General features: G+C 58.0%; 49 protein-coding genes (2 of these 49 only partly in view). 19 read left to right on the top strand and 30 right to left on the bottom strand.

Going from position 1 to position 57,671, the window contains the following annotated elements:
- From BLT00_RS06385 to BLT00_RS06340, 10 genes are all read right to left on the bottom strand, one after another.
- Window positions 1-3,341, bottom strand: the 5' portion of a protein-coding gene (locus BLT00_RS06385) for a hypothetical protein (protein WP_092143536.1). Its footprint begins 568 nt before the window's first position; the window shows 3,341 of its 3,909 coding nt (coding positions 1-3,341); its start codon is at window positions 3,339-3,341; the stop codon falls past the left edge of the window.
- Window positions 3,342-3,377: 36 nt separating this feature from the next.
- Window positions 3,378-4,319 carry an exonuclease/endonuclease/phosphatase family protein gene (locus BLT00_RS06380; protein ID WP_092143533.1) on the bottom strand — a complete coding sequence of 314 codons (942 nt, stop codon included), beginning with the start codon at window positions 4,317-4,319 and terminating at the stop codon, window positions 3,378-3,380.
- Between the two features lie 71 nt (window positions 4,320-4,390).
- Complete coding sequence (locus BLT00_RS06375) at window positions 4,391-5,506, bottom strand: hypothetical protein (RefSeq protein ID WP_092143530.1); 1,116 nt, start codon at window positions 5,504-5,506, stop codon at window positions 4,391-4,393.
- Between the two features lie 20 nt (window positions 5,507-5,526).
- The gene (locus BLT00_RS06370) at window positions 5,527-6,237 is read right to left on the bottom strand and encodes a hypothetical protein (RefSeq protein ID WP_092143527.1); all 711 of its coding nucleotides are present in this window, start codon (window positions 6,235-6,237) and stop codon (window positions 5,527-5,529) included.
- Between the two features lie 9 nt (window positions 6,238-6,246).
- Entirely contained in the window at window positions 6,247-7,881 is a 1,635-nt protein-coding gene (locus BLT00_RS06365; RefSeq protein ID WP_092143524.1) for a hypothetical protein, read from the bottom strand.
- A gap of 22 nt (window positions 7,882-7,903) precedes the next feature.
- Window positions 7,904-8,968 (bottom strand): polyprenyl synthetase family protein, encoded by a 1,065-nt coding sequence (locus tag BLT00_RS06360; RefSeq protein WP_106215856.1) that lies wholly within the window; start codon window positions 8,966-8,968, stop codon window positions 7,904-7,906.
- Window positions 8,968-10,290 (bottom strand): hypothetical protein, encoded by a 1,323-nt coding sequence (locus tag BLT00_RS06355; RefSeq protein WP_092143521.1) that lies wholly within the window; start codon window positions 10,288-10,290, stop codon window positions 8,968-8,970. Before BLT00_RS06355 ends, BLT00_RS06360 begins: the two co-directional genes overlap by 1 nt.
- Before the next feature lie 22 nt (window positions 10,291-10,312).
- Window positions 10,313-10,708: a hypothetical protein gene (locus tag BLT00_RS06350; protein WP_092143518.1), complete on the bottom strand. Its 396-nt coding sequence runs from the start codon at window positions 10,706-10,708 to the stop codon at window positions 10,313-10,315.
- A gap of 29 nt (window positions 10,709-10,737) precedes the next feature.
- Window positions 10,738-11,679 carry a hypothetical protein gene (locus BLT00_RS06345; RefSeq protein WP_092143515.1) on the bottom strand — a complete coding sequence of 314 codons (942 nt, stop codon included), beginning with the start codon at window positions 11,677-11,679 and terminating at the stop codon, window positions 10,738-10,740.
- Between the two features lie 314 nt (window positions 11,680-11,993).
- Complete coding sequence (locus BLT00_RS06340) at window positions 11,994-12,551, bottom strand: helix-turn-helix domain-containing protein (protein WP_086936583.1); 558 nt, start codon at window positions 12,549-12,551, stop codon at window positions 11,994-11,996.
- A 365-nt stretch (window positions 12,552-12,916) separates the two neighbouring features.
- Between BLT00_RS06340 and BLT00_RS06335 the strand changes: the two genes are divergently transcribed.
- Genes BLT00_RS06335 through BLT00_RS06300 form a run of 8 tightly spaced genes read left to right on the top strand, consistent with a single transcriptional unit; the run spans window position 12,917 to window position 21,597 of the window.
- Window positions 12,917-13,561, top strand: a complete 645-nt coding sequence (locus BLT00_RS06335) for an iron-containing redox enzyme family protein (RefSeq protein WP_238992595.1) — start codon at window positions 12,917-12,919, stop codon at window positions 13,559-13,561.
- A gap of 27 nt (window positions 13,562-13,588) precedes the next feature.
- Window positions 13,589-14,710, top strand: a complete 1,122-nt coding sequence (locus BLT00_RS06330) for a pyridoxal phosphate-dependent aminotransferase (protein ID WP_092143509.1) — start codon at window positions 13,589-13,591, stop codon at window positions 14,708-14,710.
- A gap of 13 nt (window positions 14,711-14,723) precedes the next feature.
- A complete protein-coding gene (locus tag BLT00_RS06325; RefSeq protein WP_175456211.1) occupies window positions 14,724-15,881 on the top strand; it encodes an NAD(P)/FAD-dependent oxidoreductase in 1,158 nt (385 codons plus the stop codon).
- Window positions 15,872-16,729 (top strand): TauD/TfdA dioxygenase family protein, encoded by an 858-nt coding sequence (locus tag BLT00_RS06320; RefSeq protein WP_092143503.1) that lies wholly within the window; start codon window positions 15,872-15,874, stop codon window positions 16,727-16,729. Before BLT00_RS06325 ends, BLT00_RS06320 begins: the two co-directional genes overlap by 10 nt.
- Window positions 16,730-16,738: 9 nt before the next feature.
- Complete coding sequence (locus BLT00_RS06315) at window positions 16,739-18,022, top strand: ATP-grasp domain-containing protein (RefSeq protein WP_092143500.1); 1,284 nt, start codon at window positions 16,739-16,741, stop codon at window positions 18,020-18,022.
- 46 nt (window positions 18,023-18,068) lie between these two features.
- A complete protein-coding gene (locus BLT00_RS06310) occupies window positions 18,069-19,016 on the top strand; it encodes an EamA family transporter (protein ID WP_092143497.1) in 948 nt (315 codons plus the stop codon).
- A 23-nt stretch (window positions 19,017-19,039) separates the two neighbouring features.
- Window positions 19,040-20,281 carry an acetylornithine deacetylase gene (argE, locus tag BLT00_RS06305; RefSeq protein WP_092143494.1) on the top strand — a complete coding sequence of 414 codons (1,242 nt, stop codon included), beginning with the start codon at window positions 19,040-19,042 and terminating at the stop codon, window positions 20,279-20,281.
- Window positions 20,278-21,597: an MFS transporter gene (locus tag BLT00_RS06300; RefSeq protein ID WP_092143491.1), complete on the top strand. Its 1,320-nt coding sequence runs from the start codon at window positions 20,278-20,280 to the stop codon at window positions 21,595-21,597. Before argE ends, BLT00_RS06300 begins: the two co-directional genes overlap by 4 nt.
- Window positions 21,598-21,617: 20 nt before the next feature.
- On the opposite strand, the gene BLT00_RS06295 is transcribed toward BLT00_RS06300, so the two are convergent.
- A complete protein-coding gene (locus BLT00_RS06295; protein ID WP_092143488.1) occupies window positions 21,618-22,826 on the bottom strand; it encodes an MFS transporter in 1,209 nt (402 codons plus the stop codon).
- A gap of 152 nt (window positions 22,827-22,978) precedes the next feature.
- On the opposite strand from BLT00_RS06295, the gene BLT00_RS06290 reads away from it, so the two are divergent.
- Window positions 22,979-23,860 (top strand): LysR family transcriptional regulator, encoded by an 882-nt coding sequence (locus BLT00_RS06290; RefSeq protein WP_092143485.1) that lies wholly within the window; start codon window positions 22,979-22,981, stop codon window positions 23,858-23,860.
- A gap of 57 nt (window positions 23,861-23,917) precedes the next feature.
- On the opposite strand, the gene BLT00_RS06285 is transcribed toward BLT00_RS06290, so the two are convergent.
- The 5 genes from BLT00_RS06285 to BLT00_RS06265 all read right to left on the bottom strand — a co-directional run bounded on the left by BLT00_RS06285 (window position 23,918) and on the right by BLT00_RS06265 (window position 28,618).
- Window positions 23,918-24,697: an SDR family NAD(P)-dependent oxidoreductase gene (locus BLT00_RS06285; protein WP_092143482.1), complete on the bottom strand. Its 780-nt coding sequence runs from the start codon at window positions 24,695-24,697 to the stop codon at window positions 23,918-23,920.
- 130 nt (window positions 24,698-24,827) lie between these two features.
- Window positions 24,828-26,108, bottom strand: coding sequence for a TRAP transporter large permease (locus BLT00_RS06280; RefSeq protein WP_092143479.1), 1,281 nt, complete (start codon window positions 26,106-26,108; stop codon window positions 24,828-24,830).
- Complete coding sequence (locus tag BLT00_RS06275) at window positions 26,109-26,726, bottom strand: TRAP transporter small permease subunit (protein WP_092143476.1); 618 nt, start codon at window positions 26,724-26,726, stop codon at window positions 26,109-26,111.
- Window positions 26,727-26,817: 91 nt separating this feature from the next.
- On the bottom strand, window positions 26,818-27,873 hold the full coding sequence (locus BLT00_RS06270) for a TRAP transporter substrate-binding protein (protein ID WP_092143473.1): 1,056 nt from the start codon (window positions 27,871-27,873) through the stop codon (window positions 26,818-26,820).
- Between the two features lie 73 nt (window positions 27,874-27,946).
- Window positions 27,947-28,618: an RraA family protein gene (locus BLT00_RS06265; protein WP_092143470.1), complete on the bottom strand. Its 672-nt coding sequence runs from the start codon at window positions 28,616-28,618 to the stop codon at window positions 27,947-27,949.
- Between the two features lie 112 nt (window positions 28,619-28,730).
- On the opposite strand from BLT00_RS06265, the gene BLT00_RS06260 reads away from it, so the two are divergent.
- Window positions 28,731-29,630 (top strand): LysR family transcriptional regulator, encoded by a 900-nt coding sequence (locus tag BLT00_RS06260; protein WP_092143467.1) that lies wholly within the window; start codon window positions 28,731-28,733, stop codon window positions 29,628-29,630.
- 82 nt (window positions 29,631-29,712) lie between these two features.
- Here the strand turns inward: BLT00_RS06260 and BLT00_RS06255 are convergent, their stop codons facing one another.
- The 5 genes from BLT00_RS06255 to BLT00_RS06235 all read right to left on the bottom strand — a co-directional run bounded on the left by BLT00_RS06255 (window position 29,713) and on the right by BLT00_RS06235 (window position 34,258).
- The gene (locus BLT00_RS06255; RefSeq protein ID WP_092143464.1) at window positions 29,713-30,528 is read right to left on the bottom strand and encodes an HpcH/HpaI aldolase family protein; all 816 of its coding nucleotides are present in this window, start codon (window positions 30,526-30,528) and stop codon (window positions 29,713-29,715) included.
- A gap of 38 nt (window positions 30,529-30,566) precedes the next feature.
- Complete coding sequence (locus BLT00_RS06250) at window positions 30,567-31,370, bottom strand: carbon-nitrogen hydrolase family protein (protein ID WP_092143461.1); 804 nt, start codon at window positions 31,368-31,370, stop codon at window positions 30,567-30,569.
- Window positions 31,371-31,442: 72 nt separating this feature from the next.
- Window positions 31,443-32,441 carry a TRAP transporter substrate-binding protein gene (locus tag BLT00_RS06245; protein ID WP_092143458.1) on the bottom strand — a complete coding sequence of 333 codons (999 nt, stop codon included), beginning with the start codon at window positions 32,439-32,441 and terminating at the stop codon, window positions 31,443-31,445.
- A 27-nt stretch (window positions 32,442-32,468) separates the two neighbouring features.
- On the bottom strand, window positions 32,469-33,752 hold the full coding sequence (locus BLT00_RS06240) for a TRAP transporter large permease subunit (protein ID WP_092143455.1): 1,284 nt from the start codon (window positions 33,750-33,752) through the stop codon (window positions 32,469-32,471).
- Window positions 33,752-34,258: a TRAP transporter small permease gene (locus BLT00_RS06235; RefSeq protein ID WP_092143452.1), complete on the bottom strand. Its 507-nt coding sequence runs from the start codon at window positions 34,256-34,258 to the stop codon at window positions 33,752-33,754. Before BLT00_RS06235 ends, BLT00_RS06240 begins: the two co-directional genes overlap by 1 nt.
- Before the next feature lie 372 nt (window positions 34,259-34,630).
- Here BLT00_RS06235 and kdgD point away from each other — a divergent pair, with 372 nt between their 5' ends.
- A complete protein-coding gene (gene kdgD / locus BLT00_RS06230) occupies window positions 34,631-35,542 on the top strand; it encodes a 5-dehydro-4-deoxyglucarate dehydratase (protein ID WP_092143449.1) in 912 nt (303 codons plus the stop codon).
- 122 nt (window positions 35,543-35,664) lie between these two features.
- Here the strand turns inward: kdgD and BLT00_RS06225 are convergent, their stop codons facing one another.
- The 7 genes from BLT00_RS06225 to BLT00_RS06195 are packed head-to-tail and all read right to left on the bottom strand — an operon-like array spanning window position 35,665 to window position 43,621.
- The gene (locus BLT00_RS06225) at window positions 35,665-36,909 is read right to left on the bottom strand and encodes a TIGR02270 family protein (protein WP_092143446.1); all 1,245 of its coding nucleotides are present in this window, start codon (window positions 36,907-36,909) and stop codon (window positions 35,665-35,667) included.
- 15 nt (window positions 36,910-36,924) lie between these two features.
- On the bottom strand, window positions 36,925-37,791 hold the full coding sequence (locus BLT00_RS06220) for a hypothetical protein (protein ID WP_175456210.1): 867 nt from the start codon (window positions 37,789-37,791) through the stop codon (window positions 36,925-36,927).
- A complete protein-coding gene (locus BLT00_RS32330; protein WP_092143443.1) occupies window positions 37,791-38,708 on the bottom strand; it encodes a DUF4150 domain-containing protein in 918 nt (305 codons plus the stop codon). Before BLT00_RS32330 ends, BLT00_RS06220 begins: the two co-directional genes overlap by 1 nt.
- Complete coding sequence (locus BLT00_RS06210; protein WP_256571885.1) at window positions 38,705-39,769, bottom strand: 3-oxoacyl-ACP synthase; 1,065 nt, start codon at window positions 39,767-39,769, stop codon at window positions 38,705-38,707. Before BLT00_RS06210 ends, BLT00_RS32330 begins: the two co-directional genes overlap by 4 nt.
- On the bottom strand, window positions 39,766-40,908 hold the full coding sequence (locus BLT00_RS06205) for a DUF2169 family type VI secretion system accessory protein (RefSeq protein ID WP_092143442.1): 1,143 nt from the start codon (window positions 40,906-40,908) through the stop codon (window positions 39,766-39,768). Before BLT00_RS06205 ends, BLT00_RS06210 begins: the two co-directional genes overlap by 4 nt.
- 12 nt (window positions 40,909-40,920) lie before the next feature.
- Window positions 40,921-41,379: a DUF6484 domain-containing protein gene (locus tag BLT00_RS06200; protein WP_092143439.1), complete on the bottom strand. Its 459-nt coding sequence runs from the start codon at window positions 41,377-41,379 to the stop codon at window positions 40,921-40,923.
- A gap of 16 nt (window positions 41,380-41,395) precedes the next feature.
- Window positions 41,396-43,621: a type VI secretion system Vgr family protein gene (locus BLT00_RS06195; RefSeq protein WP_092143436.1), complete on the bottom strand. Its 2,226-nt coding sequence runs from the start codon at window positions 43,619-43,621 to the stop codon at window positions 41,396-41,398.
- 548 nt (window positions 43,622-44,169) lie between these two features.
- On the opposite strand from BLT00_RS06195, the gene BLT00_RS06190 reads away from it, so the two are divergent.
- From BLT00_RS06190 to BLT00_RS06165, 6 genes are all read left to right on the top strand, one after another.
- Complete coding sequence (locus BLT00_RS06190; RefSeq protein ID WP_092143433.1) at window positions 44,170-44,874, top strand: heavy metal response regulator transcription factor; 705 nt, start codon at window positions 44,170-44,172, stop codon at window positions 44,872-44,874.
- Window positions 44,874-46,247 carry a heavy metal sensor histidine kinase gene (locus tag BLT00_RS06185; protein WP_092143430.1) on the top strand — a complete coding sequence of 458 codons (1,374 nt, stop codon included), beginning with the start codon at window positions 44,874-44,876 and terminating at the stop codon, window positions 46,245-46,247. Before BLT00_RS06190 ends, BLT00_RS06185 begins: the two co-directional genes overlap by 1 nt.
- Window positions 46,248-46,377: 130 nt before the next feature.
- Window positions 46,378-46,638, top strand: a complete 261-nt coding sequence (locus BLT00_RS06180; protein WP_092143427.1) for a DUF2790 domain-containing protein — start codon at window positions 46,378-46,380, stop codon at window positions 46,636-46,638.
- Window positions 46,639-46,743: 105 nt separating this feature from the next.
- Window positions 46,744-47,736, top strand: coding sequence for an oxidoreductase (locus BLT00_RS06175; RefSeq protein WP_256572758.1), 993 nt, complete (start codon window positions 46,744-46,746; stop codon window positions 47,734-47,736).
- 67 nt (window positions 47,737-47,803) lie between these two features.
- The gene (locus BLT00_RS06170) at window positions 47,804-49,126 is read left to right on the top strand and encodes an NTP/NDP exchange transporter (RefSeq protein WP_092143421.1); all 1,323 of its coding nucleotides are present in this window, start codon (window positions 47,804-47,806) and stop codon (window positions 49,124-49,126) included.
- Between the two features lie 71 nt (window positions 49,127-49,197).
- Window positions 49,198-49,698 carry a lipocalin-like domain-containing protein gene (locus tag BLT00_RS06165; RefSeq protein WP_092143418.1) on the top strand — a complete coding sequence of 167 codons (501 nt, stop codon included), beginning with the start codon at window positions 49,198-49,200 and terminating at the stop codon, window positions 49,696-49,698.
- 172 nt (window positions 49,699-49,870) lie between these two features.
- Here BLT00_RS06165 and BLT00_RS06160 read toward each other — a convergent pair whose 3' ends face one another.
- Both BLT00_RS06160 and BLT00_RS06155 read right to left on the bottom strand, forming a co-directional pair.
- Window positions 49,871-50,278, bottom strand: coding sequence for an ACT domain-containing protein (locus BLT00_RS06160; protein ID WP_092143415.1), 408 nt, complete (start codon window positions 50,276-50,278; stop codon window positions 49,871-49,873).
- A 253-nt stretch (window positions 50,279-50,531) separates the two neighbouring features.
- Window positions 50,532-51,263 (bottom strand): hypothetical protein, encoded by a 732-nt coding sequence (locus BLT00_RS06155; RefSeq protein WP_092143412.1) that lies wholly within the window; start codon window positions 51,261-51,263, stop codon window positions 50,532-50,534.
- A 406-nt stretch (window positions 51,264-51,669) separates the two neighbouring features.
- Between BLT00_RS06155 and BLT00_RS06150 the strand changes: the two genes are divergently transcribed.
- Both BLT00_RS06150 and BLT00_RS32000 read left to right on the top strand, forming a co-directional pair.
- Window positions 51,670-55,566, top strand: coding sequence for a hypothetical protein (locus BLT00_RS06150; protein ID WP_092143409.1), 3,897 nt, complete (start codon window positions 51,670-51,672; stop codon window positions 55,564-55,566).
- A gap of 352 nt (window positions 55,567-55,918) precedes the next feature.
- Window positions 55,919-57,671, top strand: the 5' portion of a protein-coding gene (locus BLT00_RS32000) for a hypothetical protein (RefSeq protein ID WP_218190042.1). 59 nt of this gene lie beyond the right edge of the window; the window shows 1,753 of its 1,812 coding nt (coding positions 1-1,753); it begins with the start codon at window positions 55,919-55,921; the stop codon falls past the right edge of the window.

Raw genomic sequence — 57,671 nt, 5'->3', positions numbered from 1 at the left:
TCGGCCTGTAGGTTGAAGGTCGAACCACCGAGGGTGGTGTCCTTGAGTTCAAAGTGACAATGGTCAGCTCGAATATCGATATCGATTTGCGGGCCGATACCCAGTAGATAAGCTTCACCGGAGATCATGAATGCGGGCGTTCGATAGGACGGTTGCGGGTTAGTGGCGTCCGAGAAGGTGCACAGCAGCACACTAGGGCCGCTCGAGCCCTGGGCACCCGTGAGCTTGAACAGCTTGTCATTGCCGATGACGATTGGCGCCATTTCGACATTGAAGGCGATGCCTTTTTGCGGCATGACCTCGACCTTGATCTGTTCTCGGATCCACAGAAACTGGATATCGGCAAAAATGTGGAAGCCCTGTGGGAACGTCAATGTGGCGATGCTGACTGGCTGAGGCACGACGTACAGTTGGGCTTCCAGGGACACCGAGATCTGCCCCCCGTTACGCTGCATTTCGTAGTGGTACATCGTGGAAAGATCGAGCAGGTACCAAATCTGGTCCGGTGTGTTCACAATCAACTGGATCTGGCCACTATCGGCGGGCAGGTCAACGCCACCGGCGGCGAACATCTCACGAATTTTAGCCAGGTCGTAATGGTTCAGGGCATCGTGGTAGGTCTGCCAGTCGCTGTCGAAGCTGTGCAATCGACCCACCGCTATCTGGGTGAGTACATCGCGCAGGAAACCGGGCAAGTCCGAGGCAGTAGCACCGGTCAACTCGTCAAAGACCTTGGCCAGGCTGAGGTCGCTGACAGCGCCGGCAACCATTGACTGGCTAGGTTGCACGGTGTCGATGAACACCGCCAAGGCGCTATCGATGTCGGCTATATCCAGTTCGGCGGCAAATCCGATCGAAGGTTCGCCTTCGAAGGAAATGCCAAGCTCGAACGCCAAGCTCTTGAGCTTGAATACCGAGAAGTCGAGGGTGCCGTTATCGTTTTCAACCACCATGTCGCCCGATACGAATGCGCCGTTTTCCACGACTGCCAAGCTGACATCGAAGCGCACCGGTTGCGACTCGAGGGTGGCGCGAGCGGTGGCGGTCAGATAGAACTCAACCTGTTCGGCCTGTATCTGAACGCCCAAGGCCCCGCTGAGCGTTACCGAACGATTGATCACCGTGCTGATATTTGCGAAAAGCCGTGCCTGGGTGCCGGCATCGGTGCCAATGAATATCCCCGCATTCAGGTTAGTGTCTGGCGAAATGGACAGCATCCTGGCCAGGTTTTGCAGGATCCTGTTTTGCTTCAATTGGGTCTGCGCGTAAAAGTAGAAGCCTTCCTGCAGTCCACCTGACCAGGCCGGAATAGTGATCTGTTTTGACTTGATCTGCGGATTTTGAAATAGGTCCAAAGCCGGAAAGGTGAAATCCGACTTCTTCAGCGTGGAAACGATCACCACCTGCTCGCCGGCAATGGGAAAGATATCCAGGAACGCCTGGATGGAAGCAAGTCCTGGCAGCGCCGACAGCTTGCACAGGGACAAGTCCAGGCCCAGAGCAAAGCCCCAGGTGCCTTGTTGGTCCAGGAGTTCGAAGGCCAGCGAGCCGGCGTTGGCAACCTGGGTTCCGAACGAAAGCTTGAATTGATCCTGGTTCTTGGTGATCAATAACGTCGAGTCGGTAAACGTCAAGTCGCCAAGCCCACTGGGCAGTACATCCTTGGCGTTGCATAACCAGCCGATCAGCCCGTTCAACGTGACTTGGGGCAGGGCACCCCGCAACGCTAGCCCCTGAGTGGGATCGTAAGACATGGCCAGCGTCAGGTTGTCGTCGAAGACCAGCCCGCCGGCAAACTGAGCCGAGGTCTTAGCGTTCGCCCCGAGCCCTTTTGACAAGCCGAATTGAATGTCCTCGATGGCCAGGTTGTGCGGGCCCAGTGGAATGACCCACCCTGGGGAGTCGGCCATTTCGGTGTAAAAGTTGTAGCCGGCCTGGGTATCGATGTTGACCGACAGCATGTCGATCGTCAGATCGGCCGGTGGCTGGATCGAAGGCAGGTATCGCGTGACCAGCGCCTGCAGCGGTAGCGTAACCGCGTCCTCCAGTTCGCCGGCAATGAAGAAATCAGGATAGCCGGCGCTAACGTTTACTTGGGCGGCATTACCGATCAGGAACAACGCATTTATCGAAGCACCCGGTGCAGGCTTGATAAAAGGCAGGGTGACATGGAACTCAACGGATATGGATTCGAGCAGAAACTCATCGCCCAGCAGTTTCCATTGAGCGTCCGGGATACCAACGGTCAGGTAGACATAGTCGACGCTAAGGCCGGTGCCCGACCCCGTCAGCGCGATCGCCGCGTCCAGCAACTGCAGCTTGCCGGCATCATGCAGGGCGTCTTGCAGTGGCCCCGGCAGGTAGTCGATTAGCGTCGAGGTGCCTGCCAGGTCCAGCAGGTCCGCCAGATTGCTCAGGGTGAAACCGCTGAATTCTCCGGTGATCACCAGCTTGCGAGTGCCCTTGGGAATCTTCGATGACAGCTCAACGGTCAGGCCGGCACTGGGTATCGTCAGCGCACCACTGATCGCCATGAATGGCTCATAGCTGGGGTTGGCCATCCACCATTTCGCACTCAAAGGACTGTAGACCGAGAAGATCGTCTGGGTAAGCGCAAGCTTTTCGGAAATGGAAACGTCGAGTCCCAGGTCCACGAACAGACTGATGCCCGGCGGCGAGTTTTGCTCTTTCCATGGGAAATTGTTAACGATCTCGCGCAACGGCGACACCTGCACGGACGGTTCGACGATGTTTCCGCCGATCGCGAAACGGTCGTTGACGTCCAGCAGATGTTCCAGCGCCAGCAGTACGCCTCTAAGCTCAACGATGCCGGCGAAACCGAGCCCTGCGTCCAGCGACACTGGCGTCTTGGTGGAGCCCAAGTCGATATCAACGACGGTGGCATCGGTCAGTGCATAGAACCATGCCGAGGTCAGCGTGAGATCGTCCAGCGCCGACGTCTGGGGAGCGGTGACACTGGAACTGAAGTCGAAGCTGACGGGCAGATCCGGGAAACTGTCGGAAAATTTCCAGTTTCGTCCTGTGCCAATCAAAGTGAACATCAACTGGACAGTGACGTCGCCGCTTTGCGGGTCGAGCACAAACGTGGCTGTTACGGGAGCGTTAGCCACTTGGCGAAAAAGCGAGGCGGTGCCGACGCGCTGCACTGTATTGCCGGCGTCGTCGGGACCGATGCTCGCATTGGAAATGGTCAACGGTTGATGGTCGAAAATGCGCCCGTAAAAGTCGGCGAATTTTGCGGTGGTCACCGTACTGGCAACGATGGTTGTCGTCCCGTCCAGCCCAATCTTGAGGTTCTCGCGAAGCGTTTGGATATCCATGGCCATTTCTTCATCAGAGAGCGAAGTTCGCTGGGGTTATTCTTCGAGAGTCATGACGATAGGCATGTGGTCGCTGATGATCTTGGCATTCTTCATTGCCAGTTGCAGCTGCATGCGGGTGACGATCATGAAGGTGAAGCTGTCCATGATTTCCTGGAGGACGACGTTGGGAACGCAGACCTTGAGTTCCCAATTGGAGGTGATGCCACGGATGAATATGTTGTCGTAGGCGCTTGCCAAAAAGGCGTCGTCAACATCGCCTTTCTGGATCATTTTCTGGCGATTGGCGATGTCATTGACGAACGATTTCAACGAGGTAAGGGTAGTTTTTTCGCCGTCGAATATACCGGAGAACTTCAGGCTGGTCAGAGGCGCATAGGTAGCGGCATTGGCTGTGTTGTAGTTGAAGTCGCCAGAGATCAAAAAGGCCGTGTTGCCCGTGTTGATCTCGATCTCTTCGCTGAGATTTGCCAGCAACTGGATGGTCGCATCTTTCTTGTGATACTTGGGTTGGGGGGCATGCCAGAGCAGGCAGTTGAGTTCCTTGGGCTTGCCTGCGGTTCTGGCCTGCATGTTCCAGAACAATGGATTACGGTCAGCGAAAATCACCTTGGTGCTGGTGGCGACGGCCATGTTGCTGACGCTGACGTTTGCATCGTCCCAAAGCAACGCGTACTTGTCGGCGCGCCGGGCGAACGTATGGGCGACTTCAATATTTCGCTGCGACACCTCGTATTTCCACTTGCTGCCTGAGCCTACAAGCTTCTTGCGATCATTGATGGCCTGGACCAGCACTTGCACCGCTTGCTCACCCGTGCCGAGCGTCACTTCCATGACGCCGATGACGTTGGCCTGCATCTCGTCGATCAGCACGGCGATCCAGGCCGCGACGTTGACGTTGCGAAAGACGTCCTTGGCGCATTTCTTCGAGGACAGGCTTTCAATATTCCATGACATGTAATCGGCAATTTCCGGCATGGACGTTCACTCCATGTGAAGGCGATTTCGGTATCCCGGCGGTGTCAATGCTGGTTCCGCCGGGATATCGTTCAGCTGGCGGTGACGCTGGCGGTACCTGTCAGCAGGACCTGATTGCCCACGCCTGTGATGTTCAGGTTCTCAGGCGTCACCTGCAGAGTGAAACCTTCGAAATTGCCGCTCAGATCCGGAATTTGCAGCAGGGTCTGGGCCAACTGGCCTTGGATCGTTTCCTGGATCTGACCTCCTACCACATCGTTGAGGATCGCCAGGGTAATGGAGGAGATCACACCACCGCCCAACGTTGCCATCCACGCCCAGAAATTGGAGGGCGTGATGTTGACCGATGGGCGAGAAACACTGCCGCCGTTTATACGGATGTTACGTTGCGCATCCACCATCACCTGCAGCGTCGCGGTGACTGGGCTGATTGATATATCCCAGTCTGCCGGGCCCAAGCTGTAGCTACCGCTCAAGTTGAGCGTCAGCGTCAGGTTACCGTTGTTGACCGAAGCGCTGTAACTGTTGAGATGCACGACGGCACCGCTGGCCGAATAGGTCTTCTGTACTGTGCTCCACCACAGATTGGCGACGACCTGTTGGATCAGCGGCTCGGTGAGTACCAGGTTGAAGCCGCCATTGGATGGCGGTTGCTTTTGGCTGATCGCCACCGGCGAGAACAATCCGCCGGCCGCATAGGCGTTGCCGCCATCGATCAACAGGGCGTATCCGGCAAAGGTGATACCGTTGACGGGCCCCAGCGGTATGGCGATGGCGGATATCAGGCTGTTCACCCGGCTGGCGATATCACTCTTCAAGGCGTCCAGGATTTCGTTCACAAACGGATCATCGGTGACAAAGTTGATATCGGTCACTGATAGACGCACCACACCGTTGCCATCTACTGTGGCCCGTGCACTGGCATTGGCACCGACTGTGCTGCTGGTGGGGTCCCCGCCGGCCACGGTCACGGACAGCTCCACCGGCATGCTGACCATGAAAGTTTGACCGCTACCGCTGGCGGCCAAACTGAATGTCGGTGGTGCAGATACGCTCCAGGTCAAACTCGCGTTCGCGTCGGGGATGTTTGCGGTGTCGCTCAGCTTGGGCGCGATGGTGGGAAAAATGGATTCACTGGCGTTGTTCAATAACGATTGCGAAAGGCCCGCGATGAAATCGGTGGACATGGTCGAAACTCCTTTTTCAATCAGATAGTGGCCAAGGCCTTGCGGGCTTCCGTGGTGGCGACCTGCGACAGGCTGGCGAGCAGATTGGGGTTGGAGAGCTGGCCGTTGAGCGCGGCGATGAGCTTCGTCTGGTTGGCGTCCTCATTGAGCAGTTGGTTGATGGTGGCTTTAAAGACGGTCGCCAGATCGATATCGATCGTTATGTTGCCATTGCCGACGACCGGATTGACCGACAACGCGCTGAAGTTGACGACTGCGGTATCGAGCTGTCCATCCACCGCCTCGGTAGCACTGAAGACCCCGGTCAGGTCATCGACGTGGTTGATGGTCAGGCTGAAAGTACCCGGTGGCATGTCGACGTGGTTCAGGTTGACGTGCAATTCGCCATTGGCCTGGATCTGGTTGGGTACGGCGGGGGGGCGTTGGTACCCATCCTGTGTATTGGGCTGTTTGCCATGGAAGGTCACGGTGCTGCCGTCGACGACGATCTCGGGGTCGGTTCCATTGTCGAGCTTCACCTGGCTGTTGCTCAGTCCGAGGATATGCAGTTTCTTGATAACGATGTCGATCGGAATCTTTTCGATCGTGAATGAGCCCAGGTCCACTTCGGCGATGGTCAGTGGGTCCAGGGCGCTACCGTCTGGGTTGTAGAGAATCGAGGACAGGTAGAAGTCGGAGGTGGGCGTCAATAGCATGTTTTCCAGCAATTGGACGAGTTGACTGTCGGACATGATGTTCTCCTAACTGTTGAGTTGGTTGAGGATGGCTTTACGCGCGATCTGGCTGAACTCTTCCGATAGCTGCGGCGCCTGGGCGCTGAGCGCATTGTTCAGCGCTTTGGCGATCTGTGACTGGACTTCGGGTTTCTGGAACAAGCGGCCGATGATCTGCTCCAGTGAGACATCGTGAGGCGTCAGCGTCACCGACACATCTATCTGGGCACTGTCCAGGCTTGCGCTGATATCGCTGATCGTGAGCGTCAAGGCATTCACATCGGCGCCTGATGGGGTGATCGTCAGCGAGCTTTGCAGGTTGACCACAGTCGCGGTCAGGGTGCCCTGCAGTAGGACTGGCTTGAGGCCCTGCTGGGTCAGCGAGAACCCGGCGTTCACGGTGAGCGGCGGTGCCGGTGGAACGGGCAGGCTGACCGTCGGGCCCGGGCGGTCGAGCTGCCGTACCGGCCCCTCTGCCAGAGCGCCGAAATTGAGCGTGGCGGCAATCCGCGGAGTGCTGAGCTTAACCGCCGACAGCGGTGCCTGAGCGTTGGAACCGCCCGAAAGCGTCAGTTTGGTCAACTGGATGTTGGTGTACTTCAGCCCCCCATACGTCTGATCGGGTATGTCGATCTGAGGATTGGAATAAGGCTCCAGCACCGGATCCGACGAGCACGCGAGTTGCCACGGGAGATACCAGTTACTGTTCGCTTCGTTCAGCGCCACGCGTGTGCGATCGAACAGGAACAGGTCCACGGGCGAGGCCGCGTCCTGGCCACTGTCGTCATTGGGCAGGCCTTGGGCAGGGAGGGGGCCGAACACACTGGACATGAGGTTCTCGGCCTGTGTGCCGAGCATGTCGTTGACGCTTTGCAGGTTGGAGGGCAAATTCAACATGCTGCTTAACGCGCCGACCATGGCTGCCTGGCCTTGGGAAGCGCTGAGCGCCTGCCTGATCAACTCAATCAGCTCATCTTTGCCCGTCAGGTCGCCATCCAGCGTGAGTTGCGTGAAGTTCAGCGTGATGGAACCGCCCTTGACGTTGGTGATTTTCAGGTCGCTCACCCCGATGGCCAGGGAACGGGTTGCGGCGCTGCCTTCGATGGTCACGCTGACCTGCGCGTTCAACATGCATTCACTGAACGCGACAGTGAACGCACCGGTGCCGATGATGTCAGTGGTCGAGGTGTCGGGAGCGTCCCCGATCAGGAGCGACTGGTCGATGCGATAGTTGCCAGACATCGTCAGCGGCGGCAAATGTGTCTGCCCCGAGGGGCCGTTATAGTAATTGAACAGCAATGGCAGGGTGATGGAGTAGCCTTGGCCCGTGAGTGTGGAGGACGACGGATTAACGAAGATGTTTTGCAAACCGTCCACCAGGACTGCAGACAGACTCAGGTACGGATACGGTTTTTGGGGATCGGGCACGGCGTCTTCGTCGTTCATCAGTGACCATACGTTGGCGAACCGCTGGGCGATATAGTTGCCATTGTCGCCGGTCAGATAGCCCAGATCCTGCTCGTCGGCATGCACCGGCAGCACCGGATTTCCATCCCCCCCTTGCATCTCCGCCAGTTGCTTGGGCAGCCATAGCTTTGCATTGTCCGGGTCGTTGAGGCACGGTTGCAGCGTGTCGAGAAAAAAACTCATCAAGGTGCTCATGGGTGCTCCGTCAGGTGCAGGGTCAGCCGTTCAATGGGCGGTCAACGACGTGTAGTGCCAGTTCCTCCAGTGCGTCGCGATAGCGGCCTGGAGGAAATGGCTCGAGATAGAACAGCGCCTGCAAGGCTTCGCGCCGGGCAGCCGCGTAGGCCTTGTCGATACAGCCACAATCACGCAAGTCGTCCAATGCATCGCCCAAACGATGCCCCGTCAATGGCGTGCCTTCGCGCAGCGATTGGCTGATTGCATGTGTCGGGCCGAGCGTCTCCATCGCATAGATCAGCGGCAGCGACAGTCGACCCAGTAACAGGTCGATACCTGACTGCTTGCCCGCCGAACTTTCGTACTCCACCACATCGAGCACGTCGTCCATGATCTGGAACGCACGACCCAAGGCGCGCCCGAAGAAGCCACCGCGGCGGGCATCACGGCTACGCCCACCGGCCAGATCGATACCCCCCTGGCAGGCCAACCGAAACAAGACTGCGGTCTTGCGGTCGATGGTCTGGTAATAGCGCGCCAGGCGTGCATCGTGATCCTCGGGCAAGGTCCGGTCCAATTCGTCCAACTCGCCTCGGCAGATATCGAACGCGGTATCCAACACCAACCGCACCAAGGTCATGTCGCGCTCGGTATCCACGGCGGTGGCGAACCCGCGAAGCGCCTGTACGAATTGCAGATCGCCGATCAGCAGCGCGGTCTTGCTGCCGCGAGCCGCCGACACCGATGGCAGTCCGCGTCGCAGCTGAGCCTCATCGACGATGTCGTCGTGGATCAAGGTGGCCACATGCAGCATCTCCAGCGATGCCGCGCCTTTGTAGACCTTGTCGGGCAGAGGCCCATTCTGCGCGATGAGCCGCGCCGACAGGAGCATGACCAAGGGGCGTATCTTTTTACCGCCGGCAAACATCTGCCGTTCCACGTCGGTGAGGTAGGGCGCCTGCGGTTCCAACGCCAGCTCCACTTCCTGCCGGAAACGCACGAGGTCTTCGGCCAGCAGTTCTTCACTGATGCGCGCGTACACTGATGCCGACGATGCTGTCGGCTGTTGCGCGATGACTACAGCAATGGAGTCGCTTGCCGACATCATGCCTCCTGGCTGGCGAGCATTCGCAGTACGCGAGTCAGTTGGCTGGCAATGCGGTCTTCGAGGATGCCTCGGATGAAGTTGGCGCTGCCCAGGCGCGAGCGACCGACCTCACCGGCCTGGCCCTGCCACTGCGCGCTGTCAAGGTCTAGAGCCGGCACGCTCAAATTGCTGCGTTGCAGTTTGAGCGTCAGCGCGCCATCGGGCTGCTCGCTGAGGGCGAAGACGAAGCGGCTTTGCGCGAGCGAACTGGAGAAGGGTCCGCTATGCAGGGGCAAGCGGCGCTTGGGGTCGTGCAGACGCAATGATTCGGCATAGATGGACTGCACACGCGCCTGAGTCTCGGCGTCCATGATGAAACCGTGCTGGGCGCATAGATCCAGGTCGGTATCGTCATGGCTATTTTCGAGGATCCGTGACAACGCGCTTTCCAGGCCCTGGGTCTGCAACAGGAAGTTTGCCTGATTCGCAGGCGAGGCTTTATCGACAGCGCTATAGACAGCCTGGGCGGTCATAGGCACCACATTCTGCTGGGTGTTTTGGGTGGCGTTGGCAACTTGCGTCTGAAAAGTCAGCGCGGCCGTCGCGGCCTCGGGGTAGGGGTGATAACAGGCGCCGTAGAGATTGAGTTGTTGCGCTAACGCGTTCTCATTGTAGGACTGCGACGTCGTACCAAAGGACTTGTCCGTGATCGCTGGATTGACCGGCATGCCCGGTGTATCCAACGCCTGGGACGTATAGTCGGACATCTGCTCGGTGGCGCCATCGCCTATCCAGAGCTTGCGCAAACGTGCATTGGTAGTGAAGACAGCGTTGTAGGCGTCGTTGTGTTGGTTGAACATATCCAGCAGGGAGCGGCCGTTTGCAGTCTGATTCAACTGGGTACGCTGATCGTTGGCTTGCTGCAGCTGGTCATACTGTTTCTCGGTGATAGTCGGTGGATCGGTATCATCAACAGTACTCGCACCCACGGCAAAGCTTGCCAGCGGCGCCATCAATCCACCGGTATCCAATTGCACCTTCGCACTTTCCAGGCCAAACAGTTCGTAGGTTCCGTTCAGTTGCATCGGCGCCAGGGTCACCACGATACGGCGGGGATCATGGTCGGGAACGATGGATAACAACGTCACTGGCGACACCGAGATGTCGTTCAATGCCAGCAGTAATTCGCCACCGTTGGAATTGCTGGGAATGTCCACATGGCTGGCCAACGGATAGGGGCCACAAGCCGATACCGAAAATTGTTGGGGCAGGGTAGCGGCCAAGGAAGCTGTGCCGGAGGCAGCCGTCAATTTCGGCAGGAAGTCGTCGATAGTAGGCATGCGATGCGCTCTCGTAGGCAGATCAGACGCTGGTAGAGGGGAGATTGGTGATCGCCAGCGTCGCGACGATTTTCAACATCGGGCTATCGCCGATGTTGACGCTACCCAAGGTCAGAGCGCTGGGGGCGATGCGGATACCATTGGTATCGTAGTTGGGCACTGAGCCGATGGACTCGACTTTGCCTTGCAACGCGTCCTTGGGTTTGTCCTTGACCTCTGCGGCGATGAGGGTCGCAATGGGATAGGCAACCGCGGACAGAATCTTCTGGACCAGGTTTCCTGTCGGCGTCAATTTAAACGTCAGCGACGGTACCGACGTTATCGTCGCGCTGATAGCGACGCCATCGACTGCCACGGTCAGATCGATTTCGGCGGGCGAAGGACTGATGGAAACATCGTAATCAAACATGCTCGACATGGGCGTTGCTCCGGCAAGGAATTTGAGGGTTACAGCAGGGCCGCACCGAGGGCACAACCTGCCGCCGCCAGGGCCATGCCTGCCGCAGTGAGGGTGGCCTGCGCGTTGAGCGAAGCGCTCAACTGGGCATTGATGGTCAAGGGGGCCACCTGCTTGACTGTGGCCGAGAGCGAGGAGATCGAGCCGTTGTAGCTCCAATCGGCCAGTTTCTTGAAGTCGCCGCTGTCGGAGAACGGATACCCCTGGTAAGGCTTCAAGAAAACAGCCATTGCCGCGTTGATCAGCGTATTGCTGGCGATCACGAACACCGGATCGGTGGGCCAGGTTACTCCGTCGATATCCAGCGCATTGGTGTTGGTGGTCAGCGTCGTCGCACCGAGCAAATAGCTTGCAGTGAGTTGCAGCTGTACAGGGTTGAGTGTCACCCCGTTCCAATCGAGGTTGGGCAGGTGCACGAGGGCCAGCATCTGATTAGCAGAGGTGAATATCTGCGGCAACAGCATCAGGTTGAATATGGCTATGTCCCACGCGGAGAATTTGCTCTCGTCCAATGACACTGCCACCAAGTCGAGTGCCAGTGTTCCCGGCGTAAAGGTGAGCGTGGCGTAGACCACTACGCTCGGGGCGGTACCGCCTACCGCGGGCGCAGTGCCCAGCGTGTAGCTGGCCGTCAGCATCGGCAAGGTGAGTTGGACCATTGGCAAACTGGGCAAAGGGATGCTCTGGGAACCATTGGTTTCGCCGTTCGGCGCAAGCGCGGCATTCCAGATAGCCGGGGAGGGAGGACCGAAAGCAAGGCTAGGCGCAGCACCGACATCCCAAGTCAGCGTCACTGCTCCGAGGTCTGGCAGGGTTTTGGGCAGGCTGCCCTTGAATGGGTCATTAGTGCTGGGGGCGTTCTGGTAATACTCGCCCAACAAGGTGTTGAGCTCCGTCACGCTGATGCCTGCGGCAGCGTCGAAATTGGTCATCCCTGTACCTTCCTGATGTCTGTGAGAATCCATCTCACACTCGAATGTAGCAGGTTTTTAAAAGTCCACCTTTTTTCTTAAAAATTTGTTTAAGAGGCGTCGGTTCGGCCAGATATAAGAAATGCCAGCGCTTATCGATACCTCTGGCACCCGCCCATTTCGCAAGAAACCGTAGCGGGACACTCCGGCTTCTTGCGCGACGATTCACCTCCCGGTCTACATAAGCATATTGCGCGAATGCCGTGCGCTCGCCGGCCTGGATGAACGTCTGGATAGTGCGGTCGGTGTGCAGGCGGGCACCGATGGGGCGGTTGCTACTTGCGAATCAGGGCTATGACGTATTCGCACACTTGCGCTGTGGCGTTTTCGAACGTGCAGGCTTCTTCAGGCAACCCCAATTGCAAGCAGTCGCCTTGCTCCAGGATGTAGGTGGTGGTGCCCTTGGTAAACGTCAGCGTGCCTTGCGTGGCCCACACCTGCTGATGAAGGAACGCATAGGCCGTGGCCGGGTAGCTGATACGCACGCCCGCAGGCAGTTGCACACTGATGAGCTCCAATGGCCAACCCTCCCGCGGGGAGACTTGCTGGCGCGCGTAGCCAGTTTCCGGGTCGACCCAACGCGGTTGCTCCGCCGCCCTTGACAGAAGTCCCGAGCGTCCCTCGGCTCGATGCAACAGGGTGGAGAGGGGCAAGCCGAAAGCTCCCGACAACCGGCCCAGGATCGTCGACGTCGGGCTGACTTGTGCGTTTTCAATTTTGCTGATCATTGCCTTCGATACGCCGGATAGCTGGGCGAGCTCGCCGATGGACCATTCCCGCGCGGCTCGCTCGGCTTTGATGGTGAATGCGATGTCAATGGGTTGATTGTTCACTATAGAAGACTTCCAAATCGGGGTGATTTAATTTGAGCTTAGCGCCCGACATGCATCTTGCTGGTGCAAAAAAAGATAATGCTCTATTTTTGTGCGATAAAATATTACCAACTCATAATCAATTGATTCTAAATGGAATTAATATCACGATTTTCATGTTTAAAAATAAATCTATTGTTCGGAACGCCTTCGATTAAAAGTATCAATTTGTTTGCGTGAATTGCTTGTTTACTATCTGAAACGCGCAGCGACATTCCGTCGCGGCCATCCAAGCTACCTTATCGTATTTGGGGGGATCTATGCCGGCTCAGCAAATGGAACAAGGCTGTCTCACGGGTGAGCAAATCATTCATTCGATTAAAGGAATGATCACGGCTTCGGGGATCAACACCAATGCGTTCTATAAAACCTTTCGACAGGCCCCGCTGCCCAAGGCAACGCTGAAGAAAGTGTTCCAGCAGTACTTTTATTACATTCGTACGTTCCCCCAGATCCTGGCGGGTACCTCGCACCGCACCGACAGCGAAGTGATTCGGATGAAGCTGGCGCGCACGGTCGTGTCCGAGCTGGGCGATGGGGTAGGCGAGGCACACTTCATCATGTTCGAGCGTGTACTTGCCGGCGTTGGCATCACGTTGGATGACTGGAAGAAGGTTGAATATATTCCCGAAGCCAGTGAGTTGGTCGATGGCCTGCGTCGAATTTTCCTCGAGGGTTCGACAGAGCATGCCATTGGTGCTCATTACGTTATCGAAGAGTTCGGCTTTCCGATGATCGCCAACCTGTACGAAGGCTTCCGCCTCTACAGCGGGTGGAAACACGAAGACTTCACCTATTTCTATCTGCACATGCTGGTAGAAACCGATCATGTGCAATGGATCAGTGACGCGGTCATGGAGGCGGCCCGGGACACTGACAACGGCAACAATATTCTGGAGGGCGCTGCCGATGTACTGAACTTGTTGACCCGTTTCTGGCAAGGACTCAACCGAATAGCCACTCACGCCTGACCAATCAATACAAGGGGGCGGGAAGTCATGGATGATTTGACATTGATTGGTCGAGTGGCGCCCTTCAGGGATGCCAGTGCACATGCAGCATCCTCAGGAGCGTTGAACCTTTCGCAAGGGCTTCCTGAACCCCTGTTTGACAATGCCATGAATGCGGCGTTGGCCCGCCAGGTCAGGGCGGGCTGGCAGTACGCCGACCCACGCGGCGAAATGATTTTGCGCGAAAGCATTGCGGCCCACAGTGCCGGCTATGCGCCCGACAGTGAAGTGCTGGTGACCAGTGGCTGTACCGAGGCCTTGTACTTGGCCCTGTACGCAGCGTCCACGCAGTACGGCAGCCGGGTCGCGTTCTTTGAGCCTTTTTATCCCTATTACCCAGGAATGGCCACGTTGCTGGGGTTGGAGTTTGTTGCAGTGCCGTTGTCGGTAGGGGAGCCGATCGGCCCCGATTGGGCACTGCTCGAACAGCAGTTGCGCGCGGGTGTTCGCATACTGCTGCTCAATACGCCCCATAACCCGACAGGGTGGTGCATGTCCGCTGATGATTGGCAGCACCTGGTGGCGCTGGCAAAAAACCATGATTTCATGGTGATTGTCGACGAAGCCTATCGTCACTATCAGTACGACGCTGACACACCGGCGCGCTACCCCAGCCAGCAGATTCCCATGATGGTGGCAGGCAGCGCTTCAAAGTTGTTGTCCATGACGGGCGTGCGAATCGGCTGGTTATGCGCGCAGGCAACCTTCATGGAGCGAGCCTATGCCCACCACCTCTACCTGAGCTATTGCCAACCCACCCCCATACAGGCGGCCGTTGCTGTTTTGCTCGATGAGTTGACCGTCGGGCGACTGGATAGCTTGCGTGAGCACTACAAGCACAAACGCGATCGCCTGGCAGGTGCGCTGAGGGCTGCCAGGCTGGATGTCCGGTTACCGGCGGGCGGCCATTACATCATGGCCGACTATTCACGGCGGGCGCCTTTATTGTCCCCCGTTGAATTCAGTCAACACCTGGCCGCTCGTTGCGGTGTCATGCCATTGCCCGCGACGCCCTTCTACCAGGGGCCATGCCCCACCTATGTCCGGTTTTCTTTCTCGGTAGCCAAACCCATTGTTGATCAAGCCTGTGTCCGCCTGGAGGGTTTTTGAAATGGAGCAGCATGTGTTCGACGTCATTGTCGTAGGCGGCGGTCCCGCAGGGCTTGGCGAGTGTATCCGGCTGATTGATCTGGGCCTGAAAGTCGCTGTCATCAGCGATGTATTCGGGGGGTGCATGGGCATGATGGGCGATCATCCATTGCAGTCCTACTGCAATGAACTGGAGATCGAAGGCGCGCCCTATCCCTTGCAAAGGTTCATGCGCAAGTTGTGCGTCAGCCCCACCGGTGAGGAATACGCAGCCTACATCCGTAGTAACTTCGAAGCCTTGCAATTGACCAAGATCCAGCAACGGGTGGTCACCGTCAGCAAGGTCCAGGGGCTGTTCGAGGTGAGCCTGGCCCCGGGTTCCCAGCATCGTTCCTTGCGTGCACAGCAGATTATCCTGGCAACCGGGATTCGCCCGAAGGCGCCGCCCTTCGAAATGCCCAGTGCCCATTGGTTCAATTGCTTTGACGTCTATCAAATGGTTGCGCGGGGCCAGGCCCATCGTTTCCTGCAGCAAGATGTGGTCATCTTCGGCAGTGGTAACAGTGCGTTCCAGATCGCACTGCTCCTGGCGCCGTTCGCCCGCAATGTGTCGATCCTGATCAAATCCTATCTGGGGCTGTATCCCCAAGAGACCGATGATCGCTTTGCCCTCAGGTCCCTGAGCCAGCGCACGCTGGAAATGATTGCCAAGACTTCGTCCAGTTCCTTTCAAGGGCCGCTCAACAGCGCCAGCAGCACGGGCCGGGCCAATATCTGGCTACATGCCTACAACAGCATTCGCCAGGATGGCGACAAGGTCGTCATGGACCTTCCGGCGTCACTCAACGGCCATCCGCTGCTCCAGGCTTCCTGTCGCAAGGCTCAAGAGGCGGGCCGATTGGTCGTCGCCCAGGCATTCGACGGGCATGAGTTGCATTTGGATGTGTCGGCGAAGGAGCAATGCCTTGTTTCGGCCATCGGCGTCACCGCACAACTGCCCGCCACCGACTGGCCGCAACTGCTCAACCAGCAAACCGGCTTTACCTGCCACCAGGATGGGAAAAGCCCTGTCGCAGGCCTGTATTTCGCGGGTGCTGCCTCAGGTTATGCGTCGATCAACACGATGGTGCCGGCAGCTGCAGAAATGAGTGCCGCCATATCGCTGCGAGAAGGACTGCGGTCATGGGCGTGAGGATGTTCCAGCCGCTACGCCTGGACATTGGCGACGTGCTCGGGCAGTCGGCAGCGGCGCTCAAGCAGGCCATCGCCCAGGCCAAGGTACTGGTCATCGCCAACCAGGACGTCAGCGTCGCCCCTTATGTGCAGTTGATGCGCAGGCTGGGCTCGCCTGTCCATCATGTGTTGGCCAAGTACTGCCTCGAGGATTATCGGGAAGTGCTGACTGTGACCAATCTCCATCGGGACGGCCAGGCCTTGGGCGTGCATGAAGGAGGAGGGTATTGGCACACCGACATGTCGTACAAATCGGCGAACACGGTGTTCACGTCACTGCTGTCGGTACGTGTACCCGACCAACACGGCGAGACCCAATTCATCGATTGTGTCGCAGGCCTGCAGCAGGTTCGCCAGTGGCTGGAAAGCCCAGGTTGCCCGCCGTACCTGAAAGGTCTCGACCTGGAAAACCTGCGGGTTCACCACCGCTTTGGCAATCGCGACGCGCTGCGCAATGCCGATGCCGCGGTGCAACAGCTCAATTCCCAGGAGGCTGGCGCACTGGAAAACACCGTGGTCCACCCCCTGGTGTACCAACACCCGCTCGCTTGCACGGCGTCGCTGTATGCACCGGCTGCAACGGCCATGCAAATAGAAGGGGTAACGCCTGCACTGTCCCATCGCATTCTCGACAGTCTGGTCGACTTCCTTGTCCAGCACGCACCGCGCTATCGGCATGCCTACCGCCCAGGCGACATCGTCATCTGGGACAACCTCTCAACGCTGCATAAAGGTCCGCCAATACCCAAAAGTGAAGGGGGCGCCGATGCGCGCCTTCTCTATCGCATGAACGTCGACTTCCAGTGAGGCACTACCATGATCCAGACCATCGTTTTCCTGACGCCCCATTACCTTAACTTTGCCTCCGAGAAGGCGTTGCAGACGCTGGGTCGAGATTGCCGGACAGTGCTGATCGCCTATCATGCCGACGTCCTGCCGCCCGCGCTCGAGCGTAATGTCTCACAGGTTGTGCGCGTCGATGCCGACCTGCAGCGCAACATCCGTCCGCTGCTGGACCACGACCAATGTCGCAGCATCATCAGCGATGAGCTGCGAGCCGTGCAGGGCAATACTTCGTCATTGCGCATTTTCTGCCAGGAAGAGTGCCACGTTGAGCTGGCGGCTCAGTTGCGCGAGGAGTTCGGATTAGAGGGTGATACACAGGCGATCGTGGCGAACTTTCGCGACAAAGTGCTGATGAAACACGCGGTCAGCCAGAAGGGGATACGCATTCCCGAGTTTGTGCCACTGGATCACGTACGGCTATCGGCTGAGCCGCAGGCTTACTACGCCGAGCTGACGGCGCGATTGGGCTTGCCCCTGGTCCTGAAGCCGGTGAACGCAGCGGGCAGTTTCGAGGTGTCGATCATTCGCAACGAGGCCGAATTCATCAAGGCCCGCGAACAAGTGCTGGCCTCGCCGTATCATTTTGATTACGAGGTGGACGAGTTCATTGACGGCGACATGTTCCAATGCGACTCGTTTGTGGTCGACGGTCAAATCCGCTACTGCGGTGTGCTGGAACTGGGTTGCACCAACTTTGACTTTGTCCAGGGCAAGCCCTTGAGCGTGATTCCCGTGGCCGACCCCACGCTCAAGGCGACCCTGGAGGCATTCAATCGGGACGTGATTGCGGCCCTGAACTTTCGCAACGGTTCGACGCACCACGAGGTCTTCGTGGACCGCAAGCGCGGTTATCCGGTGTTCCTGGAAATTGCCGCACGCGTACCTGGCGGCATCGGGGTGCCGTACCACGAGAAAAACAGCGACATCAACCTGATCGACGCCAATCTCTACCTCACAGCCGGCGTCGCAGCTCTCGATGACATCAAGCCCAACGAGAAGAACAACGTGGTGTCCGCCTTGTTACCCTTGCGCAAAGGCCGGATCAGCCAGCTCAACGAGCCCCCCATTTCCAGTATCTACGACATCGACTGGCGGGTCGCCCCCGGAATGGTGGTGGACTCCCGGTCCCTGGCCGATACCGCCGGCATCCTGACTTTGTATAACACCGATCCAAAGGTACTTCGCGCCGACTTCGAGGCTTTGCAGCACTACGTACCGACCCAGGTGGAAGTGCTGGAGCCGGGAACCGCTTGATCGATCAGGTAGGGCGCCAAGCACAGGTTTTTCTCAAGGAGCAGGCATGAAGACAGGAATACTCGGTGCCGTCAGCATGGCGGTCTACTGCATCTCGACGGCGCTCTCGGCCGTCTGGGTCATGGTGGCGTTCACCCGTATCAGTGGGGCGGCGTTGACATTCATTACCTTCCTGATGGCCTGGGCGGTATTTTTCCTGGTGCATACCTTGCGGGGTCATGACCCGTTTCGCCTGCTACGCGAGGAGTGGCGAGGCGTACTGCTGCTCAATGTGCTGACGTTGTTCAGTTGGTGGTTGATGTTCATGGCATTGCAGCGCATCGAGGCGTCGGTGGAGTCGGCCATCTATCAGGGCTGGATGCCGCTGGTGGTGGTGGTCTGTGAAATGCTGGTGGCGCGCTCCTCGGTCAGTCGTTCCCGCTGGCTGGGCGCGCTGCTGATCCTGCTGTCGCTGATGGCGTTGGTCCTTATGCGTCTCGCGCTTGGGGTCACGGCCCAGGTAAGCCTGGTCAACTTGCATGAGGGCATCGCCCTGGCGAGTGTTGCCGGGATCACTGGCGGGATCTATGTGTTCTGCTCGGCTCGACTGAACCGCGACAGCAAGTACAGCGCCATGGATATCCTGTGCGTCAGGTTCTTCCTGCTATTGATCGTCACAGGGTGGGTCGGCCGGGAAAATCTGCACCAACTGCTCACGCTGGATACCGCCATGCTCGGCCAGTTGATCAAGCTGGCGTTTGTCAGCGTGCTGATTCCGGTGTTTACCCTGCAATTTGCCATTCAGCACCTGGGAGGTGGGCGGGTGTCCATTCTCACGCCTTGCGTGCCGGTCATTGCCTTGGCCGCCGAGTTCGTGCTCTCCACCTGGCATAGTCCTTGGGTTCCCGTCCTGGTTACGGTGGTGTGCGTGGCGGTGTTGTTGTCCAACGTCTGGTTTTCGCGAGACAGGCGCGTTGTTCATTCAGGGCCTATGCCTGTTGCCCTTCAAAAATAGACTTCTGTTTGCTGGAGCATCCCATGACTCTTTCCTTGGCCTTTGCGCAGGGGGCGGCAGACGCTTGCTCGAATGACGACCGCAGCGTACTGGCACGCACATTGGAAATCGCACGAACCTTGATCGGTTTCCCTTCGGTCAGCGACCGCTCCAATCTGGACCTTATCGAATGGGTGAGCGGGTACCTGCACGGTTTCGGGGTACAGGCCCAGATTCTACCGGACGCCTCCGGGCGCAAGGCGAACCTGTTTGCCAGCCTTGGACCGCCACGCCCCGGGGGCATCATCCTGTCCGGACATACTGACGTGGTGCCGGTAGCGGGCCAGGCTTGGGCGCAGGATCCGTTCAGCGCTTATCTGGATCAGGATCGGCTCTACGGTCGTGGCAGTTCGGACATGAAGGGGTTCATCGCCGTGGTGCTGGCGATGGTTCCCGAGCTGATGGCCTCTGCACGACAAAGCTTTCACCTGGCCTTGTCCTATGACGAAGAAGTGGGTGCGATGGGGGCGAAACATCTGGCCCCGTTCATCACCCAGGCGCAGCTGGAGCCCGCCGGTTGCATTGTCGGCGAGCCGACTTCAATGGCGTTGGTGATCGGCCACAAGGGGCGTCACGAAATCAATTGCTGTGTCCATGGCAAGGTGGCGCACTCCTCGTTGCCGAACGAGGGGGTCAACGCTATCGACTATGCCGCACGGGTACAGATGCAGCTTCAGCACGTGGCCAGGCGACTTTCACAGGGGCCGTTGGACAGCGGGTTTGATGTCCCGTACACCACCGTCCAGGTCTGCCGGGTCAATGGCGGTGTCGCTGGCAATGTCATTCCCGGTCAATGCAGCTTTGACTTCGAGATTCGCTACCTGCCCGGATGTGATGCCGAGCAACTGCTGGTACAGATCAAGGACGACGCCAAGCAGGCCATGCACAGTGAGACGGATGATCGCGCTTGGGCGGCGTCCATCGAGTTTTCCCACACGTTGCATACTCCGGGGTTGGATGAGAAGGGCAACCAGGCATTCGCGCAGTGGGTCCGCGAGGCTAGCTCAATGGCCCATGGCCGACAGCGAGTGGCGTACAGCACCGAGGCCGGACTGTTTCAGGCCGCAGGGATCCCCACGATCGTCTGCGGCCCAGGGAGCATCAAGCAAGCGCACAAAGTGAACGAGTATGTGGACTTGGCCCAGCTCAAGGCCTGTGAACAGTTCCTGCGCCGCCTGGCACGTTGTGAGCCATTGCCGCCAATTCCCGCAGGGGCTGCGCAATGAGCGCCACAGCCTTGGATAGCCAGGGGCGCGAACGCAGGAAACTGGTGCTGGCGGTGAGCGTGGGCGCCGCACTGGAATGGTTCGACTTCACCCTGTTTGCGATCTTCTCCTTGCAGATTGCCGCAGCGTTCTTTCCGGCTTCCGACCCACTGATGTCGTTGCTCGCGTCCTACCTGGCGCTCGCCGTCGGCTTCGTGGCCCGACCGTTGGGCGCGCTGCTGATGGGGCGCTATGCCGATCGCCAGGGGCGCAAGGCCGCGCTGACGCTGTCCATCATGCTGATGGGCGCCGGGACCCTGATCATCGCCGTATGCCCGACCTACCAAACCATCGGTTGGTGGGCACCGCTGAGCGTTGTCGTCGCGCGCATATTGCAGGGGGTTGCAGCAGGAGGAGAGATCGGTGGCGCGCTGGCCTATCTTGTCGAGACAGCACCGGCGGACCGCCGCGCGCTATTTGCGTCCAGCCAACAAGTGGCGCAAGCCGGATCATTCCTGCTATGCGGTTTAAGTGCGAGTCTATTGTCGAGCGCGCTGACGCCCGCCCAGTTGGATGAATGGGGTTGGCGCGTGCCCTATGTCTTCGGACTGCTGGTCGTGGTCGCAGGCTTGAAAATTCGCCGCAGTCTCGAGGAAAGCGAGCCGCTGCGCCGCTTTCTCGATAATCAAGATAAGCACGCGATGGCCGGGAAGGGGCCTAGCCTTCGCCCCTATCTGCCCAACCTCGTGATGGGGGTGTTGATCGTCGTGCTCTGGACGGTCGCGACACAATTGATCAATTTCATCCCGACCTATGCATCGATGGTGCTTGAGCTTCCGCGCAACAAGGCCTACCTGGGGTTGGTGCTGGTCGGCCTCATCACGCTGCTGTGTCCGTTAACGGCACTGCTGTCGGACCGTATCGGGCGCTACACCGTGATGCTCATCGGTGCCGTGGGGGTCGCGCTCTGTGCCTACCCAGGGTTCGTATGGCTGAACAACAGTCCCAGTCTCCCGACGCTGATCATCTTCCAATGCGCGCTGGCAGTGTTGATGGTGCTTTACACCGGGCCGGCTGCGGCGGCCTTGGCAGAGCTGTTTCCGGTGCAGGTCAGGGCCTTGGGTGTCTCGCTGGCCTACGCCTTATCGGTGACCCTCTTCGGCAGTGCCACGCCTGCGCTGATTACCCTGATCTACCGCCAGAGCGGAGATGCCCTGGCGGCGGCCCACTGGTTGTTTGCGGCGGCCTGCCTGAGTGCGATACCGCTGGCCTGGGTAAGCCTGTCGAAATACCGGGCAAGCGCCACCCCGGCGCTGACGGCAGAGCATGAGACTTGAGTGACGTTGATTCACCCTGTTCATTGAACGCGCTTCGCAAACCCGTACTGCCTGGCAGACCCCACCACCGCCAACGTCAGCAGCAGGAGAACGACCAGGACCGGCGCAAACGCCACCACCCCCAGATGATCGAGCAGAATGCCGCCGACGATCCCGCCGCCGGCAATGGCGAGGTTCCAGGCCGTGACCAGCATTGACTGGGCCAGATCCGCCGCGTCTCCGGCAGTCTTGGCGATGGCCGTCTGGAACAGCGTCCCAGCCCCTCCGAAAGCGATTCCCCAGGCAGCCACGGCGATATACACCGCCGCAGGCCTGTCGCTCATTGCCCCGAGCATCATGGCCGAAAGGGCGAACAACACCGTACCTGCGAGCGTCAACGCCCGCAGATGGCGATCGATCAGCACGCCGACGACCCAGATCCCCAGCAACGATGCGACGCCAAAGACCAGCAGGACCAGATCCGTTCGCTCGCCCAGGCCTGCCGCCGTCAAAAACGGAGCGATATAGGTAAAGAGAATGTTGTGCGCCAGGACAAAAGCCAGTACCACGAACAACACCGAACGAACACCCGGCAGGGTGAAGACCTGGCCCAGGGCAAGACGTTTGCTGGAGGCCTGCCCGGGAAAGTCAGGCACCTTGAGTCGTACCCAGACCATCAAGGCCACGGCGAACAGGCTCATGAGGGCGAAGCTCATTCGCCAGCCGACCAGATTGCCGAGCAGCGTGCCAGCCGGGACGCCCAGGGATAACGCCAAGGGCGCGCCCACCATGGCGATTGCAATCGCTCGACCTTTCTGGCTTTCGGGCACCATGCGGGCGGCATAACCGGCCAACAAGGCCCACAGCAGCCCGGCCGATACGCCCCCCAGCAAGCGCGCGACAATGGTCAAGCCATAATGGGTAGAAAACGTCGTGACGGTATTGGCAACGGCGAAACCGGCGATGGCCATCAGCAACAGCTTTCTGCGTCGCATGCCTTGGGTCGCGGCGGTCAATGGAATGGCCGCCAGCAAGGAACCGATCGCGTAGACCGTGACCAACTGGCCGGCGAGGGCTTCGGAGATCGCCAGCCCTTCGCTGATCTGTGAAAGAAGACCGGCGGGCAAGGCTTCGGTGAGGATGGTCACGAATGCCGCCAGCGCGAGGGCAAACAGTGATCCGATAGGGAGCGGCGCGGTGTCCGGGACAACCTCGGCATCGGCGTCGATATGGGTATTGGCAATCGTCATGTGTCACCTGCCTGGAACGCTTCTGACCCGCCGGATAGCGGCGTCAATCGCAGATTGATAAGTGCCGACTACGGTAAGTGCCCCTCCTTGGCGAGACAAGAATGCTAGAGTGCGCAACACATCGGAAAAAATGTCCGCAATTGGAGCCTGGCGTGGAATCACTGAGCGGGATTGATTTTTTTGTTCGCGCGGCCGAAACCCGTAGCTTTTCAGAGGCGGGCAGGGCGCTGGGCATTTCGTCTTCGGCAGTGGGCAAAAGCGTCGCCCGGCTCGAGGCACGGCTGGGTGTGCGGCTGTTTCATCGCAGCACGCGCAGTATCACGCTGACGGCGGAAGGGACGCTTTTCCTCGAGCGTTGCCGGCGTATTCTCTGCGAAGTCGAAGCGGCCGAACTGGAACTGTCGCAAACCCGCCAAGCGCCACGGGGCAAACTGCGGGTGAGTTTGCCGCTGGTTGCAGATTTGGTCATGCCGACGCTGATGGCCTTCATGCGCCGCTACCCCAGTATCGAACTGGACCTGGATTTCTCCGACAGGCTGGTGGACATCATCGAGGAAGGTTTCGATGTCGTCGTTCGGACTGGAGAACCGAACGACTCCCGGCTGATGTCCCGTCCGTTGGGCACGTTCAAGCTCGTCGTGATCGGTTCGCCCCGGTACCTCGCCGAACACGGCACGCCGCAGGTGCCGGCGGATCTGCTGCGCCATGCCTGCCTGCTCTACAAGTTTCCCAGTACGGGCAGGATGCAAGTCTGGCCGGTAAACGGGGACGGTGAGCCGGAACTCAACCTGCCGGCGACCCTGGTCTGCAACACCACCGAGGCGTTGCTGTACGTCGTGCGCGATGCATTGGGGATTGCCTGCGTGCCGGACTTCACCGTGCGCGACTCCATCGCCAGCGGTGAACTGGTCACCGTCCTCGACGACTTCAATCGGCATCAAAGCACCTTCCGTATGCTCTGGCCCTCAAGCAAACACCTGGCGCCGAAACTGCGGGTGTTCATTGATTTCATGAGCAGTGAGTTGTTCAAGTGACCGGACCACCGCAATCGCGAGCACCCACAAGGGAAAGGTGCTGGCCACGGATTCAGATCAAGGGGCCTTGTTCTCCACCAGGCAGTTTCCGCCATCCACCACGATAACTTCCCCCGTGAGGTAGCTCGCCTCTGAAGACGCCAGGAAAGCCACCAGTGCAGCGACTTCTTCAGGACGTCCGGCGCGGCCCATCGGCGTGTAACCGGCCGCTTTGGCTTCCTCTGGAGTGGTCGATCCTGTGGTGATCCAGCCTGGAGCGACGCTATTCACCGTGATCCCTTGCTGGGCGACTTCCAGCGCCAGGCTCATGCTCATTCCGACCATCGCGGCCTTCGCGGCGCTGTAAGCCGCTTCACCGGGGTTACTGCAGCGGGTGCCGGTCGTGGAACTGATGTTGACGATGCGCCCATAACGACGCGCCCGCATGCCGGGCAGAACTGCCCGTGTAAGAAGAAAGGCCGTGGTCAGGTTTCGCGCCAACGTCAGGTTCCAGGTGTGCAGATCCATGCTTGCCACGTCGGAAAAAAACTCCGGGCTGCCTTGCATCGCCATGCCCGCGTTGTTGACCAGAATATCGATCTGCCCCCAGACGGACTCCGCCCATGCCATAAACTCACGTACCTGGTTTTCATCGGTAAGATCGAGGGCCCGTCCTTCGACTTCGAACCCTTCGGCGCGCAGTTCTGCGACTCGATCGTTGATGCGTGCACTGCTGGCGGTGACGATCAGTCTGGCGCCTGCAGTACCCAGTCTGCGCGCGATCGCCATGCCGATTCCGATCTCACTTCCAACCCCACTGATGAGTGCCACAGGGTTCTGTCCAGTTGCGTTTGGCATGGCGTCTCCAGAGGTTTAGCGATTGCTTGGTGGTCCGAGTCCTATATATAACCTGATCAATCCTTGAATGCCGCCGTCACTCCAACAAACTTTGCCACCTACCTCCGCCCCTTATAGCGCCTTACCCGAATCACGCAAATTGCGGAAGCCAAAGCGCGATCTGCGGAAACAGGATCAACAGCGCGATCAACACAAGTAATACGAAACAGAAGGGCAAGGCGCCGTAGATCACATCCAGGAACTTGCCTTTGTTGCGAATACTTTGCACCACGAACAGATTCATCCCGAATGGCGGGGTAATTTGTCCCATTTCGCACAGGATGATGAGTATCACGCCGAACCACAGCGGATCGAAACCCAAGGCGACAATGACCGGCACCACCAGCGGTGCGGTGGTGATCAACATGGCCAGCGTGTCCATGAAGCAGCCGAGGATGATATAGAACACGATGATGGCCAGTAGCGTACCCATCGGCGACATGTCGAGACCCGTCACGAAACTGACCAGGGTTGCTGTCAACCCGATGGATGACAGCACGAAGTTGAGGAAGAACGCCGACAGGGTGATGAAAATGATCATCCCGGTCGTGCGCATGGTGGACTCGAAGGCCTGCCCCAGGTTTTGCCAGGTGAAGGCGCGCCGCCACAGGCCCAGGGCGAACGCGGCGATGACCCCCAGGGCTGCCGACTCACTGGCGGTCGCGAAACCGCTGTAGATGGCACCGACCACCAGGGCGAAGATGGCCAGCGGCGGCAGCAGGTCTGGGATGCTGTCCAGTCGTTCGGCCCAGGTCGAGTGCTCCTTTTTGCCGCCCAAATCGGGACGGATAAGGCAAGCGAACACGATGATCGCCACGAACATGAAGCTGAGCAGGATGCCCGGGATCGTAGCCGCCAAGTACAGCTTGGGCACCGAAAGATTGGCGATCAGCGCGAAGAGAATCATGTTGATCGAGGGCGGAATCAAAATGCCGAGTGTACCGCCGGCGGCGATCGAGCCAAGGAACAGCGGGGCAGGGTAGCCTTTTCGTTCCTGCTCCGGCAGGGCTAGGGTCGAGATGGTGGCGGCGGTCGCCACGCTGGAGCCGCTGGTTGCCGAGAACAGCGCCGAGGCGCCTATGTTCGAATTCATCAGGCCACCGGGCAACCACGAAAGCCACTTGGCAACGGCACCGTACATGCGCCCGGCGACGCCTGAACACACCAGTAACTCGCCCATGAGTATGTAGAGCGGAATAGCGACCAGCAAGAATTCGGCGCTGGTGCTCCAGGCAATTTCGCCTATGGCGTTGCTGAGCGGCAGTGTCGAGAACAACTCTGACAGCGAAAGGCCCAGCAGGCCGACGCTGACCGCCGCAGCCACGCTCAAGCCAAGTAGGGCCAGTAGGGTGAATAGGGTAAAGGCGAGCATTTAGTGCGCTCCATTCGACGGAATCGTTGTGTGCCCTGGCGCGGGACGATGGGTTTCTTCTTGAATGTCCTCCTCGACGGAATTGATGCCGATCAGCGCAGTAATCGAGGCCCATCGTTGCTGACGCAGCTGGATAACGCTGGCGCAGCCCAGCACAACGATGGTCAGCGCAAAGAACAGGTAACCGGCGAACCAGGCAGCTTGAGGCACCCACTGCTGGATTTGCAGCGGTGTGGTGGAAGTCGAGCGGTACTGGATGGAATCCCACAGCACGTCCCACGCGTGGAACAGCACGGTGCCGACGAAAAGTGCCATACAGCTCAACGCCAGCAGATCCAGGGAGGTCCTGAATTTGAGGGGCAGGCGCGAATAGACAATGTCCACCCGGATATGGGAGCGTTTTAACAATGCGATGGGAAAGGCCCAGGTGCTGACAATGGCCAGGACATAGCCGGCTATTTCATCGGCACCGCCCATGGACAGGCCGATGGTCTTGCGCAGGATCAGGTCAATGCCGATCATCAGTGCGGTGCCCATCAGGGCAATACCGCCCAGCCAGGCGCTCAGCCTGGCAATGCTGTTCACGAGCCGGATAGCAGAAGATTCAGTGCGTTTCATGGATGGGGTTCTCCGCAAACGTGGGGGCGTTCAGAACGCGCGACAAGCTTTGTCGCGCATGCTCCACAGGTGTTCAACGCATGGGCGCGGGTCAGGGGTTGTGCAGGCTCACGCCAAGGGACGCGCCTGCCGTGGCATTCCAACGCTCGACACACGGCGCACCACAACGCTTGCCCCAGTCGTTGGCAATCTTGAGAACGGCGCTCTGCAGAACCTGCTTCTCGGCATTTGTCGGTGTGCTGACCTGCATATGAGCCGGGTGGTGAATCTGGCAATCAGGTGCACCGATGTTGCAGGCCAATGCAGAGTGATTTTCTTTGGCGGTTTCTTCCCACAACCGGTCTTCCAAGACTTGGGATTGTGCCTGGAGCAGGCGTTGTACAGGCTCGGGCAACGCCTGCCAGCGTTTCAGGCCAATGGCATAGAAACCAACCGACCAGTCCACTGGCAGGTTGTAGAGGTGGTTGGCCACGTCATACCACCTGGCCGCGTTGCCTGAGCCGATGCCTGTCACCGCACAGTCAATGACGCCGGTCTGCATGGCCGTCACCACCTCGGCGAACGGCAAGGTCATGGGCGATCCGCCGAGTGCTTTGATCAACTCGGACATATTGCGCCCGCGTACGCGAATCTTGCGTCCCTTGAGGTCTGCGATGGAATTGACGGGGTCGCGACAGAAGAACACCTGCGCCGTATAGGGCACCGTCGCCAACAGCTTGACCCCATGTCGTTCGGCCATGCGTTCTGCCAACACTGGTTTGAACGCCGTCGAAACCCGATGAGAGGTTTCAATATCAGCGGCCATGCCGGGCAGGTCGATCCCTTCGAAAAAGGCGTCGTCGCCGGCCACGAAAGCAAAGACGCCCATGCCGATTTCAACCGCGCCAGAGCGGATCAAACGCACCATCTCAGCGCCTTTGAGGCCACTTTCCGATAACCCTCTGAGGCGCGCCGTGACGGCGCCACCGGAACTGTCAGGCAGCGTTTTGTTCCAGAACGGCTTCTCCACCGCACGGAAGGTGTAATTGTGGCTGCCACCGCCAATCACATTGAAGTGGGTGGTCGCCTGGGTGTCCGCCAAGGCTGCTGGCCCGATCAGGCCGTAGAGCATGGCGAAGATCAGAAGGGAAGTCTGGTACGGTTTCATGGTAGTCCTGTTGTTTTTTTGAGGGAGCTACATGGCAGAAACGAAATGGCAACGTGCGTCTGTGTTTTCTTGTTCAGGATCGGCCCAGCGTGGCGGCGTCGATGATGGATCTGGAACCGGTGACATCCGGGAATTTCTCGCCGTTTGCCAGTCTCGCCAAGGTGATTTTTTCGTTCTCCTGAAACGCGATTGCGCGCCGGGCCAGTGGGAACACCTGGCCGGGGGTGATGACGACGATGCCGTTCTCGTCGGCTACCACCGCATCACCGGGATGGACCACGACACCGCCACATTGGACCGGGGTACAAAACTCACCTTCTTCACCCTTGACCCGAGTGGTAATGGCACTGGCGCCCCAAGACCATATGGGAACCCCATGCTGGCGTAACTCGCTCAGGTCGGTGACGAATCCGTCAATGACGATGCCGGCGATTCCGGCCTGTTTGGCTGCATACGCCATGGCGCCGCCCATGGCTGCCGTGACCCGCTCACCGCAACGATCCACGATCAGGAAGTCACCTGGCCTGGCGCAACCCATCGCGTAATGCAAAATGCCCCCATCGGCTCCAGGCATTCTCACTGTGACGGCGGTTCCAACCGCTCTAATGTCTTGGAAATGGGCTTTTATACGGGCACTTAGAATACCTTTAGTGACGAAGTGGCCGATGGTTGCCGGCTCGGCCGCGAGAAGAATCGAAAGTTCTTCCGCGGCGATCTGTTGCGGTAGTTCTTTAATAATATACATGCTGGTATTTACTTGTTTTTGATGAATGTCTGATACAGTCAGTGCAGCCTAACAAGCATGAATCCAATGCGATAATAAAAAACAACGAGTCAACGCCAGGACGATTTTTATCATGAGAATTACCCTGATGCAGATCGAGGCCTTCTATTGGACTGCTCGATTAGGCGGCGTCCATGCTGCCTCGCGACATCTTCATTTAACACAACCGGCCATTTCCTCTCGAATTCGCGAGATGGAGTCGTTGCTGAGCGTGAAACTTTTTGACCGCAGCAAGCAACGCATGATCATCACCCCCGATGGCCTGATCGCCCTGCAGCATGCCGAGATGGTGCTTAACAACAGCGTCAAGCTCGAGCAGTTCGCGGCCAAGCAAAAGAACAATCGCAGATTGCGCGTCGGCGCTGACGAGTGTTCGGCAATGGTTGGGCTGACCGCGGTCATCGCCGAGATCAAGGCGCATTTTCCAGAAATCACCCTTGAAATCACTATTGATGTGGGGGCGGTGCTTAACCGAAAGCTGAACGATCACGAGCTTGACCTGGCGCTTCTGACCAATCCGATGACACGAGACGATGTCACTGACATCTTTTTGGGCTGGATGACCTTCCAGTGGGTCGCCGCCGCCCAGTTGGAAATTGAAGGCGGGGCATTCCTACCCGAACATGCTGGCGCCTATCCCATCGTGACGCATTCCGCGCCCTCGACTTTGTACTCGGTCGTTGAGCGCTGGCTGAAAGAAGGGGGGAATGTGTCCGAGGCTTTTCACTCCAGTAATTCCCTGGCGTTCATCGCGAAGATGATCTCTGCCGGACATGCTATTGGTATTCTTCCTGTTCCGTTAATTCGAGATATGTTGGCAGTGGACATGTTGAAAGTATTGCCCTGTCATCCGCCCATCGCGCCGGCCAGGTTCTGCTTGTCTTATTTAACGGAAAGGCCCGATGTTCAACTCGATGAGTTGGTCGCGCTGACGCGGGCGACGCTGTTGCGTCAGAACTTTCTGGTCAACTAGTCGTTTGCGCATGTAGTTCAAGGCCGAAGCAAGTTTATTGATTCGGCCTTGAACTATGGGGAGGCTTATAAGTTGCGTGGTTTCAGGCGCCAGCGTATTGGGTCCCCTGGAGCGTTTTTTGGATCGCGGCGATGTGTTGTCCCGCCTGATTCAGCCATGAAAGATCACTGCCCATCAGTAACATGTCACAGCCCATATCCAACAGGCGCCTGGCTGTTTCCGTGTCTGCTGGAAAGCAAGGCACCATGACTTGGACCGAGCGCCTGTGGCATTTCTCGATCAGTAACGCTAGGCGCGCCTGGACTTCAGGGTTGCCGAGGCGATAGTCGACCGACAATTGACGGGACAACGAGTAATCCGCCGGGCCGAAATGCACCGCATCGATGCCTTCGACATCGAGGATTTCATCGATGTTGTCGAAGAACTCGTAGCTCTCGGCCATGGGTACGATCACGCTACGGGCGTTTTCCTCTTGCGTGTAGCGGGCCCAGTCAAATCCCGGGCCGGCGTAATTCGCCGAGCGAACCGAGCTGTCACCGCCGCGCCGGCCGAACGGTGGGAATTTGCTGCAGCGGATGATTTCCCGCATCTGCCCAGCATTGTGGACCTGGGGAACGATGACCCCTGCAGCGCCCATTTCCAGGGCTTTACGGATGTCCCATTCGAGGGTGCCACGAACGCGAACCAGGCTGTGGATAGCAGCGTGGTTGGCCGCCAGAATCAGTTTTTCCATGTCTTTATCGACGCCCAGAGCGGTGTGCTCGGCATCGATGAAGACAAAGTCCAGCCCCCAGTTGCCAGCCACTTCGATGGGCATGCAGGCCGTACTGTAGATGTTCATCCCGAACGTTGGGCCGTCCGCCATTCGATCTTTCAGCGAGGTGATCTTCTTGTGCATTGCAATTACCTGAGAATACGTTTTCTGTGGCGGTCGTGTCAGAGGCGATAGGTTTCTGGCAGACGGTCGCGGAAGGGGTGTATCTCGAACACACCAGGGTCGCGGATCAATGACTTGTTGCGCGCTTTGTCCAGGTCGATGTCGACGCTGAAGATGCCGTCCTCTTGTCCGGCGCGGATCAAGGTCTGCCCCGACGGTTCGATGATGTGACTCATGCCGATGAACTGCATGCCGCCGTCCATGTCGTTACGGTTCGAAGCGACGAAATAGACGATGTTCTCGGCGGCGCGCACGTTGCTGAAAATGTCCGGCAGCAAGCGCGCCTGCTCGGGCCAGGCCGCGGGCAGGACAACAATGTCGGCCCCTTCCAACGCCAGGGTGCGTACGACTTCCGGGAAGCGGATTTCGTAGCAGATCGCCAGGCCGATACGGCCGATTTCAGTATCGAATACCGGCGGTGTCCATTCAGCTGGGCGATCAGTGAAGCGATCACCAATCATGAAGGGCAGATGGCGTTTGCGATGCAGGCCGATGATCCCTTTGGGTCCCACCAGTGCGGCGGTATTGAAGATCGACTCGGCGTATTGCTCATAGAAGCCGACGACAATGTGGATGCCGGTTTCAGCGGCAACCGCCAGCAAAGGCTTAAGGGCATCGATGCTGATGGCGCCTTTTTCCAGGTCTTCGCGGCTGTCGAACGAGCCTCCGGTCAGCAGGCATTCGGCAAAGGCGATCAGGCGCGAGCCTTCTTTTGCGGCTTGCCGTGACAGCTCAGCGACGTTGTCGATGGTTTGAGCCGGATTGCCCACAACAGGGTGGATCTGTGCGACCGAAATCTTCATGGTTTGGTTTCCTTGTGATGGATGCTGGGCGTGCGCTGAGTGGGGTGCTCAGCGCAACTGTGGGCGGCGCCGTTATTGCGGGTGGTAATCCACGGCCATGTAGACTTTCTTAACCAGTTCGGGGTTGATCTGCGCGGCGTATTTATCGAGCACCGGGCGGATTTTTTGCTGGATGCGCGCGATCTCTTCGGGAGCCAGTTCGTTGACTTGCATGCCGGCGCTGCGCAATTCGGAAATCGTCCTGCTGTCGGCCTGGCGGGAAATCTCCCGTTGCTCAAGGCGCACTTCCATGGCGACCTCCGTCAGCAGCGCCTTCTCATCGGCATTCAAGCTGTCCCAGAAGGGCTTGCCGATCAGGACGATCTGCGGGTTGTAGTTGTGATGGGTCAGGCTGAGGTATTTCTGCACTTCATTGAACCTTGAGGCGAGGATCAGGGCCGCCGGGTTTTCCTGACCGTCCACGGTGTGGGTTTCGAGCGCGGTGTGCACTTCGGTGAAGGGCAAAGGCGTGGGGTTCGCCCCGAGCGCCGTCCACACATCCAGGAACAATGGCGATTGTTGCGCACGAATCTTCATGCCGGCGATGTCTTCCATCTTCTGCACCGGCCGCACGTTATTGGTCAGGTTACGCACGCCCAGCTCCCAGAACGCCAGGCCCACCAGGTTCTTCGCGGGCAACTGGTCGATCAGCATCTTGCCGACTTCGCCATCGAGCATGGCGTCGACCTTGGCGGTATCGGTGTAGATAAAGGGGAAATCGAGAATGCCGAAGTCGGTCACATGATTGAGCATCAGGCCGGCGTTCCAGGTCATCATTTCCACCACGCCGCCCTGTAACGAGGACAGCACTTGTACGTCGCCGCCCAGCACGCCATTGGGGAAGGTCCGCACTTTAATCTTGCCGCCGCTGCGTTCATTGACCTTCTTGGCAAACAGCTCCATGCCAATGGCCGGCGGCGTTCCCTTCGGGCTGGTTGCGGCAAACTTGATCGTGCGAGCGTTGTACTCGGCGGCGAAGCTCAAGCTGCTGGCCAGCAGCAGGGCAGCCAGGACGGTTAGATGCTTGATCATGGTTTTTCCTTTTTCTTGTCGGTTGTTTTAGTGGGCGAACCATTGCGCTGGAACAGTGACCAGGTCAGGGAACATCACCAGGAGGAAAAGGACGATAATTTCGGCGATCAGGAACGGGACGGTGCCCTTGAGCAGCGCTTCGTAGCGCATGTTGCCGATGCCACAGACGACGTTGAGCACCGTGCCCACGGGCGGGGTAATCAGGCCGATGGAGCAATTGATCATGAACAGCACGCCGAAGTAGATCGGGTCGATGTTCGCGGCGGTTACGACAGGGACGAGGATCGGCGCCAGCAGCAAAATCGTCGGTGTCAGGTCCATGACCATGGAAATCAACAGAATCAGCAGCATGAGCACCACGATCAACAGCTTCGGGTTGTCCATGACCGGTTGAATGAGGTCGATGATCTGCCCCGGGATGTCCGCGATGGTGATCATCCAGGCCGGGATCGAGGCGGCGGCGACCAGGAACATGACGGCCGCGGTTGTTTTTCCTGCACGCAGTAGCAATTCGCTGAGTGACTTCAGGCTCAGTTCCCGGTAGATCAGCGAGGACACCAGCAGCGCATAGACACTCGCCACCGCACCCGCCTCGGTAGGCGTCACGATGCCGAAGCGCAGACCGACTACGATGATCACCGGCAACAGCAGCGCCCAGGTGCTGTCGGCCAGGGCCTTGATGCGTTCCTTGCCAGACGCCTTGGGGCTCAGTTCGATGTCGTTGTCGCGACGAGACACTAGCCACCAGGTGATGACCAGCGCAGTGGCGATCATCAGCCCCGGGGCGATACCCGCCAGGAACAATTTGGTGATCGACAAGCCGGAGGCGACCCCCAGGACCACGAAACCAATGCTGGGTGGAATAATCGAGCCAAGTACCGAGACCGAGGCAATCAGGCCGCCGGATCGATTGCGGTTATAGCCTGCGATGACCATCATCGGCAGCAGCAGTGCGGTCAGTGACGCCGCATCGGCCAGTGCCGAGCCCGACAGGCTGGAGAGCAGTACCCCGGCGAAGATGGTGACGTAGCCAAGGCCGCCGCGCAGATGGCCGACCAGGGAAATGGCCAGGTTGATAATGCGCTTGGACAGGCCGCCGCTGTTCATCACCTCGCCAGCGATGATAAACAGAGGAATGGCCAGCAATGGGAAGCTGCCCGCTGAGTTGATAATGTTCTGCGCGATGATCTGGCCATCGAACAACCCGAGCAGCCACATCAGGGCAACGCCGCAGAGGATCAGTGCATAGGCGATTGGCGCGCCTATGAATAAGGCGGCCATCAGCACGCCAACAAAAACGCCCAGGGCCATTATTCGAGCACCCCGTGTGCGGCTGAAGACAAGGGCACGCCAGCCGGTGTGGCCAGATGCTTCACCAATTGAGCGCAGAGCAGCAGGGTGCTCAAGATGCAAAAGACCAACCCGGCGCCATAAAACAAGCCCATGGATACTCCGGTGGAAGGGGCACCCACATCCAAGTTGATCAAGGTCTGCTTCCAACTGCCCTGGAGAAACAGCGACGTGGCGAACAGCATCAACAGATAGGTCAACGTCAACAGGTGTTTGGCTATCTTGGGCGAGACACGGCTGGTCAGGATATCGACGCCGATATGACCCTTTTCATGAAGCATGAGTTGGGAGCCGGCGAAGACCAGCCAGACGAATGCCAACCTGGAAATTTCTTCAGTGAAAAACAAGCCGGAATTAAAACCGTAGCGCAACACGACATTGGCGAAAATCAGCGCCGTGATAGAAACCAGGCACGCAATGATCAATACCTTAAGCGCTAGAAAATAGAGTTTCAGGATGTCGTTCATGGCACTTGCACCAGGTTGAGGGTATGGAGGCTGCGCAACGGCGGTGTTGCAAGGAAAACCGCGCCGCTGAGCCGATTGGAGCGAGCTGCAAGAAGATGCGAACGAAGCATGAGTAAGGTCACCTTTTTATTATTTGTTATAAGTCGTCGTACGACATGAGTGAGTCTTTCCTTTCATCGAAGTTGTGTCAATGCCAATGACAATGTTGGATAAGTCAATGTTCTTATTAGTTAGATAAGGAATATTAATCAGCTTGGAAGAGGGGGGCGAAAGTTGTGACTACTTGTTTTAAGTGTTGTTTTATTTGTTGTTATATGATGACGTATGACGTCAACAGCTTTTCCAATGACAATCAAAAACAGGTGATAAACAATGACTCCATCTGAGCTTAAATCCGTGCTTTCCTCGGGGCTGCTTTCGTTCCCGCTGACTGATTTCGACAGCCGCGGCGAATTCAATGCCGCCGGGTATGCGCGACGCTTGGAATGGTTGGCGCCGTATGGCACGAGCGCGCTGTTTGCCGCAGGGGGAACCGGGGAGTTCTTTTCCCTGGCGGCCGATGAATACAGCGCAGTCATCAAGACCGCAGTCGATACTTGCGCCAGCAGTATGCCGATCCTGGCGGGGGTGGGCGGATCCACGCGTCAGGCGATTCAATATGCCCAAGAGGCCGAGCGATTGGGGGCCAAAGGGTTGTTGTTGCTCCCTCATTATTTGACCGAGGCGAGCCAGGAAGGTGTGGCCACCCATGTCGAGGCCGTGTGCAAATCGGTCAAGATCGGCGTGGTGGTTTACAACCGCAATGTGTGCCGCCTGACCGCTGCGCTTCTGGAACGGTTAGCCGAGCGCTGCCCGAATCTGATCGGCTACAAGGACGGCTTGGGCGATGTTGAATTGATGGTGTCGATCCGTCGTCGCCTGGGCGATCGACTCTCGTATCTGGGCGGTCTGCCTACGGCTGAAGTCTACGCCGCGGCCTACAAGGCGCTGGGGGTTGCGGTGTACTCGTCGGCGGTATTCAACTTCGTCCCTAAGCTGGCGATGGATTTCTATCACGCGATTTCCAGGGAAGATCACGTGGCCGTTGGCAAAATGATCGACGATTTCTTCTTGCCCTATCTGGACATACGTAACCGCAAGGCGGGCTATGCAGTCAGTATCGTCAAGGCTGGTGCGAGAATTGTCGGCCATGACGCAGGCCCTGTACGTACGCCGCTCACCGACCTGTCTTCGGAAGAATATAAGCTGCTCGCTGCGCTGATCGAAAAACAGGGCGCGCAATAACCCCACCATGATTCAAAACCACTGAAGACACAGTGGTCGGCGAGACACCCTGCAAGAGCAAAGCTCTCGCGGGGTGTTTTGATTTCTGAGAGGGGCGTCGGATTGCGTGATATATCGCCTGCTTATCGCCCGAACAACAACCGCTTTTGCCGCCAGACCGGCGCGCTCGTGGGGAAAAGCACTTCGGTTGGTCGATAGCGGGCGAGACCGCAGGCGGCGGCGATGCGCTGGCGTTGCTGGCCGCGGACAAGGGCTTGCTGAAAGCTGTGTTCACTATGGGCCAATCCCAGCATATAACGAGTACCCTCCTGGAAGTGTCTGCTATTGGCTTGCCACCATCTTTCGATTGCCTGTGAATCGGGCCAGGGCAGGTTTTCATCGGGGTCCATGGCGACATTGGGATCTTCAGGGTTGTCGTTCGGGCCCGCATCGAAATTCGGCAGGGCCTGCAATTCCAGATCAAGCAACGCCAGGTCCGCGCCGGTGATCATGCTGAAGGCTTCGCCGGCGACGCGGGCATAGGGCAGGTCGCTCATCTGCTGGATCAACCAGGGCACGCAGACCGGATCGCCCAGCAGTCCGAGGGCCTGGAGGCCGATGCGCCGATCCCGGGGATCCTGTACCCATTGCCGTATCCAGGCGATGCTGGGTTCGCGCTCTTGCCAGGCCAGCAGTACGCAGAGCGCGCGGTACTGGAACTCGCCCGGTTGCTCGGCGAATGAGCGCAGAGCCTCCAAGGCTTGCTGGTCGCCCATTTGGCTGGTGGCCCAGTTGGCCCAGAAGCGCGTAGCGGCGTCTTCATGCTGACGGTGGGCACGAATCGCCGGCAGCAGGTCACGCCGGCGCAGCTCGCCAGCCGTGCGGGCGGCACGTGCCAGCACGCTGGGGTCGGCGTGGGACAGTTCGGTCAGCAGGATAGGGCCGGGATTCTGGCGATGCATGCCGCAGGCCGCCAGGCCGAGGCGGTGAAACAAAGGCTCGGGGGAGGCAAGCATGCGCTCGATCCAGGGCGATACACGCTCCCAGTCTAGCCACCCCAGGGCCATCAGGTAACCTCGTTCAGTTTCCGTGGCACTTCTCAAGTGCTCGCTGAGCCGCGACAGCACCTTCGCATTGGCCGTCTCGAAGGCCAGCAGCACACTGGCGAACATCTCTCCGACGGTGTGCGGGCCAAGCTGGGTCAGCAGAATTTCCAGGCTCATTGAGCCGGCAATACGCAGGCCATCGAGATGAGCGTCGATGCGTTCGTCCAGTTTGCCGAGGTCATCAAGGTCATAGTGGGGCGCGCGCACGGCATGATCGTGCAGGAGGATGAGGAAGCAAGCTTCTTCGGCATGTTGCTCGATCATTGATGAGATGGGGACCATGACGTCTCTGTCTTGTTACGGCACCAGGTTTCCAAAGAAGTAACGTTTACCGACTTCGAAGTGCAGGGGAGAGGCCATGTATCGGTCCAGGATAGCGGCCGCATTCAGCGGTTGAAACTCGCCGTTTTTTCCATAGAAGCTGGAACAGTCGACGCCGGAATACACCTCGAATTTACGCCTCCAGATGAGAAAATTGCTCCAATCGATCCATTCGTCAGTGCCTGACGGAACCAGGGACTTTCTCATGACCCAGACTTGTTTGTTCATGTCGACGGGCATCCCCCCGGAAATTGAGCAGCGATCGCTGCCATAAGCGTCCTGCAGTTGGCTAAGTCGTGAATCGACAGCCGCTTTGTAGTCGACTTCGTTCAGGCCACTGTCAAAGAACTCGGGCTCGTTTTCAATGGGGTCAAGAAGATTGGCTAGATTGGCTTCAACGGCGGCACGGTCGGCCCGACGTGCAAGCGTACGCCACGCCTCGACCATGAAAGGTATCAGCCACAGCACACCAGACCACTGGGCCGCCACGCAGGCCTCGATGCGAAGGTAGGTGGGGGCTTCGATCATGAGCTCGGCAAGGAAATCCAGGTCCGTGTCGATCCCCGCATCAGCGGTCAGTCCGAGGCAGGCCGACACCAACGTCGGATCGCAATCGGGGTCCACTATCCATTTGCGCAGTTGGGCTACGTGGCTGTAATCGCCATGCTTGGCCTGTTCCAGAATCGCAGCAAGGGCAATCCACGGGTCATCATTCATCCAACCGTCAGGTGACAATACTTCTACCGGAGCGGAGCCGCTGTAGTGATATCCACGGCCCTTCCAATAGAAGCTGTCTTGAAGGAAACCTGGTCTTTGGGTGTGCTTGTAAATATAGGCTTTCATCATTCGGGCCTTGGAAAACTATTGATGCGTGTCTCTTGAAGTGTACTTAGCTCTCCTTCGAGCTTCTCACACTTCTTGCCAGTAGGCGCGAGATTCCCTTGCCCGGCCGGACAACCGCCGGCCGCCTTCGGGACTCTATGCGCCACCGGCTCTCCCGGGCCCACTTCTGTTTTCCAACGCATATAGCCCGGCCGGTTCATCATCCAATCATTTTCAATATTGTTTTTCTCTCGTTTGCTCGTTACATAGTACTTATTGCATCCGCTCGGTTGCTTTCCGGCGGGTGGCAACAGGTGCCTGCACTTGGGATTGGCCCGGACTTTGGCGAGGACGGCTGCATTCTTGGGATTTTCTGCGGTGCCGTAGAACTGGTCTTCCGTCATGTACTCCCCGTTCGCTTGAGCCTTGGAGTGCGCCGCGCCGCCGCAACATTCACATTTGTGTTTGCCCGGTACCTTGGCGTCTTGTTGCACCGGACTGTATTTGGCGGTGTTGACCATGGGCACGGCCGCATTCGCTGCGGGGCTGGCATGATTCGATGTGGTGAGATCGGTATGTCGGTCTACGTTCTGGCCTTCGAAAAGAACATCCATTGACCATGAAACAAAATAGGTCTTGCCGGTGATGACGTGAGTGATGACACCGGCCCCCTGACTTCTTGTGGCGGCTTCATCGCCCAGCGGGGAGGTTTTATAGAAGGAGCGATTTTTTAACATGATCTCCTTGTTTTCGATCTTGACGGTCTTGCTGCCTTTCTTCATGTCCTTGGAAAACGAAGTGTCCGGATAGGGCACCGGGATGGGTCCCCCCGGAGGTGGCGGTGGTGTCAGGCAGACATCCGGGAACGCCGCGATGACCTTGCCGCCACCCGCTTTGCATGCAATCTCATCGCCGTTTGCGTAAACGTCGCAGCTCATAGGTCCCCCTCTGGCTGGCTAAGGTCGCGCACGACAGCCGCCGCGCGTGCACCGGCCAGGGCACTGCTCAGACAGATCGCGGTGGTTCCCGGTGCATAGCCTTTGCGAAAGGCCTGGTCGGCGAGTATCAATTGGACGATTCCAGCAATGGCCCCGGTGTCACCCATGGCCTCTGCCCAATGCCACAGTGGCTGATCCTCTTTTCGCACTGTCCGAAAAAGCCGGGCCTCCATCAGCGGAAGTTCCTTGAACCCGTATTGCTCTCCCGTGACATCGGACAGACGCAGATCAATTTCATGCAGACCCAGTTTGGCCTGGGCGAGTGCCGTACGAGCAGCGTCGGTCAGCCCGCCTGCTCGCAGGGGTTTGCTCGACAAAAGAGGCGCCTCTTCTTGCCCAAAGCCCAGGCCTGAGATTTTCAAGCAGGTGCCAGGCTGCCGATAGGCCTGAATCAGGATGGCCGCAGCCCCTTCACCAGGAAACAAGCCGTCATTGTGAGTGGCCGTTTTCAGCCGGCGATGCTCGTCCAACCACTGCAGCGTCAAGGCGCTGAGCAGCGAGTCAACACCCGCCACCACACAGGCGGGGACCCGTGTTTCCTGCATTAATCGACTGGCTTCATGAAGGGCATGCATGCCGGCAACATGGCCGGAGGGGATGACCCTGGAATGCGTTGGATGGAACCGTATGCCCAACTTGGAAGATACGTCCTGTATGACGGCCTGGGCTATTTCCCTGATATTGATTCCGGGGCGCTCCGGTTCAGCCAGGCACAGGAGAAATGGCACTTCAGTCCAATCCAGCTTCGGCGCACCCTGTATCAACTCGACCAGTGCATGCTGCATGAGCTCGGACATGCGCGCTGCTGCCGGCAAAGCCAGGTCAAGGCTGGGCACCGCCGCGCCGATGATCGGTTCGCACGCGTTGTCAAAAAACGGCAGCTCCTGGAGTGCTGACAGCCCGGCGCGCTTGGCAGCACAGGCGCTGGCGACGCATAAGCCCACGGGGCAGGCCATGCCCATGCTGGTAATGAAGAGGGCGTGCCCCTGCATGGAGGTCATGTTTCCTCTTCCGCGGGAGGATAGGCGTCCTTTGTCCACGCGATGAGTTGAGCCAATGACTTGAAGTGTTGTTTCGCGCGCATGCGTTCTTCGTTGGCCTTGGCCTGTTCGAACTGAGCGGCGGTTTGCCCGACGATGACCTTGGCCACCTCCCTGATGTTGCGCCCGAGGGGTGAAGAAGCTCGCCATGTCAGCGTCAGGCGATTCGCGTCTGGTTCAAGAATGATGGTGTCGACCACGGCGACGGCTTCCCGTGTGCTGTCGTCGTGAAAAACGACAAGCATCGCGAGTTTCAGATTTGCCGGAAGCCTGAATGCCGAGCGGCCTTTATCACTCAGGTTAAGCAGCGCGACTTCTTCGCCCCCACGGGGAAAATCGATTTGCTGGTCCTCGGGTGCGCATTGGAAGTAGCGCACGTCAAAATCTTCGGGAAGAAATGGAAATTGATGATCAAGCCACGCCTGATCATAAGTGCCGGCCCATTGGATACGCTGCCGCCATGCCCGACCAATCGGGCCAAATGCCATTGGCTTGTAATGTTCGTGGGGAGCGGTGACCGGCCTGTCCAGTTCTTCGGTATTTGGGAGCGGCAAGCCATTGGTCTGGGCACTGCTCGCTGCGGGGTAAAATCCGACTCCAACCGGGTTCCATGGGTACCATTTGTGTTTGGCCGGGTCTGCATGCGTGCGATCCACGCCGCCGAAAGCCTGCGCGTAGGTAATCGGCATTGTGGTGAATGGAACAGGTCTGCTTATCGAGTGGGAGAGGGCGCTATCCTCATAGTTTCGTGCCCCAATCACTTTGAATGCCTTGACGAGAGTCCCCACTTTCAGCGCTACGTTCACCTCTGTTGCCGGCTCACCGTTGGGGGCGTGGCAGTGGCCATTAAGCAGAACATCGCAGCGGGGCTTGTGCAGCGCAAAATCGTTTTCGTATAACGCGGCTGATTCGCAGGGCTCCCCTGGGAATACATCGGCCATGATCAGCGGAACCTGTTGTTCAAGCAGGCGCGGCGGATGTCCAGGGTGATCTGGAATGCCGTAGGTCCCTTTCGCCACCACGACCAGCCATTCACGGCCCGTTTTATCGGTTGAAGTCGTATAGCCGCCGACCAGGCGGGTCTTGTTTACCAATTCCATGGCGTCACTGCCTCAGTTGATCTGTACCGAGCCGCCCTTGATGCGGTTCACACCAGACGATCGGCTCGAGAGGTAGGCCCCTCGGATCAACACCTTGCCTTCGCGCGTGAGGGTAATGCTCGCCTTGCCGCAGCGCAGGACGATTTCCCGTTCTGCGGTGAATTCCAAGCGCTCGCCGTCCAGCTGGGCGACGGCAGGCGCGGCGGTTTGCGGCAGGCGCTGGATGCGGCCGATCACCAGCGGTCGGGCCACGTCGCCGGCCTCGAACATCAGCGCGACCTGGGCGCCGATGTCCTCGCGAGTGAGCGGTGTGGTCGTGCGCGCAGCGAGGCCTGTATCAGCGGGGCAACCGGGGAAGGCCACCACTGGGGCGTCCGCCTTGGGCACATCCAGAAGCACGCCAATCACGACGCCCTCCACGCGCGCTGGCGTGGAGGTGGAGGAGGCGGGGAGGTGGTATTCAACGGTCATAGCGCCTACTCCATGGCTAGTTCTGCAGAATCTTCTGGCCTTTGACGACCACGTTTTTGCTGGCCTTTATCTTGATGGCACCGGAGCCGTCGATGGTGATGTTCTTGCCGCTGATCATGATCGTGCCGTCCTTCTTCATGGTGATGCTGGCGTCGCCCGTCGTCAGGCTGATGGAGTCGCCGGCGGTCAGGGAGAAGTGCTTGCCAACGTCCAGGCTGTCGTTCTGCTTGATGTTGGTGGTGCGGTTCTGGGCGACGTCGCGGGATTCGTTCTGGCCAATCTGGGTGCTCTGGTTGCCGCTGATCTCGATGCCTTCGTTGCCCTGGACCGTTTCGTTACGGTTGCCGCTGATGCCGATGGTCTCGTTACCGCCCACGTCCTCGGTGCGGTTGCTGGCGATGCTGATTTTTTCGTTGGCGCCGACTTTTTCGGTGCGGTCCGCACCGATGGTGATGGTCTCGTTACTGCCCACGTTCTCGGTGCGATTGGCGCCAATGGTGATTTTCTCGTCGCTGCCCACCTTCTCGGTACGGTTCACGCCAATGGAAATGGTTTCGTTATTGCCGACCTTTTCCGTGCGATCCACACCGATGGTGATGGTTTCGTTGTTATCGACGGTTTCGGTGCGGTCGTGTTTGACGTGCACGGTTTCGTCGTTGTCGATGGTCTTGCGGCGGTCATGGCCAACCCAGTGGGTCTCGTCGTTCTCGACCTCGATGTCCTGGTTTTTCTCGGCGTGGATAAACAGCTGCTCGGCGCCTTTCTTGTCCTCCATGCGGATTTCATTGAAGTTGGCCGGCGAGCCACCCTTGCTCGAGCGGCTTTTCACCCCGCTCTGGGTGGCATTGGCCGGCAACCCGTAGGGCACGGTCTGTTCGGCGTTGTAGACACGGCCGGTGATGATCGGCCGATCCGGATCGCCCTCGAGGAAACTGACGATCACTTCCTGGCCGATCCGCGGGAGCTGCACGGATCCCCAGTTCTTGCCGGCCCAGGCCTGGGAAACACGAATCCAGCAGGAGCTGTTTTCATTGGACTGGTCATGGCGATCCCAATGGAAATGCACTTTGACCCGGCCATATTGGTCGGTCCAGATTTCCTCGCCACTGGGCCCCACCACCACGGCGGTCTGCGGTCCACGGACGATGGGAATCGGCGTGAGGGGCAGAGTTCGGAAGGCCTGGTTGGCATCCATGCAGTCCAGTTCGCTGACGAACTGTTCGGCGACGTCCGACTGTCCGCTTTCATAGGCGTCCTGACGAATCTGATAACGGGCGGCCACCACGAGATACTCGCGGTTCTGGTCTGCACGGTCATATCCCGTCAGCGTGAACACATGACCGCAACCGATGCCGCGGGCGCGTCCGCGCAACTGCACACGCTCGAACTGACTGTGGATGGCTTCGATGCGAGTACGCGCATAATGATCGCCATCGTTGCTCTGGACGTATTCACCGGGGTAGTCGTAGAGCGGGTAGTCGGCGTTGGTGTGGGTGCGCGGCACACTGGAGCGCACCTCGAGGCTGGCGCGTGGGCGCAGGAAGTCATAGTCGTTCAGCGCCAGCGAGCCGGGTTGGACTTCCCGTGCCAGTTGCCAGTCGTAGAAATGATCGCGCTCGCGCATTTGCCGATCGGGCGGATAGAAGGGCACCGATTCATAGTCTGCCGCCGTGGAGTGAGCGCCATAGGCGTCGGCCAGTACCAGGACATGCCGTGACTTGTCATGGCGAAAGTAATAATAGATGCCTTCCTGCTCCATCAACCGGCTGACGAAGTCGAAGCTGGTTTCGCGGTACTGCACGCAATATTCCCATTCGCGGTAGCTGCCGCTCAGGCTGTCCTCGAAATCGGAGAAGCCGAGGTCGCGGAACACCTGCTTGATGATGTCCGGCACCGTCTTGTTCTGGAAAATCCGGCAGTCGGAGGTGCGCGTGAGCAGCCAGAACCACGGGCGCAAGCTGACGCGGTAACCGGCGAACTGACCGTGGCCGGTCAATTGCCGGCAACTGCAGACAATGCCGTGGAAATAGCGCTTGCCGCCGTCATACAGCTCCAGGGTCAGGCCCATCGGCTTGCCCAGCAATTGGTCGAACGTGATTGTCCGGTCTTCGGAGGTCAGGTCCAATTCGTAGTGAAACAATCGCCCCAGCTCTTCGCTGCCCTCCATGCTTTGCAGCAACAAGACATCGCCGCCGAGGGGGCTGTCGACCTGCACCAAACGGTTGTTTTGGGTGATTGCCATGAACGGCTTCCTTTGGCTCGTGTTCGGGCGTCAGTCGGCCGTGGTAAAGAAGGTGGCGTCGCACGCATAGTCGTCGCCATAGGGGATGCCAGGGGAATTCGAGTCCAACACTTGCTGCACATCCACCACAGGGGGATCTCCTTATCGGTATTGCGGTCTTCAATCGAACTGAACGTACGAGCAGATCCTCATCCTGCGGATTGACGTGTGTCTGGAGCCCGTTAGATAACGTTCCGAGCATCGCCGGAATGGGACGGATACCTGACGTCAAGATAGGTGACGGAAGGTCGTCTACGTAGTTTCGTTAGCTATAACTGTCATTCCAAAATCGAATAACACTATGAGAGTGACGGACTCGGCCTTTGCAACCTTTCTGACAAGAATGTCAGGAAGCGGTCAGCCTGCGGACACCTTCGCAGCCTAGACTGGGGAAAATGTACATCCAGGCGATCTTGCAGGGGGCTTGAAGCATCAGCACCCAGCCAAACATCGGGATCGGCTATTGGGTCTCCTAATTTGTGGCACCGTTTTAAGAGAGGCGTTACCCGATGCGTTTGCTCATTGTCGAGGACGAAGAAAAAACCTCCTCCTACGTCCATCGTGGCTTGACCGAGCTTGGCTACATTGTCGACGTTGCCACGAATGGTATCGATGGCCTGCATTACGCACTGGAATGGGACTACGACGTGGTGATCCTGGATGTGATGTTGCCGGGCAAAGACGGCTACGACGTATTGCAAGGCCTGCGCCTGCACAAGAAAACCCCGGTCATCATGTTGTCGGCCAGGGGGACGGTGGATGATCGCATTCGCGGGCTGCGCGAAGGCGCCGATGATTACCTGGGCAAACCTTTTTCATTTGCCGAACTCGTCGCACGTGTCCAGGCCTTGATCCGTCGTCACGCAGGTGACTCGGCCGACCTGACGCATTTGCGCATCGACGACCTGGAGGTCGACCTGCAAGCGCGCAAGGTGACCCGGGGCGGGCTGCGGCTGGACCTGACGGCCAAGGAGTTCTGTCTGTTGAGCCTGTTGGCGCGGCATCAAGGCGAGATCCTTTCCAAGTTGATGATTGCCGAGCAGGTCTGGGACATGAATTTCGACAGTGACGCCAACGTGGTCGAGGTTGCGATCAAGCGCGTCCGCGCCAAAGTAGATGCCCCGTATCCGCGCAAGCTGCTGCATACCGTCCGCGGCATGGGGTATGTACTGGAAAGCCGAGAGGCAGATGGCAGGCAAACGGGTACGCCTTGATGAAACGATCGATCGCCAAGCGGCTCGCCCTGATGTTCGCCCTCGCTGTCCTGCTGATCATGTCGATCAGTGCGACGCTGTTGCGCTGTTCCTTGAAGCAATCGCTCGATGAGCAGATGCAAAACGAGCTGGTGCTGCGCCATTCCGTGCTCGACCCGGTGCTAGCCAAATACGATTCGCCAGCATTCTGGGTCGGTTTGCGCCAGAAGCTCGACGGCCTGACGCCCGCGGATGAACGAGTCCGCTATTGGATCCTGGTAGACAACCCGGCCTTCAGTTATGGCGGGGCGATGCCGGATGGCCAGGATTGGTCGAAGCGCTCCGATGGGCTTTTTACCCTGGATCTACCTGACCGAGAGCGCCCCATGATGGTGCTGCTCAAGACCATTCCCGCCATGGGCAACCGTCCGGAACTGCGTTTTATCGTGGGGCTGGACTCGACGCCGTTCAGGAAGACCCTGGACCACTTCACCAAGATATTGATCCTGACCTCGGCGTTGGGCATCGGGCTGGTTGCGCTGCTCGGTTACTGGATCGCGCGTTTTGGCCTGGGACCGGTGAGGCGCTTGAGCCGTCAAGCCAACAGCCTGCCGCCGGGGGATTCGAAGCAGCGACTGGACACCGAAGCGCTACCTGGCGAATTGCAGGAACTGGCGGTGTCATTCAACGGCGCCTTGGCGCGCCAGGAAGCGGCCTGGTGCCAGCTCGAAGGGTTCAATGCCAATGTGGCCCATGAGCTGCGAACGCCCCTGACCAACCTGATCGGACAGACCCAGGTGGCATTGGCCCACGGGCGTGAGGTGAGCGAGCTTCAGGACTTGTTGCAGTCGAACCTCGAAGAGCTGGAGCGGATGGGCACCATCGTCAATGACATGCTGTTCCTGGCCGGGGCCGAGAGCGGGCAACGAGCAACCGAGCTCAGTGACGTCTCGCTTTATGAAGAGGCGGCGAAGACGGTGGAGTATCTGGAGCCGGTCTTGCATGACAAACAGCTGAGCGTGGTGATCCAAGGCGACATGCGCGTGTGCATCGACCGACGCCTCTTTCACCGCTCCCTGGCCAATTTGATACAGAACGCGGCGCGCTACGCGGTGCCGACAAGCACCATCACGGTGACGCTGGCCAGCCACGGCATGCAGGTCGAGGTGAGCGTTTCCAATGCCGGAGAGCCCATCGAGAATTCGCACCTGGAGCGTCTGTTCGAGCGTTTCTATCGCGCCGACACCGCCAGGGCGCGAAGCGATGCGCACCATGGGCTGGGCCTTTCCATCGTGCGTGCGGTGGCGTCCATGCACGGTGGACGCGTGTTTGCCCACAGCGAAAACGGGCTCAACACCTTCGGATTTTCCTTGATGAACCAGACCGCGCGTTAGTCGTCGCCCCTGGGAGTAAAGTCCGCCCGCGTTTGACATCTTCCCGTCAGCCAGCAGTCACCTTGACGTCAGTCGCCCCCGCCTAAAGTGCCACGACCATCCCAACGAGGACAGTGTCGTGGAGCCCACTATGAACATTCGAAACCTGTCGATTGCCGGCCTGCTGGCAGTCATCTCCTTGAGCGGCTCGCCGCTGCTCGCCAAAGAGCAAACGCAGTTCCCGGCCTACGAATATGGCATGCCGCTGGACATCGCCAGGGTCATTCATATCGAGGAGGCGACATCGCCGGTATGCGAGGTCGTGCAAGCCAAAATGACCTACTTGAACACCCAAGGGGTAAAGAAACACATCAGCTTTCTGCAGTTGGCTGAGGCGTGCTCGAAACAGTGACCGTCCGGCGATGCCGGTTCATTTCTTCAGACAGGGACCATCACCATGTGGAATAGAACACCCCCCGCCATTGGCCGCACGAGCACCATGAATCGGCTTGCGAGAATGGCGAGAACCCTCGCCGCGGGCGTCGCGCTGCTTAGTACGGTGAGTATCGAAGCTTCCGATCGCATTACACCGAAACCAGACTGGTCGACCAGCGACATACCGTCCCAGAAAGGCCGGATTGTCCTGATCACCGGTGGCACCAGCGGCATGGGCTACGAGGATGCGCTGGCCTTGGCGCGTGCCGGCGCCGAGGTCATCATCGCCGCGCGCAACCCGGAGCGTGGCGCACAGGCCATTGCGCGTATCCGCGAGTCCGTACCCGACGCCAAGGTGCAGTTCGAGAACGTGGACCTGGCTGATCTTTCATCGGTGCGCGGCCTGGCCCAGCGGCTCAATCAGCGACTGCCGCGCCTCGACGTGTTGATCAACAATGCCGCCGTCATGGCGCCTCCCGAGCGAGGTACGTCTGTTGATGGCTTTGAACTTCAACTGGCCACCAATTACCTGGGGCACTTCGCGCTGACCGGCCTGCTGGTGCCGCTCTTGCGTCAAAGCGAGGATGCCCGTGTGGTGAGCCTGTCAAGCATTGCCGCGGCGCGCGGCGCGATGAATCTCGATGATCTGCAGAGCGAGCAGAAGTACGACCCCTACGCGGCTTACGCACAATCGAAACTGGCCATCCTGCACTGGGCCTTTGCCTTGCAGCGGCGCAGTGACGCCGAAAACTGGGGAATTCGCAGCATGGCGGCGCATCCCGGCGTTGCGGTCACCGAGTTGGTCGCGCGGGGGCCAGGCCTGGACAGCGAGTTCGGTCGGCGCTGGGCAAAGGACCGCGATGCGTACCACTCGGCAGCACAAGGGGCGTTGCCCACGTTATATGCCGCCACGGCTGCCCAAGCCGTAGGCGGGGCTTATTACGGCCCGACCGGTGACGATGAACGACGCGGTCCGTTGGGCTTCGCCAAGACGCCGCCCGCCGCCAACACGCAGGCGGATGCCGAGCGACTCTGGGCTGTCTCCGAGCGCCTGACCGGCGTGACCTATCGCTGATGCAACCCTGGGCGCGGGCGTCCGTCCCGCGCTTGACCTTTGCCTTTGCCGTCTCCCCGGAGTCCCTATGAGCACGCCTTCCTATTTGCACCGCCTGAGTCTCGCCCTGAACGCCCGCGACGGCGAGTTACGTCCAGCGTCGTGCGGATTCCTGCTGTTCCTTTGCCTCTTCACCGGTTACTTCATGCTGCGCCCGATCCGTGAGTCGATGGGTATCGCGGCAGGGGTGGAGAATCTGCAATGGCTGTTTACCTCGACCTTCCTGGTCATGCTGGCTGCCGTGCCGTTGTTCGCCTGGCTCAGTTCCCGAGTGCCGCGCCTGCGCCTGATCGACTGGGTGTACGGCTTCTTCGGTTTCAACCTGCTGATGTTCGTCGAGTTGTTCCAGTTCCAGCCAGACAGTGTCTGGCTAGCCCGGGTCTTTTACGTCTGGATCTCGGTTTATAACTTGTTCGTCGTGTCAGTGGCCTGGAGCCTGATGGCAGATGTATTCGACAGCGAGCAGGCCAAGCGTCTGTTCGCCTTCATCGCCGCGGGCGCCAGCGTCGGCGGTTTGTTGGGGCCGGCCCTGAGCGCGCTGCTCATCGACCCCCTCGGCGCCTCGGGATTGATGTTTCTGGCGGCCTTGTTGCTCGGTGCCACGCTGGTGTTGAAACGGGCGTTGATGGGGTGGCGCGAAACGGGCGGGGCTGGTCGTCCCGGTGCCGCGCCGACGCAAAGCCCCCAACAGCCATTGCACGGTAATCCGTTCAGCGGGTTGACGACGGTGCTCAGGTCACCTTACTTGCTGGGGATCGCCGGCTTCGTGGTGCTATTGGCGACGGTCAGCACCTTTCTCTATTTCGAGCAGGCGCGCCTGGTGGCCGAGCATTATCCGGATCGCCAGGCGCAGGTACGCATCTTCGGCACCATCGACATCATCGTGCAGGCGGGCGCGTTACTGTCCCAGCTGTTCATCACCGGCCGCATAGCGCCGAAGTTGGGGGTGCGTGCTTTGTTGGCCGTCGTGCCGCTGCTCATGTGCATCGGCTTCCTCGGCCTGGCGTTGGCGCCGGGGTTCGCTCTGCTGGCGGCGGTGATGATCGTGCGACGAATCGGTGAGTACGCGTTCGTCCGGCCAGGTAGGGAAATGCTGTTCGCGTCGCTGGATGCCGAGAGTAAATACAAGGCCAAGAACTTCATCGACACCGTGGTTTATCGCGCGGGTGACGCCATGAGCGGCTGGGCCAAGAGTCTGCTCGACCTGCTAGGGCAGGGGGCCGGTCTGGCCGCGATAATCGGCGCCTGTTGTGCACTGCTGTGGGGTTACTTGGGCTGGCAACTGGGGCGGAGGGCGGATAATGCCACGTTGCGGGAGTTACGTTTGGCGACCATCTCGGCCAGGGCATGAACACCGTACCGACCAGCATGAAACCCACTCTATTGTCTGCCGCGTCGTTGCGGCGAGGAAAGGTGAAGCGGATGAGTCTGAAAAACACGGTACTGGCGATCGTAGCGGTTGTTGCTTTCTCGGCGTTCTCCACAGCGTTTGCGGGCAAGGAAAACGCCTTGGTCGGGACATGGCGCATGGTCAGTGCAACCGTTGAGAGCCAGGGCAGTAGATCGGATGCTTATGGCCCCGACCCCCATGGTTGGCTCGTCTTCACGCCAGAGCTGACGTTTGTCGAAGTACTCACGGATCCACGCGTGCCGGCGTTTCGATCCAACGTTCGTGGCGAAGGCACGGATGAGGAAAACCGGGCAGCAATGGCGGGGAGCATCGGCTTTTTCGGGCGATATACCGTCGACCGGAACGGTGAGTTCACAGGCAACACTGTCGAAGGGTCTACGTTCCCGAACTGGGTGGGCGCTGTGCGCACCCGGGCCGACCTGCAGTTGAAGGTCGATGGCAATCGGATGGTAGAAGATTTTCGCCGCCCGGATGGGGCGAAGGTTCACATCGTCTTTGAGCGTGTAAGGTAGTTTCGAAGCGTCGCGTGCAACCAGATGATGGCCTTTTCCACCGGGCTGACACCGATAGAAAAGGAGCCGCAATCGCGGCTAATGCCAGTGGGAGCCACGACCAGTCTGCTCACGCATTCTTCAGCACTACTGCAACTCTCGAAGGACCGATTCAAATGCCTCGAGGTGCTCTCTAGTCAGCAGATCCAGATCGTGCGAGCGCCTGCAGCACCTCGATTGCTTTCTGGGCATCATCTTTACCCACAAAAATGTGGTCGTGGTAGTAAGCCGCGATGACATTACAGCTGATGCCAGCATTTCCCAGTGCAGTTGCAAAGGCAGCCGTCAAGCCAACGGCATCCAGCGCCGAATGGACGGTCAAGGTAATCCAGGCGGCGACATATTCGAATTCAAGACCCAGCGCCAGGGCTGCGGATTGCTCGAGGATGACCGTCAGGCCTTCCTTCTCCCGAAAGCTCCCCAGCACTTCCTGCCCCTCCAAGATGTTGCTGTTTTTGACAGTGCAGAAGACATAGTTACCCTCATTCAGTAAAGGGCTCATGCCATGGAGTAGCTTTGCTATTGATTTTTCACCCGACATTTCATAAGTCTCTATCGATTGTTGACGCCCCAGTCTCGGCTTTTTTCGCGATAAGAAAAGTTAAATTTCATGATGCAGGATTAGCAGATCTAATATTGCATGAGGGCGTCTGGCACCTTGTCTTGTGACTTTTCTTGTTACCCCTGAATGGGGCTGTGGCCAACACCGTCGCGGGGTGGATAACGGTAATAGCATAGGCGGGAGGAGGGTGACGCCAACACTCAAACGAAGTATTGAATAGGAGATTCCTGTTCTATTTGTTTGATTTAAGTCCATTGTAGAACTCACGTACCATTTCTTCGGAGACGTCCATGTTCTGTCGAAACTTACTCGGGCGCAAATCATGGTCGCCATTGTACTTGGCGTCTATTCCGGAGCCGAAAGCTTCATCTTTCTGGATCATTGAGTTTAGCGCTTTAATCAATGCGCCATCGCTAGTGGCAATCTTATGCGCGCCTACGTAACCATCCACGAGCGTTTCGGCGTACCCATGAATCTCGCAGTTATGATAAAGGTAGAGCTTCATGATGCAGGCAAATGAATGAGCGAAAGATTTTTTGGCGCCGTTTGGCAATGCCGAGTTACAGCCATAAATTTTTATCTTCCCGGCAAAGCTTTTATTCAACGAAACTTGATTTTTTAAAGTTTTAGCCAGGGCAAAGGCAGTGATGGATTCGCTGCTAGCAGAGGTTTCCTTGGACAAGTCAATGCTTCCTGGAGCGCAATGTCCGAAAATGTAGATGACCTCGTTAGGGCCTATGCAGCTCTTCAAACGCTCTTTAAGCCTTTTTTTCGAAGGTCCATCGAACGTGAAGAACTCATAGTCGGCCAGGTCGGTCCGTTCTGTGTTGGCTTCAATCTTCGAGCGCCTGGCTTTTCGCCAGTTTTCCCTCGTATTGACCCATTGCTTGGACTGTCCTGAAAACGGAAATATCACGATTCGTGAGTGATTAGGGGGGCTGTCGTCGTTGCCGTTATCACACATAGCGCTGGCTCCACGTGAAGGATCTCCTTGTCGAAGAGATTCTAGTCAAGCCTGTGGATTTGGTAGCTATTGATGCTTAAGCGTTCTGGTCATTGGAGCTGAGGGGGAGATAGGAGGCCGACGGCTCAGGCGAAGGAGTAAACATTTACCCATACGCCGTTTAACAGAGTAGGTCGTTTCGCTGGGTGTTGCGTTTACAGTTCATGCCTTAGGCACCCGGTTTTCCTAGATTTGTGAGTTTAATTCGTCGCCTACAATGATAAAGCTGTGTTGCTCGCCTAAATCCGCGCTCTGTTGCAAATAATTTGTTACATGTCGATCGATCCAATGAAGCCGGAGACCCGTTTTTCACCTTTGAAGCAAACTCAATTAAGCTCAGCAACATAATTGAAAGAGACGCCAAAAAATGGAATTTCCTGGGTTAACTCGGCAGTTGTTAATTGATCCTGAGCTTTGGAGTATGACCCGATCAGGTGCACGGGCCGGTCGGGGTTTCCGATATCAGGACGCGGTGGCCGCTTGGCTCGCCTCAGTGGCGTGGCGCGGTGAAGCCACTTGGACGCGGCTCATTCCGGAAGGTGTCGACGACCTTACCTTGCACGGACCTGAGCTTGAGTTTAGAGCCCAGCTCAAGGCCAGGCATGATCCTCAGGGTGTCTTTTCCCAAGCCGAGACGGCAAAACACCTCGCCAAGAGTGCTAAGGATCTACCTCACGATTGGCGTGAATCCAATCGGGTGAGATTAGCACTGGTGCTAGAGCGACCGCTTGAGGGTATTCAACCTACAGGTTGGATAGTCACACTTGCCGAAAGTGACCAAGATCTGACGAAATTCGAAAAGCTTTTGGCAGAGGCCTTAGGGCAACCCGACAATGATTTGGTCGAGGCTTTACTGGCACGCACCCATCTGGTGATTGAGCCCGACCCGCTAGAACGCGGCTGCGCTGCTCTCACCAGCACATCACTACCGCCTGCGGGTGTGCGGCTGGTGCTGCAACAACTTCGCGAGCAGGCTGGGAAAGCATCTGATTCTAACTATCTAGCATCGAGCGAGAAGCCAGAAACATTGGACCGCAGCGACGTGCAGATACTTATCGATGGGGTTCAAGGGGTCATTGATCCTATCGGCTACGTTGATCTGATAGCTGGCCTCGCAGAGATTGCAAATTTCAGCGAACCTATGCCGGCTGGGGGCTTCTACCGAGGTGTCAACGTGGCACCGGGGCACGTCGGGGCTGGTCTAGTGTTTGCTCGACCGGAGTTGATGGCGGACATTTTAACCAGCCTTGAGGCAAAGCGATTTGCTTTGGTTGCGGGTCCTTCCGGAGCGGGGAAGTCAGCACTTGCCTGGTTGTCGGCTCACCATACACGTCATGCCGTGCGCTGGTATCGCATTCGGGAGCTGCAGGTCGCCGATGTAGCAAAGCTCGTTCAGCTCGCCAAACTACTAGAAGCGAGCCCTGAGCGCCCCGTCGGTTTTGTCGTTGACGATGTGGGCCGTCAGGAGACGGCGGGATGGGACGCGCTCGTTCGGGAGGTGGAGGCCCAAGCAAGTCTACTTGCCATCGGAACGGTGAGAGAAGAGGACATCTTTCTTCTGTCATCCGCAGCTCGTACGCCGACGATCCGACCCAAGCTCGATGAGAGTCTGGCATACGGAATCTGGAAAGCTCTGCAAACGTCCGGCTCAGTAGCTTTCAGTCACTGGCAAGAGCCATTTGAACTAAGTAACGGTCTGCTTCTCGAGTACACCCACTTGCTAACTGCTGGGGAGCGCCTTGAGGAGACGATTCGTGAGCAGGTACGTCGTCGTCTTGCCGAAGACCGGGACGATGAGCTGATGATTCTAAGGACCATTTCCTTTGCTGCTGCTCAAGGGGCAGCTATAGATCCAGTTCGGCTTCGAATACTTTCTGGAATGGATGAGCCTCGCTTTGCAAAGCTGCTTCAGCGACTGGTCGATGAGCATGCGGTGCGTGCCAGGCCTGACGGGGCGCTTGCAGGGTTGCATGAGATTCGTTCGACATATCTGGACGGAGCCATCCGAGAGCTTCTCGGTGAAGCTCGAAGTCGGGCAGTTACAGCGGCAGCTGAAACCCTTGCGAGCGATACCTTCGCGGCTTTCATCGTCCGGGTCTTGCGACGATGGCCTGAAGAGGAAAAAGCAATGTTGGGGGGGCTCGCTGCTCGGCTAAAGACAGAAGAAGGGCGGTGCTGGACGCCAGTTCTTCATGGCCTCGGACTCGCAACCGCGGATCGAGTTGCAGAAAAATGGTTGGAAATTTCTCGCTCAGCAGATATTGATGACCGCTTAAGCGGGTTCACTTTTATGTTTGCTCTTGCGAGTGTGGATTTCGGCGACGAACCGTTGTTCGCCAAACCGAAGATAGCGCACGCCTCCTTCTCGAAAGTAAATGTCGCCGATCTTCGTAGCATTTTGATCGAGATGGCGACAGACGCTTGGCCTACCCAACTAAGTGTTAGCGAGACAGCTGAGCTCGCCGCTACGCTGTTGCCAATTGCCGGTTGCAAATCACCGCCGTCTATCAGGTGCATTCCAAGTGGTGACTTGTCTGAAGCGCCCCTGGAAGATCTTCTAGCTCTTCTCATCACGCTAAGAGAAGTAGATTTAGATGCTGCGCGAACCGTTGTCGAGATGTCCGGGGGTACGACCGCTCTTATTAGTCGTTTGTACAATGAAAGCCCTTGGGTAACTCGACCCGAAATCGGAGAGTCCGACGGCATGCTCAGTGTTACTGGGTACGTCCGTTTCGTTCACCCAGAGGTTCAGTTAGATCTGAACGAGGAAGTCGTACGCCTTTGCACGGCCATGAGCGCTGTGGTACCTGATGCTGAGCTCCTCATCGCAGACGCGATCTTCAGCGACGGCCGTCCTGTTGGATATGGTGAACACTCTCAGAACTCCAAACGTATGCCGCGGCATGCAGTGATTGCTCCTGCACGTATTGCCTGGAACCAGGCTGAAATTCGAGCGATCAATCGTTTGGTTGCTGCGCCGACCGAAACCCAGCGAACTACGGAGTTAGCCGTCGCTGTCAATGAGCTTGGAGTCAAGCTGAGGGAGGCGGGGGATTTCTACTGTCGGATGGAAACTCCGGGAGCGAAGTGGAAAATGCTTTTGCAGATTCGGGACTGGCTCACCACGTTCATTCAACCTCCGAGTATCAATGAATCGCTCACCGGACCTTTATCAGCAGGTAAGTTGAGTGATAGTGACAAACTCCATGACTTCGTTACAGGTCTGCAGCGGCTGATGACTGAGCTCACTGACGGTGTTTCGGAAAAGCCGAACCTTATGGCTGCCCGGACAGCTAGCTTGGTGCGCGAAGCGGAGTTATTACATCGCCCAGAGTTATGGCGCATGACCAGCGAGCCTCCCCTGGAAATGTTGGTTCAAATAGCCGAGACGCTTCGGCAGATACGCGCCGTACTTGCCGACACTGCTATGAATCCGGATCAACGCCTTGTGTTTGCAAGTCGTTTTCGTACCACGAGTCGTCGCCACTCCATTCTACGTCGAGCTGCGGAAGATGCGTGCCAAAGGGCTGAGTCATTGACATCCGCTCGCCGAGAACAGATACGGCTCGCTATGGCGGACAAAGGATTGAACGTTGAAGTGTATTCGCGTAATCAGCCCGAAAGCAGTGGTGCTCAATGGCCAGATGCTGAGTTTGCCGTTCTCTTGAAGGTTGAGGCGCTTTTTGATTGGTTAACCACGGAGGAGTCTTTCTCCGCAGTGGCAGCTGCACTATCGCCCCAAGCAACCGTTAGCTACGGAGCGGTAATCAATGGACGCTTAGCTCCTATGGGCATGACTTTCATAGTTTCGTTATTTCCCGACGTTACCTTCGCTGACAAATGGAAAGATAGCGTACCGTACTCTCCGATAATCGATGAAGACTTAAGGCTCTACGATGAGGCTTTGGAGGCCATCGGAGCTATGTCGGCAGCTTGCGCAGAATCAGGACGTGAGATGAATGCCAAAGAGCTTGAGTTTGTAACCAGCATGATGGAGCGATGCAGACGCAGTATGGAGTGCATAGCGACGAAGCTAGAAGATACCGCAGATGATGTACTTATCGACGTAGCAGGTTCTCTCAGTCGTGCGTTCAGTCGCTTTCAGAACGAGCTAGAAAATGAAGAGGGCGAAATAGTAGCTTCTGATTTGTCAGCCGGTCTACGCGGGACTATGACAGATCTGACGTATGAAATCCTTGGCATTCGTTTAGCCCTTATGGAACGTGCTGCATTTCGATTGGGGAGCACCGGCGTTGAAAGCTGATCGCTTTTTCAGGTTCAGGCGGCAAGGGCAGCGTTGTGCTAGTGAGCGCCGACGAGACGAGGTTGGCGAGCCAGGGAGATGATGATGGTGAGCAACGCCTGTTTGAAATCGTTTGCTCATTAGATGCCCGACCTCCGTTCGCGGGCATCTGCTTTTATAACGTCACGACCAAGGGGATCTGCCTAGGGAGTTGCGCACTTTTTGAGTCAGCCGTTGGCATGCATCGCGGCGGGACAAAAGAGGGTCGGGCTCCATCCTAAAGTTAAGTAGACGCCAATGATCGCGTTGGGCTACCTTTTGCCAGGCTGTGGCCGGGTCAGCTTACCTGGCGATCATGGGTAAGGATGCGGTTATGATCAATGAGCTCCAAGCTAGTAAGTCTTGCTACTTCTATAAGCAACACCGTCCCATTACTGCCAAGGCCATCTCTGCCGTGTTTCGGACGGTCCGGGCAGGCCAGATTGCGCCATCCAATAACCATTTTAGCTACAACCGCGAGCAATACGGGAATGCCTACTGGTCTGCGCTCTGCTTTCAGTTTGATCGTAAGCCGGCGTTCCTGGCTGGCTCCACGTCGATTATGGAGAGGGTGAGCGGATACTTGCTGATCGTGGAGTACGAAGACCATGTCGCGGTGTTCAAATCGCAGCTCGATCTGCCCTCGGAGTTTGTCAAAACGCACCTGGTGCGGATGAGCGCGCAGAATATTGATAACGGGCTCACCTCTGAAGACGCTGTATTTGACCGCGTACGGTTGCGTCATATGACGACGTCACGACTGGCGCTGCGCAGCAAAACCCTCGAAGCCCCGGATTTACGGAATGCTGTAGGTATGGCGTCATCCGGCCGCTTCGCGCCATTGGGATATAGCTTCCTGCAAGATGGGGAGCATTACTCGACGACTCCTCGTACTGGCCGCATCTCACAGCGCTCAGACCGTTCCGGGTATGAACAGCTAGTGAGGTTCGCCTGCGAAATCATTGATCAAATCAAGCTGAAGGGCGAAGTGGCGTCTGCTGGCTTCCTGAGTGCATTCGCTCGACCCATGGAGCTGTCGCAACTCAAGGCGGTGCCCAATCAGCTTGGGGTAGACACGGCACTCCTGCAGGACGCCATTTTTGAGCTCAACGAGATTAGGTTCGTCAAGCCAGATGGAGCGGGTCATCGGGAACTGAACCGGCTGGAAACCGAAGAGGTTCTGCAGGAGTTGAGTACTGTGTTCTTGGTGGAGAAGACGAAGACCAAGCTTCTTCTCAAGGATCCGGTAAGCGGCGCTGAGGTCGGTGAAATCGTCGTAAACAAATCTCGGATCTCGTTCAAGCAGTTGGACTTGCCCGCGATCAAAGATGTGGCCGTGGAAAGGGCAGATCTGCCTGTAGGCACAGATGCCGACCGTATTCCCCTGAGAAGATTTATTGATCGTACTGACACATTCATCGTTCTTTTTGATGCGCCCCAATTCGCGTACATCGATGGCAGCCTGTACCAGGATGATTCGCTGACCAATGGTGGGGCTTCGTTCCTCGGATACCTGTTCAAGGATAAAGAGCTTGCTAAGGTTACGGATGAGAAGGGGGACTTCAAGGCAACCCAGGTCGCATTCGACTCAGACTCCACGTTTGGAGTGATTTTGGCAACGATCGCCGCTGAGGACGACATCGTCGTCTGTGATGACCTGGGCGACGAATGGGCTGATTTCATTGGCTTAAAGACTGATCCGGGAGCGCCCCGCATCACGTTCTATCATGCCAAGCACGGTGCTCTCTCTTTGGGAGCAAGCCCGTTCCATATTTCGGTCAGCCAAGCTATCAAGAACCTGGGAAGCCTCGGACTCCCAGCAGCTAAAATGCGATCGAAGTACCGCAAATGGCGAAAGCCCTACAAAAATGACAGTACAACCACGAATATCAGTCGGTTCTGCAAGGGCGATGCAGCAGCCGCTGTCGCCGGCATGAACCTTTGCCGCGACGCCCCGCATACCATGAAGCGAGTCGCCATTGTCACCTCATCCCTCAGCAAAGCGGCCGTCAGTGATGCCTTCAAAAGTATTCAGGCGGGAGGTAATGCCGACCCCTACTTTGTGCAGCTGTATTGGTTGCTGTCCT

The organism is Pseudomonas sp. NFACC51 (genome assembly GCF_900103575.1).
In the GTDB taxonomy this organism is placed as follows: Bacteria; Pseudomonadota; Gammaproteobacteria; order Pseudomonadales; family Pseudomonadaceae; genus Aquipseudomonas; species Aquipseudomonas fluorescens_Q.
This window is presented reverse-complemented; position numbering and strand designations above follow the sequence as displayed.

Excerpts from the sequence above, each read along its gene's own strand:
- BLT00_RS06380 (WP_092143533.1), bottom strand. The coding sequence starts at position 4,319 with ATGCCGGAAATTGCCGATTACATGTCATGGAATATTGAAAGCCTGTCC.
- BLT00_RS06375 (WP_092143530.1), bottom strand. The coding sequence starts at position 5,506 with ATGTCCACCGATTTCATCGCGGGCCTTTCGCAATCGTTATTGAACAAC.
- BLT00_RS06370 (WP_092143527.1), bottom strand. The coding sequence starts at position 6,237 with ATGTCCGACAGTCAACTCGTCCAATTGCTGGAAAACATGCTATTGACG.
- BLT00_RS06365 (WP_092143524.1), bottom strand. The coding sequence starts at position 7,881 with ATGAGCACCTTGATGAGTTTTTTTCTCGACACGCTGCAACCGTGCCTC.
- BLT00_RS06360 (WP_106215856.1), bottom strand. The coding sequence starts at position 8,968 with ATGTCGGCAAGCGACTCCATTGCTGTAGTCATCGCGCAACAGCCGACA.
- BLT00_RS06355 (WP_092143521.1), bottom strand. The coding sequence starts at position 10,290 with ATGCCTACTATCGACGACTTCCTGCCGAAATTGACGGCTGCCTCCGGC.
- BLT00_RS06350 (WP_092143518.1), bottom strand. The coding sequence starts at position 10,708 with ATGTCGAGCATGTTTGATTACGATGTTTCCATCAGTCCTTCGCCCGCC.
- BLT00_RS06345 (WP_092143515.1), bottom strand. The coding sequence starts at position 11,679 with ATGACCAATTTCGACGCTGCCGCAGGCATCAGCGTGACGGAGCTCAAC.
- BLT00_RS06335 (WP_238992595.1), top strand. The coding sequence starts at position 12,917 with ATGATCACGGCTTCGGGGATCAACACCAATGCGTTCTATAAAACCTTT.
- BLT00_RS06330 (WP_092143509.1), top strand. The coding sequence starts at position 13,589 with ATGGATGATTTGACATTGATTGGTCGAGTGGCGCCCTTCAGGGATGCC.
- BLT00_RS06320 (WP_092143503.1), top strand. The coding sequence starts at position 15,872 with ATGGGCGTGAGGATGTTCCAGCCGCTACGCCTGGACATTGGCGACGTG.
- BLT00_RS06315 (WP_092143500.1), top strand. The coding sequence starts at position 16,739 with ATGATCCAGACCATCGTTTTCCTGACGCCCCATTACCTTAACTTTGCC.
- BLT00_RS06310 (WP_092143497.1), top strand. The coding sequence starts at position 18,069 with ATGAAGACAGGAATACTCGGTGCCGTCAGCATGGCGGTCTACTGCATC.
- argE (WP_092143494.1), top strand. The coding sequence starts at position 19,040 with ATGACTCTTTCCTTGGCCTTTGCGCAGGGGGCGGCAGACGCTTGCTCG.
- BLT00_RS06300 (WP_092143491.1), top strand. The coding sequence starts at position 20,278 with ATGAGCGCCACAGCCTTGGATAGCCAGGGGCGCGAACGCAGGAAACTG.
- BLT00_RS06295 (WP_092143488.1), bottom strand. The coding sequence starts at position 22,826 with ATGACGATTGCCAATACCCATATCGACGCCGATGCCGAGGTTGTCCCG.
- BLT00_RS06285 (WP_092143482.1), bottom strand. The coding sequence starts at position 24,697 with ATGCCAAACGCAACTGGACAGAACCCTGTGGCACTCATCAGTGGGGTT.
- BLT00_RS06280 (WP_092143479.1), bottom strand. The coding sequence starts at position 26,108 with ATGCTCGCCTTTACCCTATTCACCCTACTGGCCCTACTTGGCTTGAGC.
- BLT00_RS06275 (WP_092143476.1), bottom strand. The coding sequence starts at position 26,726 with ATGAAACGCACTGAATCTTCTGCTATCCGGCTCGTGAACAGCATTGCC.
- BLT00_RS06270 (WP_092143473.1), bottom strand. The coding sequence starts at position 27,873 with ATGAAACCGTACCAGACTTCCCTTCTGATCTTCGCCATGCTCTACGGC.
- BLT00_RS06265 (WP_092143470.1), bottom strand. The coding sequence starts at position 28,618 with ATGTATATTATTAAAGAACTACCGCAACAGATCGCCGCGGAAGAACTT.
- BLT00_RS06260 (WP_092143467.1), top strand. The coding sequence starts at position 28,731 with ATGAGAATTACCCTGATGCAGATCGAGGCCTTCTATTGGACTGCTCGA.
- BLT00_RS06255 (WP_092143464.1), bottom strand. The coding sequence starts at position 30,528 with ATGCACAAGAAGATCACCTCGCTGAAAGATCGAATGGCGGACGGCCCA.
- BLT00_RS06250 (WP_092143461.1), bottom strand. The coding sequence starts at position 31,370 with ATGAAGATTTCGGTCGCACAGATCCACCCTGTTGTGGGCAATCCGGCT.
- BLT00_RS06245 (WP_092143458.1), bottom strand. The coding sequence starts at position 32,441 with ATGATCAAGCATCTAACCGTCCTGGCTGCCCTGCTGCTGGCCAGCAGC.
- BLT00_RS06240 (WP_092143455.1), bottom strand. The coding sequence starts at position 33,752 with ATGGCCCTGGGCGTTTTTGTTGGCGTGCTGATGGCCGCCTTATTCATA.
- BLT00_RS06235 (WP_092143452.1), bottom strand. The coding sequence starts at position 34,258 with ATGAACGACATCCTGAAACTCTATTTTCTAGCGCTTAAGGTATTGATC.
- kdgD (WP_092143449.1), top strand. The coding sequence starts at position 34,631 with ATGACTCCATCTGAGCTTAAATCCGTGCTTTCCTCGGGGCTGCTTTCG.
- BLT00_RS06225 (WP_092143446.1), bottom strand. The coding sequence starts at position 36,909 with ATGGTCCCCATCTCATCAATGATCGAGCAACATGCCGAAGAAGCTTGC.
- BLT00_RS06220 (WP_175456210.1), bottom strand. The coding sequence starts at position 37,791 with ATGAAAGCCTATATTTACAAGCACACCCAAAGACCAGGTTTCCTTCAA.
- BLT00_RS32330 (WP_092143443.1), bottom strand. The coding sequence starts at position 38,708 with ATGAGCTGCGACGTTTACGCAAACGGCGATGAGATTGCATGCAAAGCG.
- BLT00_RS06210 (WP_256571885.1), bottom strand. The coding sequence starts at position 39,769 with ATGACCTCCATGCAGGGGCACGCCCTCTTCATTACCAGCATGGGCATG.
- BLT00_RS06205 (WP_092143442.1), bottom strand. The coding sequence starts at position 40,908 with ATGGAATTGGTAAACAAGACCCGCCTGGTCGGCGGCTATACGACTTCA.
- BLT00_RS06200 (WP_092143439.1), bottom strand. The coding sequence starts at position 41,379 with ATGACCGTTGAATACCACCTCCCCGCCTCCTCCACCTCCACGCCAGCG.
- BLT00_RS06195 (WP_092143436.1), bottom strand. The coding sequence starts at position 43,621 with ATGGCAATCACCCAAAACAACCGTTTGGTGCAGGTCGACAGCCCCCTC.
- BLT00_RS06190 (WP_092143433.1), top strand. The coding sequence starts at position 44,170 with ATGCGTTTGCTCATTGTCGAGGACGAAGAAAAAACCTCCTCCTACGTC.
- BLT00_RS06185 (WP_092143430.1), top strand. The coding sequence starts at position 44,874 with ATGAAACGATCGATCGCCAAGCGGCTCGCCCTGATGTTCGCCCTCGCT.
- BLT00_RS06180 (WP_092143427.1), top strand. The coding sequence starts at position 46,378 with ATGAACATTCGAAACCTGTCGATTGCCGGCCTGCTGGCAGTCATCTCC.
- BLT00_RS06175 (WP_256572758.1), top strand. The coding sequence starts at position 46,744 with ATGGCGAGAACCCTCGCCGCGGGCGTCGCGCTGCTTAGTACGGTGAGT.
- BLT00_RS06170 (WP_092143421.1), top strand. The coding sequence starts at position 47,804 with ATGAGCACGCCTTCCTATTTGCACCGCCTGAGTCTCGCCCTGAACGCC.
- BLT00_RS06165 (WP_092143418.1), top strand. The coding sequence starts at position 49,198 with ATGAGTCTGAAAAACACGGTACTGGCGATCGTAGCGGTTGTTGCTTTC.
- BLT00_RS06160 (WP_092143415.1), bottom strand. The coding sequence starts at position 50,278 with ATGTCGGGTGAAAAATCAATAGCAAAGCTACTCCATGGCATGAGCCCT.
- BLT00_RS06155 (WP_092143412.1), bottom strand. The coding sequence starts at position 51,263 with ATGTGTGATAACGGCAACGACGACAGCCCCCCTAATCACTCACGAATC.
- BLT00_RS06150 (WP_092143409.1), top strand. The coding sequence starts at position 51,670 with ATGGAATTTCCTGGGTTAACTCGGCAGTTGTTAATTGATCCTGAGCTT.